This is a genomic window from Streptomyces antioxidans, assembly GCF_000968685.2.
In the GTDB taxonomy this organism is placed as follows: Bacteria; Actinomycetota; Actinomycetes; order Streptomycetales; family Streptomycetaceae; genus Streptomyces; species Streptomyces antioxidans.
Genome location: NZ_LAKD02000119.1, coordinates 1 through 56316, shown reverse-complemented (window position 1 = coordinate 56316; position 56316 = coordinate 1). Strand labels below are relative to the sequence as shown.

Below are 56316 nucleotides of genomic sequence, written 5' to 3'. Positions count from 1 at the left end.
CGAGACCACCACCAATCTGATGGCCAACACGCTGCGCATGGTCCTCACCGACCCGCGCTTCCGCGCGTCCCTGGCCGGCGGCCATATGACGCTGCCGGACGCCATTGAGCACGTGCTGTGGAACGAGCCACCGCTCACGGTCATCCCCGGCCGCTGGGCCACCGGGGACACCGAGCTGGGCGGCCAGCGGATCAAGGCCGGGGACATGCTGCTGCTGGGGCTGGCCGCCGGGAACGTGGACCCGGCCATCCGCCCCGACATCGCCGCGCCGATGTACGGCAACCGGTCCCACCTCGCCTTCAGCGGCGGCCCCCATGAATGCCCGGGGCAGGACATCGGCCGCGCCATCACGGACACCGCCATCGACACCCTGCTGCTGCGCCTGCCCGATCTGCGGCTGGCCGTGGACGAGTCCGAGCTGAGCTGGCTCTCGTCCTGGATCTCCCGCCATCTGGTGGAGCTGCCGGTGGAGTTCATGCCCCGGCGCCCCCAGCCGGACATCATGGACCTCCCCGTCGAGGCCCTCCTTCCGCCTCGGCGGGGGGTGCCCTCGCCCGGGGAGATGGAGCCCCCGGCACCGGTCAGGACCGGCACCGAGGGGCCCGGGGCGGCGGCCCCCGGACACGTCCCGTGGTGGGCGGCGTTATGGCGGTGGCTGCTGGGCAGGCCCCCGGGAACCGCTCCGAAGGAGTCCTCCGCCCGGTAGGGATCAGCCCCGGGCCGCCACGACCCCCACGGTCAGCAGTCCGAGCACCACCCAGCTGAACCAGAGCCAGCCGTTGCTCCCCAGAGCCACGGTGTAGGCCGTCACCAGCACCAGAGCCCCCACCGTGGCCACCGTCATCGCCTTCGCGGAACCGGGCATCCCCGACCTCCTCACGGCGGTCCCGACGCCCCTTCGCCAGGACCCGGGCCATCCAGGGCCCGGGTCCATGGTCTCGCGCTGGGGGCCCCGCCCGCTACGGGCTGTCAGACGGCTCTTTGCCGCGTGGGCAGTCACTGGCTCCGGGACTGGAGCGACGCCAGATACGCGTTGTACGCCGCGAGCTCCCGGTCGCCGTCCCGGTCCGCCGTGCGGTCGATGCGCCGCGCCTGCCGCTGCTCGGACCTGTACCACTGGTAGACCAGCGCCACCAGCACGATCACCGACGGGATCTCGCTGAAGGCCCAGGCGATACCGCCCGCCCAGGTCTGGTCCGACAGCGCGTCGATGCCCAGCGAGGCGGGCGGGTGCTGGTACGTGCCGACCATGGGCTCGGACGCCATCATCAGCGCGATGCCGAAGAACGCGTGGAACGGCATGCCCGAGAACAGCTCCAGCATCCGCATCACATAGCCGGGCCGGTGCGGGCCCGGGTCCACGCCCATGATCGGCCAGAAGAAGACCAGACCCACCGCGAGGAAGTGGACCATCATCGCGATATGCCCGGCCTTGCTCTCCATCAGGAAGTCGAAGAGCGGGGTGAAGTACAGCGCGTACAGGCTCGCGATGAACAGCGGGATGGTGAACGCCGGGTGGGTGATGATCCGCATATAGCGGCTGTGCAACAGCGCGACCAGCAGCTCCCGGGGCCCCTTACGGCCGCGCCCGGCCGCAGGGAGGGCCCGCAGGGTCAGCGTGACCGGCGCGCCCAGCAGCAGCAGTATCGGCGAGACCATGCTGATGATCATGTGCTGCACCATATGGACGCTGAACATGACCATGCCGTAGTCATTCAGCTTGGTGCACATCGCGACCACGATGGTCAGCACCCCGAGCACGAAGGAGACCGTGCGCCCCACCGGCCAGGCGTCCCCGCGCCGCCACAGCCGCGCGGCGCCCCAGCCGTAGAGACCGACCGCCAGCACACAGCCGACCAGGAAGAACGGATCGCCGCCGAACTCCAGCCCGCGCGACAGCGTGAACGGCGGCAGATCCATCATCATGCCGTGCCCGCCGTGGTCCATCAGCAGATTCTCCCTTTTTGCGCCTGAACCGGCGCCGCTCTCGCGGACCTGGTCGCTCGCCGCAAGGGTTGCGCAATTGATGGTCGCGGTGTGAATCGGCTCTATCCGGCTGGTGTCGTACCTACAGTACGCATTCGGCTTCGAGGTACCGATCGGCGGGGACCGTCTTCAGCCGCTCCACGGCCGCCGCGAGCGGCACCAGGGTGATGTCCGTGCCGCGCAGCGCCGTGATCGTGCCGAATGCGCCGCGGTGGACCGCCTCGACCGCGTGCCAGCCGAAGCGGGTGGCCAGCACCCTGTCGTACGCCGTCGGGGTGCCACCGCGCTGCACATGGCCCAGGATGACCGCCCGGGCCTCCTTGCCGAGCCGGTGCTCGAGCTCCACGGAGAGGTGGTGGGCGATGCCCGCGAAGCGCTCGTGGCCGTAGACGTCCCGGCCGCCGGCCTCGTAGTCCATCGTGCCCTCGCGCGGCTTGGCGCCCTCCGCCACCACCACGATCGCGAACTTCTTGCCCGCGTCGAACCGCGCCCCGACGGTCCTGGCCAGTTCCTCGATGTCGAAGGGGCGCTCCGGGACGACGATGGCGTGGGCGCCCGCGGCCATGCCCGAGTGCAGTGCGATCCAGCCGGTGTGCCGCCCCATGACCTCGACGATCAGCACCCGCTGATGGGACTCCGCGGTGGTCTTGAGCCGGTCCAGGGCCTCGCTGGCGACCCCGACCGCGGTGTCGAAGCCGAAGGTCACATCGGTCGAGGCGATGTCGTTGTCGATGGTCTTCGGCACGCCGACGATCGGCAGTCCGGCGTCCGAGAGCAGCCGGGCGGCCTTCAGCGTGCCCTCCCCGCCGATGGGGATGACCGCGTCCACGCCGAGCTCCGCCACATGCCCCTTGGCCCGCTCCACGCCGTCCCGCAGATGCTCGGGGCGCACCCGGGTGGAGCCGAGGATGGTGCCGCCGAGGGCCAGGATGCCGCTCACGGCGTCCAGGTCCAGCTTGCGGTAGTCGCACTCCAGCAGGCCCTTCCAGCCGTCCTGGAAGCCGATCACCTCATCGCCGTGGTCAACGGTGGCGCGGTGGACGACTGACCTGATGACCGCGTTCAGACCGGGGCAGTCGCCGCCGGACGTGAGCACACCAATGCGCATGGCACGCGTACCTCTGTCTGAGCTGGGGGGCCGACGGCCGGACCGCGTCGTCCGGCGGGACCCCGCCACCCTACAAGCGGGCGGGCGGCGGGGGCGCGGCCTGTGGCCCGATGTCCGCCATGCGGTCACCTTGTGTGCGCAGGGCGTCTGAGCTGCGCTCGAGCGAGCGGGGCGCGGCTCAGGCGGGCTGGGTCGCCGCCGCGATCCGCTCGTTGCGCAGTGCCTCGTACCACTGGTCGTTGACCGGCGGCAGCGCGTTCACATCGAGGGCCAGCTTCAGCAGGTGGTCCGCGATATGCGGGTTGCGGGCCATCACCGGGCCGTGCATGTACGTCCCGAAGACGGTGTCGCTGTACGCGCCCTCGAAGCCGTCCCCGGTGCCGTTTCCGTTGCCGAACCGGACCCGGGCGAAGGGGCGGGCGGTCGGGCCCAGATGGGTGACGCCCTGGTGGTTCTCGAAGCCGGTCAGCGGGGGCAGCCCCAGCCGCTCGTCGATGTCGGCCAGCACATCACCGACGCACCGGGCGCCCTCGCCACGGGTGCTGACCACGTCCAGCAGCCCCAGGCCCTGCTGGCGCTGCCCGAGGTCATTGACGAACTCATGGCCGAGGATCTGGTATCCGGCGCACACCGAGAAGACGATCGCCCCGTTGGACACCGCCCGGTTCAGCCCGCCGTCCCGGATCAGCCGCTCGGCGGCCAGCCGCTGCGGGCGGTCCTCGCCGCCGCCGATCAGATAGATGTCCCCGGAGGTGGGGATCTGCTGGTCGGAGCGGACGTCCAGACGGGAGACCTCCAGCCCGCGCTGCCGGGCCCGGCGCTCGACCACCAGCACGTTGCCCTGGTCGCCGTACGTGCTCAGCAGGTCGGGGTAGATCCACACCAGACGCAGGCCGTTCTGGCTCGTGCTACGCATCTTCGTGCCTCTCGTACGGGGGTCAGTTGCCGACGTGGCGGCGCAGGTCCTGGAACGCGGTGTAGTTGGCGATCACCTCGATGCGGCCGGGCGGTGAGATCCGCACCGCCTCGTCCGCGTCCGCGCAGACCCGGAAGTCCAGCCCGGCGACCTCGAGACGCACCGCGAGGTCCAGCTTGCGGTCGCCGATCACACAGATCGGGTGCCCGGCGAGACGGGTGTAGTCGACGTCCCACAGCCAGGAGGTGTCGGTGCCGTCGGCACCGCGCGCGTTCACCGAGAGGATCACCGGGGTGGGCGGCGGGTCGATCAGCGAGAAGGTCTCCAGCCAGCCGGCCGGGTTCTTCGCCAGCAGCAGCCGCAGCTGGCGTTCCTGGTAGGTGACCACGTCATACCGGCCGGCCACGGCCTGGACCGAGTACATCCGCTCCAGCGCGACCTGCGGGGGCACCCCGAAGGTGGCGGCGACGGCGGCCGAGGTGGCCGCGTTGGCCTTGTTGGCGCGGCCGGGGAGCTGGAGCTGGATGGGCCAGGCGGCGCCGTGCGGGTCAAGGACGTAGTCGCCGTTCAGCGCCCAGCTGGGCACCGGGCGGCGGAAGCCGCACTCCCCGCAGACCCAGTCGTCGCCCGGGCGCTGCAGCACACCGCCGCAGGACGGGCAGGACCAGGCGTCGTCCTTCCACTCCTGCCCGGCCGCGACCCACACCACGTTGGGGCTGGACGAGGCGGCCCAGACGATCAGCGGGTCATCGGCGTTGGCGATCACGACCGCCTTGGAGCCGGTCAGGCCCTCGCGCCACTTCTCGGCGAGCATGCGGGTCTCGGCGGCGCGGTCGAGCTGGTCGCGGGAGAGGTTGAGGAGCGCGATGGCCTTGGGCTCGGTGTCGCGCGCCACACCGGCGAGGTACTTCTCGTCGACCTCGATCACGCCGTAGCGGGCATCGGAGCCGCCCGCCAGGGCCGAGGTGATACCGGCCGGCATATTGGCGCCCAGCGCGTTGGAGACGACCGGTCCGGCCGCCCGCAGCGCCTCCGCGATGAGCCGGGTGGTCGTGGTCTTGCCGTTGGTCGCCGACACCAGGATGACGTCCAGGTGCTGCGCCAGCCTGCCCAGCAGATCGGGGTCGAGCCGCAGGGCCACCTTGCCGCCGATCACCGATCCGCTGCCGCGGCCCGCGGCCTTCGATACCGCCGCCGCGGCCCTGCCCGCCGTCACGGCCAGCTTGGCCCGTGGTGACAGCGGCTCCGAGTTGCCTGCCATCGTCTTCTCGATCCTCCTCGCATACCGGCGCCGCTCCTGCCCCCCGAGGCGCCGGTGGTACGCCCCCGCCGCGCCGCATCGCCAGCCGGGAGGCCACGGTCGGAGAGCAGCCTATCGAGATCCGGCGGCTGTCCCGAATTCCGTCCGCCCGTACGGGGCCACCCCACCGGCGCCGTAGGCTTGGCTGCCATGCGACATGGCGTGATCCCGGGCAGCCGCGGTGCGGTGCGGCCCCTGAGGCTCCTCGGCGATCCGGCGCTGCGCGCGCCCTGCGCGGAGGTCACCGCGTTCGACGCCGGGCTGGCCCTGCTGATCGAGGACATGTACGCCACGATGTACGCGTCCCACGGGGTGGGCCTCGCGGCCAATCAGATCGGCGTGGGGCTGCGGGTCTTCGTCTTCGACTGCCCGGACGACGAGGACCACCGCCATCTGGGGCATGTCGTCAACCCCCGGCCGGTCGCGGCCGACGGGGTGACGGTGCGCGGTCCTGAGGGCTGTCTGTCACTGCCGGGCGTCGAGGCGGGCACCCCGCGCCATGACCACGTGGTGATCGAGGGCGTGACGATGACCGGGGAGCCGGTGCGGATCGAGGGCACGGGCTTCTTCGCGCGCTGTCTGCAGCACGAGTGCGACCATCTGGACGGCGGGCTGTTCCTCGACCACCTCACCGGGCTGCGACGGCACCGGGCCCTGCGTGCGATCCGCCGCGCCCCCTGGGCGCCGAGTGGTGGCGCCGAGGCCGTGGAGGCGTAGCGGCCGTACCGGGTGTCCGGCGGACCCCGGGGCTCAGAAGCCCGGAGCGCCCAGGCGGTCGTCGGCCAGCGCCAGCCGCCCCCACAGCAGATCGGTGAGATGGTGCACCAACTGGCCGCGTGCGCAGGGGCGCTCGCGCAGCCACCAGTCACCGGCCGCGTGCATCATGCCGACGATCCCATGGCCCCAGACCCGGGCCACCTCCTCGCCGCCGGGGCCCAGCTCCACCCGCTCGGCGATCACCGTGGCCAGCTCCTCGCCGAGCCGGCGCAGCAGCGGAGCGGAGTGGTGGCCCACGTCGAAGCTCTGCTCCGGCTCCTGCTGGCCGTGGTCGGCCGGGTGCATCAGGAAGCGGTACACCTGGGGCCGGGCCTCGATCGCGGCCAGGTAGGTGTCCAGTGTGGCCTCCACCCGCTGCCTGCGGTCGTCGGCGGGCGCGTCCAGGGCCGCGCGCAGCGAGGCGAGCAGGGCGTCGGTGTGGCGCTTGGCGAGCGCGCGGTACAGTCCGCCCTTGTCACCGAAGTGGCGGTACAGAATGGGCTTGGTGATGCCCGCTTCGGCGGCGATGGCGTTCATCGAGGCCTCTGGTCCGTCGCGCAGCACCACCCGGTCCGCGGCCTCCAGCAGCTCCTTGCGCCTCTGCTGGGCCGTCTGCCGCTGGTCGTCCCGCTGGCTGGTCCCGGTCCGCATGCGTTGCCTCCCCGCCCCCGATGTCGTACTCGCGCCGTCGCACCCAGCGCGTCCTGGCGATCGCGCCCCGCGCTGAAGCGCAACGTAACACCCGAGGGGGCACGTGGCCCGCCTGCCCGGGGGAGTTGACATCGCCTACTGGGCGGTAACAGACTGCTGTTACCGCAGGTAATAAGCACGTGGAGGGGTCATGGCGGAGTTCTCGTTCGAGCTCGACGACGATCAGAAGGCGGTGCGCGACTGGATCCACGGCTTCGCCGCGGACGTCATGCGCCCGGCCGCCGCCGAATGGGACGAGCGCGAGGAAACCCCCTGGCCGATCATCCAGGAGGCCGCCAAGATCGGCCTGTACTCCCTGGACTTCTACGCCCAGCAGCACTTCGACCCCACGGGCCTCGGCATCCCCATGACCGTGGAGGAGCTGTTCTGGGGCGACGCGGGCATCGCCCTGTCCATCGTCGGCACCGGCCTCGCCGCCGTCGGCGTCCTCGCCAACGGCACCGAGGAGCAGATCGGCACCTGGATCCCGCAGATGTACGGCGACGCCGACGATGTGAAGGTCGCCGCCTTCTGCTCCTCCGAGCCCGACGCGGGCTCCGACGTCGGCGCGATGCGCACCCGGGCCGTCTACGACGAGGCCAAGGACGAATGGGTGCTGAACGGCACCAAGACCTGGGCCACCAACGGCGGTATCGCCAATGTCCATGTGGTGGTCGCGGTCGTCGACTCCGACCTCGGCTCCAAGGGCCACGCCTCGTTCATCATCCCGCCGGGCACCCCCGGTCTCTCCCAGGGCCAGAAGTTCAAGAAGCACGGCATCCGCGCCTCGCACACCGCCGAAGTGGTCCTCGACCAGGTGCGGGTGCCCGGCAACTGCCTGCTCGGGGGCAAGGAGAAGCTGGACGAACGCCTCGCACGCGCCCGGGAGCGGGCCAAGTCGGGCGGGGAGCGGCTGAAGAACGCCGCCATGGCCACCTTCGAGGCATCCCGCCCGGCCGTCGGCGCGATGGCGGTCGGCACCGCCCGCGCCGCGTACGAGGTCGCGCTCGACTACGCCAAGACCCGGCAGCAGTTCGGCCGCCCCATCATCGACAACCAGGGCATCGCCTTCCAGCTCGCCGACATGCGTACCCGGATCGACGCCGCGCGGCTGATGGTGTGGCGCGCGTCGTGGATGGCCGTGAGCGGCCGGCCCTTCGAGTCGGCCGAGGGCTCCATGTCCAAGCTGTTCGCCAGCGAGACCGCCAAGCAGGTCACCGCCCAGGCGGTGCAGATCCTCGGGGGCAACGGCTTCACCCGCGAGTACCCGGTCGAGCGGATGCACCGCGACGCCGCCATCTACACCATCTTCGAGGGCACCAGCGAGATCCAGCGCCTGGTCATCGCCCGCACCCTCTCCGGCGTCCAGATCCGCTGAACCGGGCCCGTCAAACCGGGCCCACCCCCGCCCCGAAGCGCCGTTTCCGCGTGGCGAAGGCGGCCAGCAGCGCGCGCAGCTCCTCACCGGTGAAGTCGGGCCACAGGGTGTCCACGAAGAAGAGCTCCGCGTACGCCGCACGCCAGAGCATGAAGTTGGAGATGCGCTGCTCCCCGGAGGTGCGCACCAGCATGTCGATGTCCGGCAGATCGGCGTGCGGCAGATGGCGGGTGAACAGCGCCTCGTCGATGGCCCCGGGGTCCAGCGCGCCGTCCGCCGAGGCGCGGGCCAGCGAGGTGGCGGCGCGGGCGATCTCCTCCCGGCCGCCGTGGTTGAAGCAGAAGGCCAGCGTCATGGCGCGGTTGTCCCGGGTGTCGTCCTCGGCGCGGCGCAGCGCGGCCAGCGTGGCCCGGGGGAGCCGGGCCTCCGAGCCCAGCCAGCGCAGTCGCACCCCCCGCTCGCCGTAGCCCCGGAAGACGTCCGCCAGCTGGGCGGTGAGCCGCATCAGGGCGGCCACCTCGGCGCGCGGCCGGTTCCAGTTCTCGGTGGAGAAGAAGAACAGCGACAGGTGTTCGATGCCCTCCTCCAGGGCCGTGTCCACCACCCGCGGCAGTGCCAGCACCCCCGCCTGATGGCCGCGGGTGCGGGAGAGGCCGCGCAGTGCGGCCCAGCGGCCGTTGCCGTCCATGATGATGGCCAGGTGCCGCGGCCCCGGCGGAGCCCCGTCGTGGGGACCGCGGCGCTGCCGTACGACGGCGGCGGGGGCACCGGCGACCGACGCCCGCAGCAGCCGCTTGACGGAGGGCACCCTCCAGGCCCCGACCTCGAACACCCGCGCGTCCCTCCGCCTCGCTTCCCGGCGCCGTGTCTGACGACGCGACGGGGGCGGGGGTTACCTCCCCGGTGGCCGAACCATTCGTTTGGTCGTCACCGCTCGTGTGGTCGTCACCGCCGTCACGGCTTGTGCGCCACGCCCCCGTGGACATCGGTGGTCTCGATGTCCGTCTCGGAGGGGGCCGGGCGCCACAGCGGACACGACACGATACCGGGCTCGATCAGCTCCAGGCCCTCGTAGAAGCGGCTGATCTGCTCGACGCTGCGCAGCACGTACGGCACGGCGCCGGTGTCGTCGTAGCCCTGCTGCGCCTGCTTGAGCGCCTGGTCGGTGTCGGTGCTGTCGTAGTGCACGAAGTAGCTGCCGGACGGCAGGGCGGCCTGGAGCCGCCGCACGATCGACACCGATTCGTCGTAGTCCTGGATGTGGCCCAGGATGCCCATCAGCATCAGGGCGATGGGCCGGTCGAAGTCGAGCGTCTTCGACGCGGCCTCCAGGATCCGCTCGGGCTCGTGCAGATCGGCGTCGATGTAGTCGGTCACCCCCTCGCGGGTGCTGGTGAGCAGCGCCTGGGCGTGCCGGAGCACCAGGGGGTCGTTGTCCACGTAGACGATGCGGGCCTCGGGCGCCACCCGCTGGGCGACCTGGTGGGTGTTGTCGTAGGTGGGCAGCCCGGTGCCGATGTCCAGGAACTGCCGGATCCCGCACTCGCCCGCCACATGGGTGACGGTGCGGATGAGGTACGCGCGCGAGGCGCGGGCCATGGTCTCGATGTTCGGGGCGACCTCCCGGTACTCGTCGCCGGCGATCCGGTCGACCTCGTAGTTGTCCTTGCCGCCCATCCAGTAGTTCCAGATCCGGGCCGAGTGCGGCACCGTTGTGTCGATCTTGGTCAGGGCCTGCTGGTCGGGGGTGGACGAGCCGTCTGTCATTGCGCCAGTCTCCTGCCGTGCGGATGCGGTTCGCGTGGCACCAACTTAGGTTCGGTGCCGGGGAGTTCAGCTCTGCTCGGCGAACGGCACCGGGGAGCGGATCCGCGGGAAGGGCCGGGTGAACGAGGCCGCCGGGGGCTCCGACACCGCCCCACCGTGACCCGGATCCCGGTCCGGGCCGCCGCCGCAGGTCGGCCGCTCCTCGACGGTGAGGACCGGGGCGTGTTCGGCGAGAGTGGAAAAGGCGTGGTCATAGCCGGTGACCGCGGCGCCGATCTCCGCGAGGGCCGCCGCCGGGGCGCCGCGCGCGGCCAGCCGGTCCGCCAGTACGCGCACCGGGGCGGTCATGTGGACGAAGGCGCCGTGGCGCTCGGCCACCGCCTCGGCGAAGTCGAAGGCCTGGATCCACGTCACCCGGGAGTGGCCACGGCGCAGCGGCCCGTAGACGAGCTCGCCGACCAGCCCGGCGTCGACCGCGAGCGCCCCGTCGTGCCGGAGGAGTTCGCGGTACGGCCGGACCGGGTCGACATGGGGGAGGTCGCGGGAGGCGTGGGTGACGGCGTAGCCGTGGCGGCGGGCGAGACCGGTCAGCAGCGCGTCCCTGCCGACTCCGTCGCAGCCCTCGACGATCAGGGTGCGGTGCTCTGTCACCGCCTGGTCGAGGTTCATCACGGCATCCCGTCGGTCCCATGGGCTCTGCACATCTGCGAGGGCTCTGCACATTTGCGAGGGGACGACACCGCCGTCCCGTCACGGCGTTTCTTCAGTGTGCGTGGCGGGACGGCGGGGACGGGAGTGCGGTGCGGGGTTGTGCGGTTGTGCGGGCGTAGTGGTTTTCGGAGATTTCCGGGGAACCGGCCGGGGGCGGTCCGCGCTAGGAGATGAGGAAGTCCGCCTCGCCCGCCTTCGCCGCCTCCAGGAAGGACGCCACCTCCGAGCGGGTGTAGATCAGCGCGGGCCCGGCCGGGTCGGTGGACTGGCGCAGCGCGATCCGCCCGTCCGGCAGTCGCTTGGCCTCGATGCAGGTGCCGCCGTTGGACCCGCTCCAGGGCTTCTCCCAGCCCTCCGTGCCCAGGTCCGTGGCCGGCATTCCGGTGTAGACGGGGTCATCCATCTCAGTGCTCCTTACGCAGTTCGGCCAGGATGGTGCTGGAGTCGCCGATCGGCTCGGCCTGGACCGCCATCCGGTCCAGGACCTCGAGATAGGCGACGACTTCGGCCGGCTTGTCCACATAGACCGCCCCGGTGAGGCTCTCGGTGTAGACGACGTCCGGCAGTTCGGAGAATCCGAAGCGGAAGTAGTGGAAGGGGCCGAAGGCCCCGGGGTGCGGCCCCGCCGCGAACCGCATGATCTGCAGCCTGACCTTGGGGACGTCCAAGGTGTCGATGAGGTGGTCGATCTGGTCCCGCATCACCCGCGAGCCGCCGACCGGGCGGTGCAGCACCGTCTCGTCGAGGATGGCCCAGATGGTCGGCGCGTCCGGCTTGGTGAGCAGGCCCTGGCGCTTGACCCGCAGGGCGATCCGGCGCTCCAGCTCCTCCTCGGTGTCACTGGGGAAGCCCATGCGTAGCACCGCTCGTGCGTAGTCCTCTGTCTGGAGCAGCCCGGGTACGTAGTGGGGCTCGTACGCGCGGATGACGGTGGCCTCTGTTTCGAGGCTGACGTAGACACTGAACCAGTCCGGAAGCACATCGCGGAACTGGTGCCACCAGCCCGGCTGGTTGGCCTCGCGCGCCAGGGCGAGGAAGTCCTCCATCTCCGGGCCGCGGACGCCATAGTTCCGCAGCAGCTCCTTCAGATACGGAATCTTCAGGCCGACTTCCGCCTTTTCCATCCTGCGCACGGTCAACGGGGTGACCTCGATGGCTCTCGCGGCTTCCTCGAACGACACCTTCGCTCGCTCACGCAGACGCCGCAGACGCTTGCCCAGGACTCTCCGCAAGACGGTGGGGGCGGCGCCGGCCGGCCGTGCCTCGCTCACGTCCGCCTCCCGTAGGAATGGCTGTCATATGCCTGCACAGTGTGCCACGCGATGCATGACACAGACAGACCGAGCGGAGCGCTTTGAAATTATCAGAACGAAGGTTGCGGGGTGACGGCTCCAGCACTCATAGTGAGCACGTGACCCATCTCACCCTCTATGGCGAGGGCTCCCAACCACCCATGTCCACAGTGTCGTTGAGGCCCCCGACTGACCGGTGGGGGATGAGCGACGGGGATCCCGCAGACCGCCGTGGCGCACAGCGGGGACGGGCACGGTGACGCAGCAAGCACAGCTGGTGAGCGGACGCCAAGGCGCCGTGGTCAACGGTGCGTTGGCCGCCGCTCTCAAGGAATCCGGGTGTTCCTACGCCTCATTGGCCCTGCGCGTCAATGAACTGGGCCGTAGGCAGGGGCGCGAGTCGAACTACGACAAGGCGTCCGTCACCCGCTGGCTGCAGGGCGGACAGCCGCGCGGCACCACGCCGGAGCTGATCGCCGCCGTGCTCTCCCACCGGCTCGGCAGGCCCGTGGGCCCCGCCGAGCTGGGGTTCATCTCCGACCGACAGCGCCCGGTCGTGGCCCGGGCGCTGGCCTACCGGGAGGACGTAAGCGAAACCTTGCACACGCTCGCCGAACTCGGCTCCACCGACATATCCCGCCGCAGCCTGCTGGGTGCGGTGCCCTTCGTCGCCGGCGCGCTGGTGACCCCGCAGCGCGAATGGCTGCTCTGGCTGGTCGAGAACCAGGACACCGCCCGGCTCACCCCCGCGGCCGGAGGCGGCCGCGTCGAACAGGTCCATGCGGCGATCAACATGTTCGACGAGATGGACAATCGCTTCGGCGGCGGCCAGGTCCGCGCCAGCATCGTGCTCTATCTGTCGACCGAGGTCGTCCCCATGCTCCAGCAGCGCGGCGCGCCACCGCAGGAGCGGCGCCAGCTGTTCACCGCCGCCGCCAAGCTGGCCGCGATGGCCGGCTGGAGCAGCTATGACAACGCCGAATACGGCCTGGCCCAGCGCTATATGACCCAGGCGCTGCGGCTGTGCGCCGAGGGCGGCGACCGGGTCCTGGGCGGTCAGATCCTGGCCGGTCTGTCCCATCTGGCGACCAATCTGGGCCAGCCCGAGGCGGGGGTCGAGCTGGCCCGGGTCGGTGTCGCCACCGCCAAGCACGCCGGAAGCCCGCTCGGGCTGATGCGGCTGCACGCCATGGCCGCCCGTGGTTACGCCGCACTGGACCGGCCCCGGGAGGCGTCCAAGTCGCTGCGCGCGGCCGACGCCCAGCTGGAGGCCAGCCAGGGCCCCGAGCAGGAGTCGCCCTGGGTGCGCTTCCTCGACCACCACTACCTGGCCGCTGAGGCGGCGCTGTGCTTCCGCGACCTGGGGAACGCCACGGACGCCGAGCACGCCGCCGCCGAATCCGTGCGCGCCAACGCCGAGCGGCGCCGGCGCCAGGCCATCAGCAGATCCGTGCTGGCCACGGCCTATCTCCAGCAGAACCGGCTGGACGAGGCCATGGGCACCGCGGGCGAGGCACTCGACACCCTCAGCGGGGTGCACAGCGAGCGCTCGATCCAGGCGCTCCGCGACTTCCGCACCCGGCTGCGGCCGCACCGCGCGGAGCCCATGGTCAGGGAGTTCGAGCAGCGCTCCCGGACCGTGCTCGGCGTGGCCGCCTGAGCTTGTTCTTTATGGTCCGGCCTGGGTACGTTCTGCGAACTCCATCCGGGTGCTCAGGTTCGGGGCGACGTTCGGCTGGACGCCGCCCCGATGCCAGCCGTGGGTGCACCGTGGCTGCGCCGCGTTTGATGCGCTCCCTCCAATAGCGCGGCAGCGACAGCGACCTCCGTACCGGCGAGACCGACGGAGCAGAAGATGGTGATCTGGTCAGGGCTCATCCGGCCTGGCGCAGCTCCGGCAAGGACGGCGCCCAGGTCCACCATCCGGTCGGCGGGAAGGATGTGGGGCTCGCTGTAGCTGGCCGTCTGAGCGAGGGAGTCGGTGAGAAGCACGTCGGCTCGGTATGCCAGGGCAGCGGGCACTTCATGACGCGAGACCGTTTTGGGCCCGAGTGTCGTCACATGTGTCCCTGGCCCGATCCAGTCAGCATCCAGCACGGGCACCGTGCTGTTCGTGGCGACGACCACGACATCGTGATCACGCACCGCTTCCTCCACCGTGGGCACCGCCCGAATCCTCACCCCCAATTCCTCGGCAGCCCGCTGGGCGAACGCTTCCGCGCGTTCTGGTCTGCGGGCCACCACCGTGGCCTCCATCACCTGCCGCACGGCACAGATGGCCCACAGCTGTGTCCAGGCATGCGTACCTGCTCCCACCAGCCCGAGCCGTACCGGTCCGGGATTTGCCACGGTGTCCACCGCTACAGCGCCAATGGCACCGGTTCGCCGGGCACCCAGTTCATCGCCGTGGACTACAGCCCGGAGCCGACCGCCATCGCAGTCCCACAGGGCCACCAGTTGTTCCGCTCCGACGAGGGTGTCGTAAGCGCGGAAGCCGAACAGTCTCTCCGCGCGCAGATGTCCTGCCGTGAACACCAGATGGCCGTCCCCGAGGTCAGCTTGGACCCGTGGTGGAGCATGGAGAAGTCCTTCATGCGCGGCCATGAGGGCGTCCCGTACGGCGCGGACGGCGGTTGGGGCGTCGAGACGAGTGCGCACATCGTCGTCATTCAGCAATTGCACGGACATGACGCACATCCTTCGCGCGAAGAGTGACGGTAGGGGATCACCCTGCCGGGTCGGCGCGGTGTGGTCATCCGTCCTCAGCCGGAGACGAGGGCTCCGTCACACGGCCTACGCCGGAGGTTAAAGAACACGCTGAGGCATCCAGTCGCGGGGCCCGCCCCGCCTCCGCTCGGGGGAGCGCCGGGGGTCAATAACCTCCCGGCGTGGGGGCGTTCTGGGCCCGGTCCACGGGCAGATGCGCACCGGAGACCCCGCTCGAGGCGTCCGCGAGCAGAAACGCCACGACCTGGGCGACCTCCCGCGGGGTGACCAGTTCACCGTGTGGCAGCTCGGCCGTGAACCGGGCGTAGGCCGCGGGCTCTTCGGTGCGCATCCGGTCCCACCGCTTCCCGGGGATCAGCATGGACCCCGGGGAGACGGCGTTCACCCGGATCCCGTCCGGGCCCAGCTCGCGGGCGAGTGAGGCCGCGAGCTGGATCTGGGCGGCCTTGGCCGCCCCGTACTGCGCCTGTGGCCCCGGCTTCCAGCCGGAGATGGAGGCGATCACCACCACGGAGCCGCCGCCCGCCCGGCGCAGGTGCGGCACCGCGGCCTTCACCAGCCGGGCCGTATGGCCGACGTTCAGCTCCCAGGTCAGCGACCAGTCCTGGGGACCGGCGTCCTCGATTCCGCGGCCACGGGCGCCACCGGCGCAGGCCACCACGCCATCAAGTCCGCTGAAACGTTCCGCCGCCGCATCCACGAACTGCTCAAGCAGCTCCGGTTCGGTGACGTCCAGCGCCCGGGTGAACGGCTCCTCATGCCCCTCGGCGCCCAGGGACGCCGTGAGGGACCGCAGGTGCTCCGGGTTCCGCGCACAGGTGGCCAATCGCGCCCCGCCGGCCGCCAGGAGCCGTACGATCTGTTCCCCCAGCCCCCGGGAGCCCCCGGTCACCAGGACGCGCTTGCCGTCCACACCGGACCGTATCCCCGGGTCCGGCCGCCCCTCGCGGCCCTCGCTCACGCTTGCCACGTCCGGACCGTGCAGCCCGAACCACTACGCCCGTACAACCGGACAACCCCCATGCCCTCTCGCCCATCGGCCCGTCCAACCGTTTGTCTACATGAACGGCGACCGATGGCGCTTTGCGCTGCCTTCGAAGGAGGAACCATGCCGGTAACCGGCACTCACCGCGACCGGGCCGTCTCCGTCCGTGGCAGCTGGTCCAGGCGGGTCGGGTGGGGCGTGCGCACCACCTGTCACCAGCTCAGATGCCACGCCGCCGGTCGCCAGAATGCGCTTACCCGCTCACCCGGACATCAATCACCCCATGTGCCCGTATGCCACCAGTGCCCATCGACCGATGAGGACCGTGAGGACCGACACCGTGAGCCGACCCAGTCCAGGGCTGTCGCACCGGCCGGCGCCGGCCGATGAGGCCGATGAGGCCAATGAGGAGGACGAGACGATGGGCACGAGCCGTGGCGTCGCGGGCTCCCTGGACCGCCCGCGAGCCGACCCGGTTACCGGGCGGGCCGCCGCGCCGAGCACGGCTCCGGCCGACGGCCCGGCCGCCGCGGCGATCCCCGTCCCCAGCTCAGGAGGGGGGCGGACGGTGATCCCGCTGGACACCCGCCGGCTCTTCCGGGCGGAGTTCCCCGCCCTCCCCGACCGCGCCGCCGCGGTGCGCCGGATGGTGGCCGGGCATCTGCGTGACTGGCGGCTCGGTGCGGTCGTGGACCATGTCGTCCTCGCCACCAACGAGTTGTTCGCCAACGCCGTGGAGCACGGCAGCGCGGGCCCCGCCGACACGGTCACCGTCACCGTCTCGCTGGAGCGCTTCGGCCGTGAGCTGCGGGTGGAGGTGGCCGATGGCTCGCCCGTGATCCCGGTCGCCCGCACACCGCAGCCCACCGAGGAGTCCGGGCGGGGGCTGGCCATCGTCGACGACCTGGCGGCCGACTGGGGCACCGAGCCGCCCGATCCCGGAGTCCGGGGGAAGAAGGTGTGGTTCACCCTGCCGCTGGTGGCCACCTCATGAACGCGGGGGCGCGGGGGGAGCCCCGGGCGCGGGTCACGGTGGAGGCCGACGCGGCCGAATGGCTGCTGGCCGCGAGCGATGACCCCGGGCGGGTGCGGCTCCAGTGGGCCAGCGGCGGCGGCCTCGCCGATCTGCCGGTGGGCCCGGTCTTCGACCTGGTGCGGATGTGCGAGGACATCGGCACCGCGGTGATCCAGGCGCTGCGGCGGCGCGACGCGGCGGGGCCGGTGATGCTGGCCACCGCCAGCCATGTGCTCTCCTTCCTGGTGCCGCCCGGAGCCGCCGCCGACTGGAAGGTCTGGCTGGCCGGGACGGAGTACGCCCGCCGCCGCACGGTGGCCGCGGCGGGCCCGGGCCGGGTGCTGCGCTGCCCCAGGCCCGGCTGCGTACGGCAGGGCCACAGCTGGCTGATCCGGCCCGGCGTCCCCCTCACCGACAGTCACATCCTGCGCGCCGCCCTCCAGGAGGCGATCGACCGCCCCGGGCTTCCGGGCGGGCTGTTCCGCTGAGCGCTCCGCGGGAAGCGGCGCGGGGCGCGGTCCGCGGCCGTTCCCCCGCGGCCGCGCCGTGGCCGGTCGCCCACGCGGCGGAGCCGCGTATCGACACAGCCTCGTGCCACCGGACGTCAACGAGGCGGCTCAGGCGGCAGACTCCGGCGCGAACGCGGCGCGGTGTGCCTCTGCGAAGGCGCGGAAGGAGCGGGGAGCGCGCCCGGTGATCCGCTCGACGGTGTCCGTCGTACGGTCCTCCGTGCCGTGCCGGATGTCCTCGTCGAGCCCGGCGAGGAGCGCGGCGAACTCCGGCGGCAGCCCTGCCGCCTTCAGCCTGACGGCCAACTCCCCAGTCTCCACCGGGACATGGCGGACCGGCCGCCCGGAGACCTCCGTCACGATGCGCGCCGCCGCCGCGTAACCGAGCGCCTCCGGGCCGGTGATGACGTGGTCCGTGTTGTGCGGACGGTCGTCCAGCAGGGCCCGGGTGGCGACGGCGGCGATGTCCGTCGCGTCCACGAAGGCCACCCTGCCGTCCCCGGTGGCGGTGACGATCTCACCGTCGCCGCGGACGGCCCGGGCCACCGGATGGTCACCGGTGAAGTTCTGCATGAACCACGAGGGCCGCAGCACCGCCCACTCGGGCAGGGTCCGCCGCACCAGCGTGTGCAGTGCGCCGGGGCCGGTGTCCGCCTCGGGAACCGCGGACGAGCTCAGCAGTACCGCCCGCCGCACGCCCCGGGCGACCGCCGTCCTCAGGAACGGCTCGACCACGGGCAGCGGCTCGGCCACCCCCAGGGGTGCGACGAGGTAGATCCGGTCCACTCCGCGCAGGGCCGCCGGGTGGCTCTCGGGGTCGTGCCAGTCGAACCGTACGGCGTCGGCCGCGCCCGCCGCGGCGGCGGCATCGGGGCGGCGGGTGGCGGCCAGCGCACGCGCGCCCTCCGCGCGCACCATCCGCAGCACCTTGGATCCGGTGTTCCCGGTGGCGCCGAGGACCAGAACGGTGGGTTCAGCCATGGGTCGGGCCCTCCTCGGCGCCGAAGCCGATCTCCTCGAGCATCAGTGGATTCCAGTAGTCACGGTACGAGGCGATCTCGCCGTCGCGGACGGTGATGACGGCGACGTAGCCGGGGCGGAACGGGCGGCCGGTCCCGACGGCCACGGCGTCCATCGTGAGCTCCACGATCAGTACGCCGGGGTCCTCGGTGAGATGGACGACCTCGTGCGCTACGGCGCGCAGATCGATGTGGTCGGTGTAGTCCCGCACATAGGCGCGCACGGCCTCGCGTCCCTCCAGCAGGCGTGGCCGCCCGGACGGGGCGAAGGGGAACTCCATGGTGCCGTCGACGGCCCACAGATCCGCGAATCCCATCATGTCGTGGCCGAGCAGCAGCTCCTTCGCCCGCTCGAAGACCTTGACGCGGTCGTCCATGGGGTACCTCTCCTCCGGCAACGGGAAACATCGGGACGGGACGGTACCGTCCCGTCCGCACAGCATAGAACGATACGGTACCGTCCCGTCCATCTGTTAACCTCGGGACCATGCCGGAGCCCACCCGGCGCCCCCCGAGCGGCGCCGCCACCCTGCGCGCGGACAAGACCGCGGCCATCTGCGAAGCCGTCCTCGACGAGCTCGCCGAGCAGGGCTACGGCCGGTTGTCGATGGAGGCGGTGGCCAAACGGGCCGGGGTGGGCAAGAGCGCCCTGTACCGGCGGTGGCCCTCCAAGCAGCGGATGGTCATCGCGGCCGTGTCCGAGCCGAGCGTCGCCCTGGTCGAGCCGCCCGACACCGGATCCCTGCGCGGCGACGTGCTGGCCGGGCTGCACGCGGTGGCCGACTGGCTGACCAAGCCGCGGTTCTCCCGGATCCTGCCGGACCTGATCGCCGAGGCGCGGCGCGACCAGGAGCTGAGCCAGGCCCTGGCCCGCCACATCGGCGAGCCGCGGCGCGCCCGGATGGCCGGAGTGCTGGACCGGGCGGTCGAGCGCGGCGAGCTGCCGCCGGACCTCGACCGCGAGCTGGCGCTCGATCTGCTCGGCGGGCTGGTCTACTGGCGGGTCTCGGGCCGTGGCGCGCCGCTGGAGCCCGGCTACTTCGAGCGCGCCGCCGATATGGCGCTGCGGGCCATGGACGCCCGGCCGCGCCCGGCCTGACGGCCGGGGCGCCACCGGTTGGGTGCGGGGCACTTCCTCCGGATGGGGCCGGAGAACAGGGCATGGCGGGGCGCGGCCCCGCATCATCGCTTAGTGACGAGCGATGGTGCGCCGCCGCACGTCCCGCGGCGGTGTGCCGCACGTCCCGCGATGGTGCGCCGCCGCACGTCCTCGACCCAAGGAGCCCCCATGCCCATCGGCCTCTCCGTCCATATCGGACTCAATCAGGTCGACCCCGCGGCGTACGACGGCTGGAGCGGTGAGCTGGGCGCCTGCGAGCAGGACGCCGTGGACATGGCCGGGCTCGCCGACGCCGCGGGGTTCGATGTGACCGGCCCGCTGCTGAGCCGGGCCGCCACCGCGGAGAAGGTCACCGCCACCCTGGAGGCCGCGGCCGGGCGGCTGGCCGAGGGGGACATCCTCTTCCTCACCTACGCGGGCCACGGCGGCCAGGTGCCCGACCTCAACCACGACGAGACCGGCGACCGCCTCGACGAGACCTGGGTGCTGTACGACCGGCAGCTGGTCGACGACGAGCTCTTCGAGCTGTTCGGGAAGTTCGCCAAGGGGGTGCGGATCTGGCTGCTCTCCGACAGCTGCCACAGCGGCACCGTGGCCCGGCTGCTGCCCGAGGTGCTCAGCCACCAGGAGCTCGACCGGCGCTTTAGCACCGCCGATCCCCAGGAGGTCGGCCGCAGGATCCGGGCCATGCCCCAGTCGGTGCAGTCCGCCGTCTACCGGCGCGACCGCGACGCCTACGACCGGATCCAGAACACCCGTACCGCCAAGGACCTCGCCAGGATCGACGCCAGTGTGCTGCGGATCTCCGGCTGCCAGGACAACCAGACCTCGGCCGACGGAATCGTCAACGGACTGTTCACCGGTACCCTGCTGAAGGTCTGGCGGGGCGGTGCCTTCGCGGGCAGCTACCGTGCGCTGCACCGGGGGGTCGTCCAGCGGATGCCGCCCGACCAGACGCCCCACCTCGTCCAGACGGGTGCGCCGAACTCCGCCTTCGCCCGGCAGCGGCCCTTCACCATCTGAACCGGGGTCTGACCGTGCCCATGTCATATCCGTGTGCGGCGGCCCGCCGGGCGAGGTATGACAGTAGGAGGGCACGGCGAGCCGGTGAGGTGCCGGTATGACGACGCATGACCGTGTGGACCAGGAGGAAGAGGCGGCTATCAGCAGCATGGCGACCGGCCCGGGAGGGGTGCTCGACCTGTTGCGGGTCGCCGCCGTGGCCCTGGACGTCGACGGGCGGATCGCCCTCTGGAGCCCCGAAGCCGAGCAGCTGTTCGGTTACCGGGCATCCGAGGCGCTGGGGCGCCGCGCGGACAGGCTGCTGGTCCACCCGCGGGACCGCCGGGCCGCCGTGGAGCTCTTCGCCCGGGTGCGGGCGGGCGACACCTGGGCCGGTGTCTTCCCGGTCCGCCGCCCGGACGGCTCCACCCTCAAGGTGGAGTTCCGCACCATGGGCCTGCGCGACGCCCACGGCGAGGGGTACGCCCTCGGTCTGGCCGCCGACGAGGAGACCGTACGGCGCCTGGAGACCGACCTCGCCGTCTCCGGCTTCCTGATCCGACAGTCACCGGTGGGGCTCGCGGTGTTCGACACCGAGCTGCGCTGGCTGCTCGCCAACCCGGCCCTCCAGCAGATGAACTCGATCACCGAGTCCCAGGTGCGCGGCCGCCGCCTCGGGGAGGTGCTGCCGGGGCTCGACGTCGAGGCCATAGAGGGCGCGATGCGGCATGTGCTGGAGTCCGGCGAACCGCTGCTTGACCAGCAGAGCGTCGGCCGTACCCCCGCCGACCCCGACCATGACCACGCCTGGTCGGAGTCGTACTACCGGCTGGAGGACCCCAGCGGCCGGATCCTGGGCATCGCCGTCTCCATCATGGACATCTCCCGGCGCCACCGCGAGACCAGCGAGATCGCCGAGGCGCGCGAGCGGCTGGCCATGATCGCCGACGCCAGCGTCCGCATCGGCACCACGCTGGACCTGCGCCAGACCGCCCAGGAACTCGCCGATGTGACCGTGCCCCGGCTCGCCGACCTCGCGGCCGTCGACGTCCTGGACTCCGTGGTGCACCGCGAGGCCACCCCCCGGGTGTGGGCCGACGGCTCCGCCCGCTTCCGTGCGCTCGCCGTCGCCGCCGGGTACCCCACCGCCGCCGTCCACGCCGCGGACCCGGTCGGGGAGATCGCCCGCTATGAGCCCAACCGGCTGATCACCCAGTGCGTCCGCGAGGCCCGGCCGCTGCTGGTGCCGCATGTGACCGAGAAGGACGTACGGCGGATCGCCCGGGACGACGACGCCGCCAGTGTGCTGCTGCGCGAGGGCGTGCACTCCTACATCGCCGCCCCGCTGATCGCCCGCGGCAGTGTGCTCGGCACCCTCAGCCTGCACCGCACCATCAACCCCAGGCCGTTCGACGAGGAGGACCTCACCCTCGCCTGCGAACTGGCCATCCGCGCCGCCCTGTGCATCGACAACGCCCGGCTCTACGCCCGCGAACGCGACGCCGCGCTCACCCTCCAGCGCAGCCTGCTCTCCCAGCAGCCGCGCGACCTGGACGGCCTGGAGATCGCCTCCCGGTACCTGCCCGCGGTCAGCGCCGCGGGCGGCGACTGGTTCGATGTGCTGCCCCTCCCGGACGGCAAGGTCGGGCTGGTGGTCGGCGATGTCATGGGCAAGGGCATCCACGCCGCGGCGATCATGGGCCAGCTGCGCACCGCCACCCGGGCCTTCTCCCGGCTCGGACTGCCCCCGGCCCAGGTGCTGAGCCACCTCGACGAGATCACCCCCAGCCTGGGGGAGTCCATCGCCACCTGTCTCTACGCGGTATGCGATCCGCGCACCGGGAGGTGCGAGATGTCCACCGCCGGCCATCTGCCGCCGGTGCTGGTGCAACCCGGCGGCGGCGCCGAGCTCATCGACATCCCCACCGGCGCCCCGCTCGGCGTCGGCGGTGTCCCCTTCGCCTCGGTGGAGCGGGAGCTGGCCGAGGGGGCGCTGCTGGCCCTGTTCACCGACGGCCTGGTGGAGAAGCGCCACCAGTCCCTGGACGTCGGGCTGCACACCCTGGTCCAGCTGCTGCGCCGCCACCAGGGCCCGCTGGAGCGGATCTGCGACCAGGTGCTGGCCGCGCTGCACGGGGCGCCGGACGACGATGTGGCCCTGCTGCTGGCGCGGCTGCGCCGCCCTCGCCTGCCGGAGAAGTCCGTGATTGCCGTGGAAAGCGGCTGACGAGCCGTGGACGGCCCGCCGCCAGGCGCTCCGCGGGAAGGGGCGGGGGAAAGCCCCGCCGGACCCCCTAGGGGCGCGCGGCGCTGCCCCGGAACGTGGCGCGGTAGGCGCTCGGTGACACCCCGAGGGCGGTGTGCAGATGCTGCCGCAGCGAGGCGGCGGTGCCGAAGCCCGCGTCCGCCGCGATCCGGTCCACCGGCAGATCGCTCTCCTCCAGCAGCTGCCGGGCACGCTCCAGGCGCCGCTGGGTCAGCCACTGCACCGGGGTCATGCCCACCTCGTCCCGGAATCGCCGGGAGAAGGTCCGTACGCTCATCGACTCCCGCGCGGCCAGCTCCCGCAGGGACAGCGGCCGGTCCAGCCGGGTCAGCGCCCAGGCGCGGGCCGCCCCCGTGGAGCCGCCGCGCCGCTCCGGCACCGGCCGCCGGATGAACTGCGCCTGGCCGCCGTCGCGGTGCGGGGCCACCACCGAGCCGCGGGCCACCTCGCCCGCCACCGCCGCGCCGTGGTCCCGCCGGATCATATGGAGGATCAGATCGATACCGGCGGCGTCCCCGGCCGAGGTCAGCACCTCGCCCTCGTCCGCGTAGAGGACGTCCGGGTCGAGTGCGACGGCAGGGAACAGCTCCCGGAACCGGTCCGCCTCCTGCCAGTGGGTGGTCGCCCGGCGGCCGTCCAGCAGCCCCGCCGCCGCAAGGACGAACGCCCCCGTGCAGATCGAGGCGATCCGGGCCCCGGGGCGGATCCGGGCGAAGGCGCCGGTGAGCGGGGCGTCCAGCCTGCCCTCGGTCTGTGGCGCGTCCGGTTCGTTGGCGGCCGGGACGAGCGCGGTGTCGGCCTCGGCCAGTGCCTCCGGGCCGTGTGCCACGTTCATCGTGACGTCGGAGTCCGTACGCACCTCACCGGGGATCAGCGCACAGGTCACCACCTCGTACAGCGGCTCGCCCGCGGCCGATACGGCCCGGCCGAACAGCCGGTGCGCGATGCCCAGCTCGAACGGCAGCAGACCGTGGCGGACCAGCACCGCCACCCGATGGCGGCCGGGGTGGGTGAAGACGGACATGGCGCGATTCTCGCAGACGGGTTCGATCCGGCCATCACTTCTTGGCTCGGCTCGGCTGCACCCGCTTCGGCTCGCCCTTCACCTTCGGATGCTCCGGCGGATACGGGAGGTCGCCCAGACCGTGCTCCCGCTCGTCCCGCGCGGCCAGCTCCAGCGCGGCCTCCAGACGGAAGGTGTACTCATCCATGTCCGCGTGCACATCGCCCAGCTCGCGGTAGCGCACCGGCATGGTGGCCAGGTCGAAGTCGCGCGGCCTGGCGTCCGGGACCTCTTCCCAGCGCAGCGGCGCGGAGACCGGGGCATGGGGGTGGGGGCGCACCGAATAGGCGCTGGCGATGGTGCGGTCGCGGGCGGTCTGGTTGTAGTCCACGAAGATCTTCTCGCCGCGCTCCTCCTTCCACCACTTGGTGGTGACCCGATCCGGAGCGCGCCGCTCCAGCTCCCGCGCGATCGCGATCGCGGACCGCCGCACCTGGGTGAAGGTCCATTCCGGTGCGATCGGGACGAAGACGTGCAGCCCCCGGCCGCCCGAGGTCTTGGGCCATCCGCGCAGCCCCAGCCCGTCCAGCACCTCGCGCAGCTCTGCCGCGGCCCGCACCGCGTCCTCGTAGCCGGTGCCCGGCTGCGGATCGAGGTCGATCCGCAGCTCATCGGGGTGTTCGGTGTCCACGCGCCGCACCGGCCACGGATGGAAGGTCAGGCTGCCCAGGTTCGCCGCCCACACCACGGCGGCCGTCTCGGTCGGGCAGATCTCGTCCGCGTGCCGCCCGCTGGGGAAGGAGATCCGGCCGGTCGGAATCCACTCCGGGAGGTTCTTCGGGGCCCGCTTCTGGAAGAACGACTCCCCGTCCACCCCGTCCGGATAGCGCTCCAGCGTCGTCGGCCGGTCCCGCAGCGCCCGCAGCGCGCCCTCACCTACCGCCAGGTAGTAGCGGGCGAGGTCCAGCTTGGTGAACCCGCGCTCCGGGAAGTACACCTTCCCGGGGTTGGTCACCCGCACCGTGCGACCGCCGACCGTGAGCTCCACCGACTCTCCCATACCGGACACGCTAGGCCCGCCCGCCCGGGGCCGCCTCCCGGCGGGCGCGCGGGCCCGCACGGGAGCACAATCGGACGTCATGGACCTTCCGGTGATGCCTCCCGTCGAACCGATGCTCGCCAAGGCCGTTTCCACGATCCCGCCGGGGATGGTCTACGAGGGCAAATGGGACGGCTTCCGGGCCATCGTCTTCCGCGACGGGGACGAGATCGAGATCGGCAGCCGCACCACCAAGCCGCTCACCCGCTACTTCCCCGAACTGGCCGGGGCGCTGCTCGCCAACCTCCCGCCGCGCTGCGTCCTGGACGGCGAGATCGTCATCGTGCGCGGCGGGCGGCTGGACTTCGACGCCCTCCTGGAGCGGATCCACCCCGCCGACTCCCGGGTGCGGATGCTGGCGGAGCACACCCCGGCCAGTTTCGTCGCCTTCGACCTCCTCGCCCTCGGCGACGTCTCGCTGCTGGAGGCCCCGCAGGGCGAACGCCGCGCGGCGCTCACCGAGGCGCTGCGCCACGCCCGGGACCCGGTGCACCTCGCCCCCTGCACGGACGATCTCGAGGTGGCCCGGCGGTGGTTCGAGAGTTACGAGGGGGCGGGGCTCGACGGAGTGGTGGCCAAGAGCCCCGACCTCCGCTACCGCCCCGGCGAGCGGGTGATGGTCAAGGTCAAGCACGAGCGCACCGCCGACTGTGTGGTGGCCGGATACCGCGTCCACAAGTCCGGCCAGGGCATCGGCTCCCTGCTGCTCGGCCTGTACGACGACACCGGCCGCCTCCAGCACGTGGGCGTCAGCGCCGCCTTCTCCGCGCGCCGCCGCCAGGAGCTGCTGGCCGAGCTGGAACCGCTGCGCATGGCGACCGTCGAGGGCCACCCGTGGGCCGACTGGGCGCGCGAGGAGGCCCACGCCCGGGGCCGGATGCCGGGCGCGCCCAGCCGCTGGACCGGGGTCAAGGACCTGTCGTGGGTGCCGCTGCGCCCGGAGCGGGTGTGCGAGGTGGCCTACGACCACATGCAGAGCGGCCGCTTCCGGCACACCGCACGCTTCCGCCGCTGGCGGCCGGACCGCGAGCCGGCACAGTGCACCTACGACCAGTTGGAGGAGCCGGTCTCCTACGATCTGCGCCAGGTACTGGGCTCGGCGGCGGACACGTAACCGCCGAGCGGGCAGGGGCTCCCGGGGTCCGGGGCGGAGCCCCGGTTGTGGGCAGGGGCGGGGTGGGGAAACAGCCGCCCGCAGGCGTCCCCGCTGGCCGTCGTGCGTCAGCGCCTGCCGCCGCGGGCCGGGCGCTTGGCCATCCGTACGAACCAGTCGCGCGCCGCCTGCGCGGCCTGCTCCAGGGCGCCGGGCTCCTCGAAGAGGTGGCTCGCCCCGGGCACCACTTGGATCTCCTGCGGGGCGGCGAGCATGGCGGCCGCCTGCTGGTTGAGGCGCAGCACCTCGTGGTCGTCGCCGCCCACGATGAGCAGCACCGGCGCCCGTACCCGGTTCAGCGCGCCGCCCGCGAGATCGGGCCGCCCGCCGCGGGAGACCACGGCCGCCACCCGCTCCGGCCGCTCCGCGGCGGCCGTCAGCGCCGCCGCCGCGCCCGTACTGGCGCCGAAAAGGCCCACCGGCAGCCCGGAGGTGGCCGGATGCCCGTCGAGCCAGTTCACCGCGGCCACCAGCCGACGGCCCAACAGGGGTATGTCGAAGCGCAGTTCGGCGGTGATCGCGTCCATCCGCTCCTCGGCCTCGGTGAGCAGATCGAACAGCAGGGTGGCCAGATCCGCGTCCTGCAGCACCCCGGCCACCGCGCGGTTGCGCGGGCTGTGCCGGGAACTGCCGCTGCCGTGGGCGAACGCGACGACGCCGATGGGCTGCTCGGGAAGGGCCAGATCGCCCACGAGCATGGCGTCGTCCGCGGCGATACGGGCGGTCTCGGAGCGCATCGGCCACCTCCTGCCGGGGGTTGCGCGGGCTGGTGCTGCCGCCGGGCGGCTGGCTGTCGCTGTCGCCGGTCGCGGTCGCTAGGCGTAGGCCATGAGCCCTTGCCGCAGCTCGCTGTAGAGCCGGGAGAGCCTGCGGGATATGTGCATTTGGGAGAAGCCCAGGATCTCACCGATCTGGCTCTGCGAAAGCCCCGCGAAGAACCTCAGATAGAGGACGTAGCGGTCCTGCTCCGACAGCTCGGCGATGAGCACCCGCAGCGCCTCGCGGTTGACGACGCGTTCGATCGCGGCGTCGTCCGCGCCCACCGTCTCGGCGAGCAGCCGCTCCTCGGCGCCCTGGACCGCGGCGTTGAGGGAGAGCGGGGTGCAGGAGGCGCTGGCCTCCAGACCGGCCTTCACATCCTCCTGGGGCATACCGGTGCGCAGGCAGATCTCGTGGACGGTCGGGGTGCGCCCGCCGAGCTCCTGCTCCAGCGCGTCGCGCGCGGAGCGGGTGCGGGAGCGGACCTCCTGGATGTTGCGGGGGATGTGCAGGGTCCACAGATAGTCGCGGAAGTGGCGCTTGAGCTCGCCCGTGATGACGGGGATCGCATAGGAGGGGAAGGCATGGCCGAGGTCGGGGTCGTAGCGGTCGACGGCTTTCACCAGGGCCAGCGAGGCGACCTGGGTAAGGTCCTCCATGTTCTCGCCCTTGTTGCGGAAGCGCAGCGCAAGGCGTTTGGCGACGGGCAGCCAGGCGCAGATGATCGCCTCGCGCAGCGCGTCGCGTTCGGGCCCGGATGGGAGCCGGGACAGACGCAGGAAGGCACCGCCGGTGTCGGGAGTGTCGTCATGGCGTCGTTGGCGAGTCGCGGTTGCTGACATGGTCACTCGCCTCCGTGGTCCGATGTCACGGCGGTCGCCACCAGATTCGCATGCGCCCTCATGCCTCGCAATTCGACCAAATTGGTGATGGTATAGGCGCCTTTGGGTGGTATGCAGGTTTACGGTGCTTGGTTGCGCTTGCGGCGGGGTATCCCCACAGGATGAACGCACGTCTTCGTCTCGCCCAGCAGCCCGAGGCGGACGCCCTGCTCGGGCGCGACCCCCTGGCCCTGATGATCGGGATGCTGCTCGACCAGCAGGTGCCCATGGAATGGGCGTTCTCCGGTCCGTACACCATCGCGCGGCGCCTGGGCAGGGACGACCTGGACGCCCAGGAGATCGCCGCGCAGGACCCCGAGGGGTTCGCCGCGCTGCTGTCGGAGAAGCCCGCCGTGCATCGCTACCCGGGCTCGATGGCGGGGCGCATCCAGCAGCTGTGCCGGTATCTGGCCGAGCACTACGGGGGCGACCCGGCCGCCCTGTGGCGCGATGTCCCCTCCGGCCAGGAGCTGCTCCGGCGCCTGCACGAACTGCCCGGCTTCGGCAAGCAGAAGGCGCAGATCTTCGTCGCGCTGCTGGGCAAGCGGATGGGGGTGCGGCCGGAGGGCTGGCGCGAGGCGGCCGGGGCGTACGGCGGGGAGGGCGCGTACCGCTCGGTGGCCGACATCACCGGGCCCGAGTCGCTGGACAAGGTCCGCGCCCATAAGCAGGAGCTCAAGCGGCAGGCGAAGCAGGCGAAGGGCGGCGCCTGAGGCGGGCCTCTCGGGGCGGGACTTCGCCCCGCATTTCCGGCGGGGTTTTCAGGCGGTGCCCAGTGAGTCCCGCAGGGTGTCCACGGCCAGGGTCAGCGCCGCCCGTGCGGCCCGGGTGTCGCGGAGCGCGTCCAGCATCACGAAGTCATGGATGATCCCCTGCATCCGCAGGGCGGTGACCGGCACCCCGGCCTCCCGCAGCCCGGCCGCGTACGCCTCGCCCTCGTCGCGCAGCACATCCGCCTCGCCGGTGATGACGAGGGCGGGCGGCAGCCCGGCGAGCTGGTCGGGGGTGGCGCGCAGCGGGGAGGCGGTGATCTCGGAGCGCTGTGCCGGGTCGGTGGTGTACTGGTCCCAGAACCACTTCATCGCCTCACGGGTGAGGTAGAAGCCCTCGGCGAACTGCTCGTAGGAGCCGGTGTCGAAGGCGGCGTTGGTCACCGGGTAGAAGAGCACCTGCCGCACCAGCGGCAGATCGCCGCGCTCCTTGGCGAGCAGGGTGAGGGCGATGGCCATGTTGCCGCCGACGGAGTCCCCGGCCACCGCGATCCGGGAGGCGTCGAGCCCCGCGCCCTCGCCGTGCGCCACGATCCACTGGCCCACCGCGTAACTCTGCTCCAGCGCCACCGGGTAGTGGGCCTCGGGGGAGAGGTCGTACTCGGGGAAGATGACCGCGGCGCCCACCCGCACCGCCAGCTCCCGGACCAGCCGGTCATGGGTGTGGGCGTTGCCGAACACCCAGCCCGCGCCGTGGATGTAGAGAATCACGGGAAGGGTGCCGACGGCCTTCGGAGGCCGCACGATCCGCGCTCGGACACCGCCCGCCGGGATGCCACCGACGCTGATCCACTCCTCGTCCACCTCGCGTTTGGGCACCTCGCCCGACTGCACCTCGTCGAGGGTGCGGCGACCCTCGGCGGGCGGCACCTGGTACGGATACGGCGGTTTGGCGGTGGCCTCGGCGAAGGCCGCGGCGGCGGGTTCGAGGACGGGGCGGGCCGGAGCGGTGGTGGCCATCTGCTTCTCCTTTGCCGGTCCGGTTGCGTCCGACGATCTCATCCCGGCCGCCGCGGCACTCACCGCTGTTACGCCACCCGGGCACTCACCGGCCCGGTGACTCACCTGGTCACGGCGGTCACCGGGCCGAGGGAGCTCACCGGGTCAGGGGTCCTGGCGCCGGTGAGGGGTCCGGGACCGGATCCGGTCCCGGCGGCTTGGGCACCGGGTCGGGGGACGGGTCCGGTGCGGGGCCGGGCGTGGGGCTCGGCGGCGGCTCGGGCGGAGGGGTGGGGATCGGGTCGGGCGGCGGGCCCGGGGGCGGTCCGGGCACGGGGCCCGGTGCGGGACCCGGTTCGGGACCGCCCGGACCGGGCGACGGGGTCGGAGACGGCGGCCCGGGATCTCGCAGCGTCGGGTGGATGGGCGTCGGGTCGGTCTGCCGTGCCACGGTGTCCTCCAAAGCTCTTGGGCTGGTGGCCACGTCACTTCCGGGGCGGGTGCCCCGGTCCCCCGGGGTATACGCATGGTCTCGGCGGTCGCCGCCGCCATGCGGCGTCTTCCTGGTCCGGATCCTGGTCCAGAGCCCGGGGATCCAGACCCTCGCTCATTCCACATCGTACGTACGACGGGTGTGCGGACCGCGCATGATGTGCGCGGCTCGGCCGTACCCCGGTGGGGAGGGGCGGCGGGCGATCCTCGCCGCCGTGGCCCTCCGCGTCAGCGGGCGGGGGGCGGTGACATCGCGGCGGCCTGCCGCAGTGCCTCGATCATGCTACGGGCGTCGGCCGTGCCGGTCCCCGCGATGTCGAAGGCGGTGCCGTGGTCGACGGAGGTGCGGATGACCGGCAGGCCCACGGTCAGATTGACCCCGGCCTCCAGGCCCAGCACCTTGACCGGGCCGTGCCCCTGGTCGTGGTACATCGCCACGATCAGGTCGTAGTCCCCGCGCCCGGCCAGGAAGAAGGCGGTGTCGGCGGGGAGCGGGCCGCGGGCGTCGATGCCGTCCGCGCGCAGCGCCTCCAGCGCGGGCACGATCTTCTCCTCCTCCTCGCCGTAGCCGAACAGACCGTTCTCACCGGCGTGGGGATTGATCCCGCACACCCCGATCACCGGTGCGGGGGTGCCCGCGCGGACCATCGCCTCGTGGCCGCGCCGCACGGTGCGCTCGACCAGGCCGGGCTCGATCCTCCGCACCGCGTCGATGAGCCCGATGTGGGTGGTGACGTGGATGACCTTCACCGCGGGGGTGGCCAGCATCATCGACACCTCCCCGACCCCGGTGAGATGGGCCAGCAGCTCGGTGTGGCCGGGGAAGACATGACCGCCCGCGTGCAGCGCCTGCTTGTTGAGCGGCGCGGTGCAGATGCCCTGCACCCTCCCGCTCATGGCGAGTTCGGCGGCGGTCCGTATGTACTGGTACGCCGCGTCCCCGGCCACCGGGGAGAGCTCGCCCCAGGGCAGATCGGCGGGGAGCAGCCGGAGGTCGATGACGTTGATCCGGCCCGGGGTGAACACCGCGTCGCCGGGCGCGGCCACGGTGACGACCTCGCACGCGATGCCGCGCAGCCGGGCCGCCTGCCGCAGCCGCTCCGCGTCCCCGATGGCCACGGGGCGGCAGCGCCGCAGGGTGTCCGGGTCGAGCAGCGCGGGGACGACCACCTCGGGTCCGATCCCGGCGCCATCGCCCATGGTGACCGCGATCAGCGGAAGCGGGGCGGGGCCGGTGTCCGCACCGGCGGCCCCGGTGGGGGCGGGGGAGTTCATGAGGTGACCCTCCGTTCGGTCGGGTGGGGGCGCAGCGCCCGGACGATACGGCGCAGGGAGTCGGCATCACCGAAGCTGCCCGGCCGGGTCACGATGGAGCGCCCGTCGGGGGTGCGGAGATGGACGGCGCCGTGGTGCACCTGGCCGACCGGGTCGAGCTCGGTCACCGCCAGCGCGTCCAGCACCCGGCGCGCCGTCTCCCCGCCGGTCAGCACGAGGTCGACGGCCCCGCGATGCGTGGCGACGGCCGCGCCGACGGCCCGGGCGAGCCCGAGCACCAGCCGCCGCCCGGACAGGGGCTCGGCTTCGCGGGCGGAGGGGAGCGCCACCGCCTCGTACGAAGGTGTCGTCCGGCCGGGGAACCCGGGCGAGGCGCCGAGGGTGACGACGGTGACGGCGGCGGTCAGCGCGGGCAGCCGCACCGGGGGCCCGTCCGCCAACAGCCCCGCGAGCGGCAGCCGTTGATGACGCGCCCCGTCCTCGACCAACCGCCGGACCTGCTCAACGGCCCCGGGCTCGGCCGTACCCACGACAACCAGCACGGGCCGCCCGGTGCGGGACGCGGCCGCGTCGGGGACGGTTCCACTGTCCGCCGGGGGCGCGGCTGCCGCCGGGGCGGCGAGGGCCGGAGCCCTGGCGGTGTCGGCGGTGCCCCGCCCCAGGGCCTGTGAGACGGCCGGTCCCCCGGCGGCGGGGGCAGCCGAGCCTGTGGCACTAGGGGCGGCCGGGCCTGTGGTCCCTGGTGTGGCGGGGGCTGTAGCCCCCGGTGTGGGCGGACCTGTGGTACTTGGCGTGGCCGGGCCGGTGGCGGGCGGGGTGGCACGCGTTCGGGTGGCCGGGTAGGCCGTCGCCAGGTGGCGGCCCACTGCCAGGGCCAGGCCGCCCGAGCCGACCAGTCGCGTCCCGGGGCCGTCGGCCAGCGACGCCCCGACGATCGCGTCGAGATCCGCGTCCGTCTCCGCGTCGCAGATGGCCACCCGTCCCGCCGCCGTGGCCGCGCGCAGGGCGGTGAGCAGGGTCGGGCGGGAGGCTCGTACGGTCGGCAGCGTAATCAGGGCGGTGGGCAGGCCGCCGAGTGCCTGGGCCACCGACGCGGGCGGGGGGACGGCCTCGGCGCGCCATGCGTCGCCCTCGTGGAGCGGCACTCCACCGATATGGACCACCCCCGAGCGCACCACCCGCCCGGCGATCGGCAGTGCGGGGGCGAGTACCACGCCCGTGGCGTCCTCCGCGAGGACGGCGATCTCGGCGGCGACATTGCCCCGCAGCAGCGAGTCGATCTTCTTCAGGACGATGGTGTCCGGCGCGTCCATGGCGTCCGGGGTGTCCGGGGTGTCCAGCGCGTCCGAGGCATCCCGGCCGTCCCCGTCCGGCCAGGACATCCGCAGTGCGGCGCGGACCGCCTCCGCCGCCTCCGTGGCCGGGCGGTACCGGGTGTCCAGGTCCAGGACGGTCGCCTCGCCGATATGGCGGGGACGAAGGGCCGTTGCCATGCCGACAGCTCCCGGCCCCCCGAAGAGCAGCACCCGACTGCGTGTTGTGCGCGAGTACACCGCAGCCGCCACCTCCGCGGCGCCCGACAGGTCATCCGCGATGGCCAGCAGCCTCCGGTAGGGCGTCATGTCCACCGGTACCCCCTCGAATGACCATGACAGCCGGAGCGGCCCAACGCCGTGGACACCGTCTCCGTGGCCCCGATGATGGCATACGTTGCGCGAAGTGTGCGGGCCAGCATTGCGCAAAGCGCGCAGGCATGCCACGGTGACCGCCATCCCACACCGCCGGGCCGGGCGGGGCGGTGCGCCTCGGTCGCCACGATCCACAACCCGCCGGGCAGCGACCTGTTGACGGCCCGTCAGCCACACGACGATGTACCGGCGGCGCCACCGGGGAATCAGCCGGTGGTCGTCCTGAACCCGCCCCTCACTCCGACGGCGGTGCCGCGTCACCGCGGGCGAGCGCCAGCAGCCCCGAGGTGTCCCCGGGCCGGGCCTGGAGCGAGGGGAGCAGCAGGCTCCACAGATCGGCCAGCCGGTCCTCGACCAGCCGCCGCCCGTCAAGCGCCTCGGACACGGTGTGCAGCCCGAAGAAGGCGCACACGACGGTCCGGGCGGCGGGCAGCGGCTCGACGTGCGTGGCCAGATCGCCCTCGGCGCGCGCCTTCTCCATCATCTGCCCCACCGCGTCGATCCACCCCACGAAGGGCGGTGGCATGGGCGCCTCGATCAGGGTGCGCTCGGTCCACAGCCGGGCTCCGGCGCGCACCACGATGTCATCGCGGAAGGCGCGGGCCACCGCGAAGCTGAGCCGTACGAGTTGCTCCAGGGGCGGCGAGTCGAGGGCCGCGAAGCGCTCGATCAGCGGAGGCCAGGTGGCGAAGTGTTCCTCCACCACGGCCAGGGCGAGTCTTTCCTTGCTCGTGTAGTGGAAATAGATCGCGCCGCTGGTGTGGCCGGACCGGGAGGTGATGTCGCTGATGCTCGTTCCCGCGTATCCCCGTTCGTCGAAAAGGAACGCCGCGGCCTCCAGAAGGGATCGGCGCGTTTGCGCGGCCCGTTCTTGCACGTGTTCGCCGTCCTTCACCAGCAGGTCGGATGTGACGTGGAGAACTTAGCGGACTTTCGGCCGGAGATGGTGATGAGGCGAGACAGGTCAAACATTATTAGTATTTTAAGGTGATCGTTCGTGAGGCTCATGGCCTTTCGGAGCCGTCCGGTCCCGCCGGGCGGCCGCTCAGCTGGTCCCGCACGGTGGCGCGGGAGGCGGTGCACCGGGTCTCGGTGGCCGAGGTGCTGCTCACCGATGTGCGTACGCACGGTGACAACCGGTTCGAGGCCGCGGCCCAGTGGCCGAGGTCCCATCCCACCTTCCCGCACGGCGGAGACGGCCGCCACCATCCGCTGATGATCGCGGAAACCCTGCGCGAGCTGGGGATCTACATCCCCACGCGGTACTACGCGGTGCCCGCGGGGGCGCACTTCCTGATCCGGGACATCTCCTACCGGCTCGACCCCGAGACCGAGCCCCGGGCGCCGTACGGGGCCTCCGACATCACCTGCCGGGCCGCCGTCACCGACATCCGCATCAGCGCCTGCGGAACCTTCGTCACCGGGATGCGGCTGGATGTCGTGCTGTCGGCCGGCGGCAAGCTCTTCGCCTGGGCCGGGGGCACCGCGCGCTTCCTCGACGGCACCACCTACGCGGAGACCCGGGCCGCCGTCCACGGACACACCGCGCGCCGCAGATTGCGTGCCGCCGTACGGCCCTCACCTGCGCAACTGGCCGTTCCGGCGGCTCGCGACGTGCTGGTGGTGCGGGACGGGGGAGTGGTCTACCTCGACCCCGCCGACCCCCGCCACCCGTTCTTCTTCGACCACTGGAGCGACCACATGCCGGGCCTGGTGTTGCTTGAGGGTGCCCGGCAGGCGGCGGCGCTGGCCACCGGCGGGGCGCTGACCCGGCCCGTCGCCTGCCGGATGAAGGCGATCCGCTTCACCGAGTCCTATCCGCCGGCCGTGGCCGAGTGCACCGTCCACGGCAGGACATGTGTCTTCCGGCTGCGCCAGGCCGGAATCTGTACGGCGGTCGGCGTGCTCCAGTACCTCTGACGGCGGACGTGCCGAGCGACGGAGACGCGCGTACGACGAACACGCCGTGCGACGAACAACATGACGACGAACAGGCTGAACGACGAACAAAACGCCGACGCTCAGTAGCCTCTTGCTTACTGCGGGTCATCAAACTAACGTAGTGATCGTTATGTTTCGGGCAGGCGAAGCCCACGGCCTGTACGACAACAGCGGTCGGCGCACAGCGCCCTCACGAGCCGCCAGGACGCTTTCCACCGCACGGCTCCCGCAGGTACAGGCATCCCCTGCGCCGATTCCTCCACCTCCCATGGAACGGCAGACAGATGACAGCCGAAAAGTTTCTCGGATGGACCCCAGCCGCCATCGTCTTCGACTGTGACGGCACCCTGATGGATTCCGAACGACACTGGGAGGAGGCGCGTGAAGTGGTCCTCAGAAGCCACGGAACCGCCCCCGACGAGGAGTTCGCACGGCGCACGAAGGGGCTCCACTACACCGAATGCGGCCGAATGCTGGCCGAATTCGCCGGTCGCCCCGAACTCGCCGACGAGATGACAGAACAACTCCTGGACGCCTTCCGTCGACTGGTGGCCGACGACCCGGTCACCATGCCCGGGGCGCCCCAACTGGTCGCGAAGGCGGCGGCCTTCGCACCGCTGGCCGTGGCCAGCAACTGCCCGCGGGACGTCGTCGAGGACGGGCTCGCCAAGGCCGGGCTGCTGCGGTACTTCGGCCATGTGCTGGTCCCCGAGGGGGACGTACGGCCCAAACCGTACCCGGACGTCTATCTGGAGGCCGCCCGGCTGTGCGGGGCGGCCCCCGCGGACGCCCTCGCGGTGGAGGACTCCCACTGCGGGTTTCTGTCCGCCTCGCGCGCCGGGCTGAGGGTGCTCGGCGTGGGCCCGCGCAAGCCGGTGGACGAGCCTCCGCCGGTCGATGTGTGGGTCTCCACCCTCGCCGACCCGGACCTGGTGAAGTGGGCGGACTCCCGGGCGGCCTGAGAGGCTGAGCCACGCTCAGCGCCTGGACGGCGCGCGTCGCGCACACCGTCCGGACGTCGGGCGCCGCGGGTCACTTCTTCGCGTCGTGGCCCGCATGGCTCCCCGAGCCGTCCATGCCCTCCATGCCCTCCATGCCGTCCCCCGTCTTGGACCCGCTGTGAGACCCGGCATGGGATCCGCCATGGGACCCGCCGTGGGACATCCCCTTCTCGAGGGAGCCGCCGATCTTCTCGCGCAGGGGCTCCAGCGAGCCCATGGACAGGCCGGTGACCGACCAGCGCTTGCCGACCAGGTACATGCCCCCGTAGTCCTTCGACGTGGTCAGCCAGTCGTGCTGGCCCTTGTCGGTGGCGAAGGTGACCATCGTGAACCGCTTCTGACCGGACCCGCAGGAGCCCTGGCGCAGCTCCGCCGCCTCGGTGACGATCGTGGCCTTGCACCCGATGGCGTCGGCGATCCCCGTCAGCGGCGCGGGCTTCCCTGGCTTGGCGAACTCCTTGGTGGCGGGGGACACCTTCTTCTGCTCGTGGCCGGCGCCATGTGTCCGTTCGCCTCCACCGCAGCCGGCCAGAAACAGCAGGGCCGCGCCGACCGCGGTGGCACGGAGAGCGAGTGACACAACAACCTCCCGTAGAAGATCCGGCGGGGCGGCCCGGGCTCGTTACGCCTCGGGCCACCCGCCGCGGTGGACCAAAGGTAGTGGTTGTCGCCCTTACTGGCCCGCCTTCTTGCCCTTGTCGGTGACCGCGAACCAGGTGCCCTTCACGCCCTGGCCGTTGATGTCACCGGGCTTCTCGTCCCCGGTGAAGGTGTACAGCAGCCAGCAGTCGAACGCCGCCTGCTTGGTGCCGTCGGGGCGCTTGAAGGAGGTGACCTTCGACGCGTCGAGCCCGGCGACCTTGGTGGTGTCCACGGCCTTGACGGGCTTCCAGGTGTCCAGGCAGGCGCCGAGGCAGCCGGTCTTCATCGGCCAGGCGCTGTCCTTGTTGAACCGGTAGACGGTCATGCCCTTGCCGTCCACGACGATCTTGCCCAGCTTGGCGTTGTTGTTGACCATCAGCTGGAGGCTGTCGTCCGCGGCGGCGGTCTTCCCGGCCGGCTTTCCGTCGGGCGCCAGCGCGTTCCAGGTGCCGCCCACGCCCTGGCCCTTGGTGTCGCCCGGCTTGTTGTCGCCCGCGAAGCGGTAGACCGGCCAGCCCGCCAGCGTCAGCTGCTTGGTGCCGTCGGTACGGGTGACCGAGCCCAGCTTGCTGGCTTCAATACCGGTGGTGGCCGCGGCGTCGTCCGCGGGCACCGCGGGCCACTTGGTGGCGCAGTCGTCGTTGCAGTTGGACTTGGCCGGCTTGGGGGTGTCCTCGTCGAAGCGGTAGAGCGTCCAGCCCTTGCTGTCGGTGACGAACTTGCCCAGCTTGGCGTCCTCCTTGACCGCCAGCTGCTTCGCCGGACCGGTGCGCTCTGCCTCGCCGCCCGCACCGGCACCGGAGTCACCGCCCGCCTCGTACCCACCGGCCTCCGCGCCCGCCGACGCGGAGGCCCCCGCGCCCACGGTCTGGCTGCCACCGGCCGGCTGCACATTGGCGCTGCCCGCGCTGTTGTCCTTGCTGCTGCCGCACGCCGCCGTCAGCAGAACCATCGCTACCGACACCCCGGCGAACGCGATGTGACGCCGCTTCTCCATGGCCATTCCTCTGCAATCTCGATCGGTCCGGCGGTGATTGCGCCGACGCCGGTCCATACGGCTCCCGTACGGACGGCGTTCAGCGGCTTGCGAATTTGTCACCGGACGCAAAATTCGCCGGATCGCTGAGCGCACAGCGGCCGACGGCCGTTACTCACGGCCGTCGCGGTGTCGGATGCCGTCTCCCATGGCCGTCGCGGTGGCGGCGGTGCGGCCGGACCGTTCCCCGGCTACTCCTCGATGCGCAGCGCCAGGGCGGGGCAGCGGCGGACCGCGCGGACCGCCTGCGCCCGCAGCTGCCTGGGCACTTCCATGGTGGCCGAGGCCGGATAGCCGTCGATCCCGAGCGTCAGCACCTCGGGCGGCAGGATGTCCGCGCACAGCCCATGGCCCTGGCACAGCGACCAGTCCACCAGGAGCTTCTCCGTCGGCCCCCGCTGGCGGCGCTCGTCGCGCGCCGCGGGGTTCAGCGGTGCGGGCGGCAGGGCGGGCGGCAGCGCGTCCTCCGGCAGCGGCAGCACCCCCATCGTGGGCCGGCCGCAGCCGGCGCCGAGCGCATGCGCCTCGAACTCCTCGGGGAACGCGTCCAGCGCGGTGGTCACGAAACCGGCGGTGCCATCGGGATGGCTGCAGGCCCCGCGCTTGCGCACCGAGTTGGTGTAGGCGCGCACATTGTCGATCGCGGACTGGCCGCCGCCGCGCTCCACCTGGCCGATCGCGTCCGCGAGCGCGGGCAGCCCGATGAAGCAGGGCCCGCACTGACCGGCCGTCTCGGCGGCCAGCCAGCGCGCGATCCGCGCGGTCTCGCCGAGCGGGCAGGTGTTCTCGGGGAGGGGCAGCACCGCACCGGCGCCCAGCCTGGCGCCGTACTTCTTCATCGACTCCCGCGAGATGGTGGCGGCGTTGATGCTCTTGGGGTCCAGCCACTTGCCGTGGTAGCCGCCCACCAGGATCGCCTGGCCCGGGGTGAGGCCGCACAGCTCCAGGACGTAGGTCAGCGGCACCCCGGTGGGCGTCTCCATCACGTACTTGCCACCGACCGTCAGCAGCGTGGTGCCCGGCTCGGTGGGCAGCCCCACCGAGCGGTACGGCAGGGCGCCCATCCGCGCGGCCACCGCCAGCTGGGCGAAGGTCTCGGTGTTGGACAGCAGGGTGGGCAGTCCGCTGAGCCCGCTGTCGCTGGTACGGATCTTCCGGCCGTTGGGGATGGCCGGGGCGCCGCTGAGGCCGTTGATGACCGCGCCGCCCTCACCGGCCACGAACCGGTTCGGGGTGCGGCCCACCCCCACCGGGACGCCGCTGGGGCCGCGCTCGGCGATCGCGGCGGCCACGGACTCCTCGACGTCCTGGCGGTGCACCGCGATGGCCACTTCCTCGGCGCCGAGCGCCTCGGCGGCCAGTACGGCGCCGTCGATCACCAGATGCGGGGTGTGCAGCAGCAGTGCGGTGTCCTTGAGGCAACTGGGCTCGCCCTCGCTGCCGTTGACCACCACGGTGCAGCGGCCCTCGCGACGGCCCGCCGACTCCACCACGGCCTGGACCTTCTTGGCGAAGGGGAATCCGGCGCCGCCGCGCCCGCGCAGATCGATGTTCTCCGCGAGTGCCACGAGCTCGTCCGCCCGGAGGGCGGGCATGGTGCCGTGGACGGTCAGATGGCCGACGCGGTCGAGCCGGTACACCTCGTCGAGTCCGGCCAGCAGCCGGGGCGGATCGACACAGGCGAGCCTGGGTTTGGTCGTGATCACCGGTCCCACCCGCGAGAGGCACCGAGCGGCTGGCTGTCATACCGGCCGGGCTCGGCCGAACGGGGGCGCGGCACCGTGGGACCTGGCTGCCGGGTTCTGCGCTCCTGCATGCTGCGGGCGGGAGGGTTTCTGACCTCGATGCCGTCGGCCCGGTCGGTGTCCTGGCGCCGCCGCTGGACCAGCCGCAGCCACAGCGCGATGGCCACACCGGCGAGCGCCGCGATATAGCCGTAGGTCGCCCAGGTCTTGGCGGCGCGTCCCGCCTTCAGACCGTGGATCAGCGCGGCGCACCACGCGGGGTAGGCGCCCACGTGCAGCGCCCGCCACCAGCGGTACCGCCAGCGGGAGTTGCCCCTGGAGGCGAATGAGCTGCGGGCGGCGCCGGTCACCGCGGCGATCACGAAGAGATAGCCGGCGATGGTGCCGAGCCCGATCAGCACCGGCTGATTTGCGTCAGCGAACGGTATCGCGATGGACGCGGTGTTGGTGTGGCTCTCCGCGACCTTGACCCAGATGTGAACGGCCAGGAAGAGCAGTCCGGCGACCGCGGCCGCCCGGTGGATGGCCTGGGCCAGCAGCCGCTGTTTGGTGTGCAGGATCAGCTGGTCGGTCGCGGCGAGCCCCCACAGCACCGCCGAGGTGAGACAGACCAGCGCGAGCACACCCGCGCCGAAGTCGAGGAACGCGAACATCTGCGAGAACGCGCCGGCGCTCCATGTCACGTACAGGGACAGTGCGATGGAGCCGACGATGGCATAGATCCGGACATGGCGTGGCCATCCCAGCCCGGATGGATCATGCTGCTGAGTCCGGCGAGCGGCTCGTCGTCCGCCACGAGCCCGGCGTCCCCCGTGACGCCCCTGCGAGGAGGGGAGCGGCGTTTGGGACATGGACATTGGAGCCTCCCGATCGCGCGGATTCGCGCGGGTGACGAGATACGTCAAAGTCGTCTTGGGGGCGCCAGCTTCTCGGAAGTACACCTGATCTCCATAAGATTTGTCGTAACGTGACAACTTCTAGTGGACGAACCATGCCCGCACCGTCCCCGGCTGATCGACTGTCGTCTCAATGGCAAAGAACCGGCAAAGTACCGGGACCGGGAGGGGGCGGGGTCCTCTATGACGTAGCGGAGGACCCTCGACTCCCTGACCGGTACTGGACGAAACCGGTGACGGAGGCAACCTCCACGGACCTGACCGACCCCCCAACGGCCAGGTCTCCCCCCGGCAAGAACGAGGTAATGATGGGCGAACTCGTGAACCGCAGCTGGTCCCGCCCCCGTGGCGAGTGGACCCGGGTGCTGCGCAATGAACTCCCGTCCGTGGCCGATGAGGTGGTCGACAACCTCCGGCACAGAATTCCGGGATTCGCCGAGCTCCTGGAGGACTCTGAGCGAGACAAGGTCCGATGGGGAGTCGAGCAGGCTCTCCTGGCCGCACTCGGCCACCGCAGGGCGGGCGAGGACGGCGCGGTCGAGCAGACCGCCGCCTCCGGTGAGGAGGCGCTGGCCGAAGTGCCGCCCGAGCGGGCCCGGCGCGATCTGTTCGACGCCCTCATCGGCGAAGTGGCGGTCTCCGAGCGCACCCTGGTGGAGCTCTCCCGGGCCGCCCGCTGGCCGCTTCCCGAGACGGTGCAGGCCATCGCCCTGCCCACCCCGGGCGAGGCTCCGCAGCTGGCCGCCGTGCTGGGAGACACCCTCATCGGCGCGGTCGGCGACGAGCTGTGCCTGCTGATCCCCGACCCGGACGCGGACCCGGGACCCACCGCGGACCCCGGCACCGCCGCCGCCCAGGAGGGCGAGAAGGACCCGGAGCGGGAGGCCGCCCCGGCCGAGCCCGGCACCCGGGCCGCGCTGGAGACCGCGCTGCGCGGCCGTACCGCGGCGGTGGGCCATGTGGTGCCGCTCAACGACGCGTCCTCCTCGGTGCGCTGGGCCCGGCGGCTGCTGACCCTGGCGCCCGTCCGCTCCGGCCCCGAGGCCCGGGTGCTCTTCGTCGACGACCATCTGTCGATGCTGCTGCTCCTGCAGGACGAGTCGCTGGTCCGGGCGCTGGCAGCCCGGTGGCTCAAGCCGCTGGTCGGGCTGACCCCGCGGCAGAGCGAGCGCCTGCAGATGACGCTGCTGGCCTGGCTGGAGGGCGGTGGCGCGCCCGAGGCGGCCAAGGCCCTCAAGGTGCATCCGCAGACCGTGCGCTACCGGCTGCGCCAGATCGAGAAGCTCTTCGGGCCCGGCCTCCGGGACCCCCGAATACGCTTCGAGCTGGAGATGGCGCTGCGCGGCCGCAGGCTGATGGCGCAGATGGACCGGATACGGCGCCATGCGTCCCGGGTGAGCCGCCGGACCCGTACCGGCGCGCCCCCCGGCGTCCGGCCGCTGGGCATCGCCAGGGAGGCGCGCGTCAACGGACTCTGACCAGGGCTCTGACCAGGAGTCCGGCAGACTCCACCGGCCCTCGCCAGCAGAAGGCGAACCGCCGACCGCGCTCATGCGGTCGGCGGTTTTCGCTGCCCCCGGCGGCTGCGGTCGCCCGCCGGGACCGCCGAAGCGGCGTGGTTCAGCCCCTCGCCGCGGCGGCCGCAGCCGTACGCGGTGCCGTGGGCATCGCGGCGTTCAGGCCGAGCAGTTCGCGGTAGGCGTGGGAGCAGAAGCCGCATGCGGCGAGATGGCGCGCGAGCGCCCGGCCGCGCACCCCGCCGCGCCGCACCGAGGCGCCGATCCGGCCGCTGTGGTGGCGGCACCGGTCGTCGCGCGCCGACTCCAGATGGGCCCGCAGATACGACTCCCGCAGCCCCTCCCGGGCCCGGAAGGCCAGCGAGGTCACCCCGCTGCGGGAGATGCCCAGGAACATGGCCACCCGGTGCGGGGGCTCCTCCTCGACGAGGGTCAGCCACAGCACGAGCTGCCAGCGCTCGGGAAGCCCCCGGAAGCTGCGGATGAGCAACCGGCGGTCCTCCCGGGCCACCAGATACTGCTGGGGGTCGGCCGCGGACGGGTGCCGTCGCCAGGACTCGAAGTCGGCCGTGAGCAGCACCCGGCGCTCCGCGGCGCTCCACTCCACCGCCGCATGGCGCACCACGGTGAACAGATACGGCCGCCAGGGACCCCGCGGACCGCCCCCGGCGCGAACGGCCTGGAAGGTGCGGAAGAACGCCTCGGAGGTCAGGTCCTCGGCGTCATGGGGGTCACGGCCGCAGGTGCGGGCGTAGCGAAGGGTCGCCGCGTGGTGGCGGCGGTAGAGCAGGTCGGCCGCGGCCGGACTGCCGCTGCCCGACCGGTAGCCCTCCGCCAACTGCCTGGTGAGCTCCCGGTCCGAGGGGGAGCGGACCGGTCGGTCGGTGTGTGCCGGTCCCGGGAACCCCTCGGTGTCCGGGTGCTCCGCCGCCGGAGGGTCGGCGGCCGCGTCGTCGTCCACGGCCTGGTGTAAGTGCCCGCTGACGGCGCGGCGCGCGCCGGCCTTCCGGCTGACGCGCGCCTGGTGGGCGTGGTCCATCAGCCGCACTGTTTGCCGCTGTTGATGCAGTCCACCGCCTCGTTCATCAGGTCCTCCGACATCACGTTGATGAAGTCGTCGTGGTCCGTGATGGGCTTGTGCAACTGCTCGGGGAAGCCGTCCACGGCGAACGGGGTGTTGGCCGGTACGTCGTAGGTGATGGTGTTCACCAGCTGGGGGATGGCCTGGAAGCCTTCGGGGCAGGAGCCGTCCTCGTTCGCGAAGGCCACGTGGTCACGGTGGTTGGCGCTGTCGATGTTCTGGCCGTCCCAGCAGCTCTGGAAGTCGAAGGTCCGGGTGACCGAGCTGCCCTCGGGGCAGAGCGGGTACTTGTCGGTCAGCTGACGGTCCTCGAAGCCGGTGCAGCTCCAGGAGGCGTTGGCGTTCTTGTCGCCGTTGGTGAACGCCTTGGCGTCACCGGTGATGATGCGCAGGAACTTCGGCATCGCCGTGACCTTGCTCTGGGCGTTGCCCTTGAACTCGATCTTGGAGCTCTTGGGGGTCAGGATCGTCCCGACGTTGCCCTCCTGGCCGCCGCCGAGGTCATTGGCGTCCGCCTCGTCCTTGCCGTCCTGGGCGCGGACCACGGGCCAGTAGTAGGTCGACTTGTCGTCCTGGTTCTCGCAGGAGGTGCCGCCCTGCTCGAAGGTCTCGTTGTTGGCGAAGGCGTCGTTGCTGTCGTTGCCCGCGTAGTCGTGGGTGTGGTGGGCGCCGTTGCCGACGCCGGGCGCGACGATGACATTGTCACTGTTGCGCAGCTCGGGGTCGCCGACTCCGCATTCCGAGGCGAAGGTGCCGGTGGAGCCGTTCTCCTGGGCCTCCGGCGGCTGCTGGACGTTCGGCTGCACCGTGGTGATGTCGACGAAGTCGTCCTGCGACGGGCCGTTGCCCGCCTGGCCGCCGGCGTTGCCGGGCACCTCATTGGCGCCCTCGCCGCCCTGCTGGTCACCGCCCTGTTGGTCGCCGCCTTGCTGATCGCCTTGTTGGTCGCCGCCCTGCTGCTGACCGCCTTGTTGGTCGCCGCCCTGATCGGCGACCTCCTGCCACTTGCAGTCGGCCATGCCCTGGAGCTGGGAGCCGTCGCCGCCCATGGCCGAGCCGATGTTGTTCAGCGTCCGCGAGCGGTCGTCGTTGAGCTTGGAGAGCACCGCGTCGTTCGAACCCTGCCGCTGGTTCATCCGCTGGTACGCCCCGGCCACCTGGTTGTCCAGCTCGGCCAGGCTCTTGTCGACCTCGGGCCTGGCCTTCGACGGCACGTCATTCAGCTGCTGCCCCACGTCGGGGCACTGGATCGTCCCCGCCTTCGCGGCCACGGCGTGGTTCTGGTCCGAGCCGCTCTTGTCGCCGTGGGCGGACGCGTTGGCGGCGATGATCGCGGCCCCGCCGCCGCCGAGCGCCAGTGCGGCGACGATGGCGACGGTCTTGTTCGTGAACCGCCCGCGTTTGTGGGTCTGTTGCCTCATGAGATCACTTCACTTAGTCGTTAGAGGGCGTCGAAGTCGACAAGCCCGGTGTCCTCGAGGACCGTGATGTGGTCGAGAACGATGGCATTGGCCCTGGTGGCAAGAGATCTGACCATGGAGTTGCGGCTCTCGGCTCGCACTTGTGCCACAAGGCTGAACACCTTGCCGTGAGCGGCGCGCAACCGGTTTGCGAACACCCGCTCAAACTCCGCGCTGCTGCCCGCGCTGGTCATCTCGTCGAGCCAGCCCTGCTGCTGTGCGTTGGGCTGGTTGGGCAACTGGATCCCGAGCGCCCGGCCGATCTCCTCGGCCCGGCGGTTGAGCTCGGTGTGTCCCTCGATGAGATGCTCACCGGCGGTCTTCACCGCGTCCCGGCTGTCACGCTCCTGGGCGAGACGCCCGGCGGGCAGCTCCCACGTACCGGCGAGCCTGACTTTGCGGACGAAGTCCCGGTCAGTGGCCGTGAGCGGCCCGTACTGGGTGCTGACCGTCCCACCGCCGTCGTCCGTGACGCCATTGCGCGGCTGGGCCACGCTGCTCTCACCGAACAACGACACCGGAATCAGGATCGCCGCCAGGGTGACGGCGAGCGCCCCGATGATGAGTCCGGTGCCGATGGTACGGCTGGAGGCGATGGATCTGGTGAGGTTTGCTGATGGCACAGCGCCCTCCTTGGTTCGGAGTGACACCGGACGCTAGTACCTCGTGTGGCTCGGTCGTGGAGACCTCATCACTAGTGAATAAAGCCGGGACAGAGATCATTACCTGCTGGTACCCTCCGCGCCCGCCCGCCCGAGGGCGCTTCAGGAAGTTTTTTCCCCTCCGGTTGAGCAACGTGCCGGGCCCGTACGTACGGCAGGGAGAACCCGGTGCACGGCCGCGCTCCAGCGGCCCGGCCGCGCACCGTCCCGACGACCCGGAGGCGCCCCGCCGTGAACGCGACAGCGCGGAAGACCACGCCCGCCAGGCCCCGTCATCCACTCAGAGCCGAGGCCGGATGCGGCGACTGCCGGTACTGCCCCAGTTTGCCGTCGAGGACCCGGGCATCGGGGTGGTTCAGCTCCTGGAGGATTTCCAGAGCCCGCCGCCAGTCGGTGAGGGCGGTGGCCACATCGCCCTGGGCCAACCGGGCGTCCCCCTGGTGGTGCAGGGTGTCGGCCTCCAGGTACCGGTCGCTGATCTCGCGGTAGATGGCGAGCGCCCGGCCGTAGGAGGCGAGGGCCTGCTCATACCGTCCGAGGTGGTGGTACGCGTACCCCAGGCTGTCCAGCGCGGCGGCCTCGCCGGACGCGTCACCGATCCGCCGGTGCAGTTCGACGGCCTCCCGGCAACGGGCCAGGGCGTGCTCGTACTCCTCGAGCAGGATGTGGGTCCAGCCGATCTCATTGAGCACGCTGGCCCGTCCGCTGGTGTGGTCCAGGGCGACATAGTGGCCGAGCGCCGGCCGGTAGTGGTCCAGTGCCTCCTGGTACCGGCTCTGACAGTTGGCCAGGAAGGCCAGAATGCGCAGGGTATAGGCGGTCCCGGCCCGCTCGCCGAGCTCGGTGAACAGCTCGAGCGCACGCTCCAGATGGCCGTACGCCTCCTCGTACCGGCCGAGCCGTCCCTCGGCGAAGCCCAGGGTGCGGTGGCTGTGCGCCCGGCCGAGCGGGTCGGACACGGCCCGGGCCGCCCCCAGCGCGGTGCGCTGGATGGCGGTCTGCTCCTGCCAGTGGCCGCGCCGGTCCAGGAAGCGCTCCAGCGTCACGGCCAACTGCCAGGCGTGGGCCGGGAAGCCGTGGTCCCGCGCCTGCTCGACGACCGACAGCAGTACGCGGCGCTCGACCGAGAGCCATGTCTCGGCGTGCTCCTGGCCGCCCAGGTGCTCGGGCGCCGCGTCGGGCCGGGCCGGGGAGAGGGGCAGCGGTTCGGTCCGGTGCGGGGCGAGCCGCGTGGCGGCGGTGCGCGCGGTGTGCAGATAGTGGTCGAACATCCGGTGCCGGGCGTCCCGGCGGACCTCGTCCGCCTCCTGGTCCTGGACCAGCTCCATGGCGTACGCCCGCAGCAGATCGTGAAAGGTGTAGCGGCCCGGGTCCTGCTCCACCAGCAGATGGGCCCGGGTGAGCGCGGCCAGCAGCGCCCGGGTGACCCGCAGCGGCAGCCCGGCCAGGCTCGCTGCGGCCGCCGCGGAGACCTCGGGCCCGGGATGCAGGGCGAGCAGCCGGAACAGCCGGGCGGCCTCCGGCTCCAGCGCCCGGTAGGACCAGGAGAAGACGCTCCGCGCGTCGGTGCTCGGATCGGCGCCCGCGAACGCGTCGAGGTTGCCCTGGCCCTCGCGCAACTCCGCCGCTATAGAAGAAAGGGGAAAGGAAGGGCGGGTCGCGGCGCGGGCGGCCACCACCGCCAGCGCGAGCGGCAGCCGCCCGCAGAGCCGGACGATGGCCGCCACGGCCCGCGGCTCCGCGGCGACCCGGTCCGTGCCCAGCCGCCGGACAAGCGCCTCATGGGACTCGGCCGGGGACAGCGGCCCCAGAGTAAGAGGATGGGCCCCCTCGCCCGCGATCAGACCGTGCAGCTGATTGCGGCTGGTGACGATGGTCAGACAGCCGGGGGAGCCGGGCAGCAGCGGCCGTACGTGCTGGGAGTCCACCACATTGTCCAGCAGGACCAGCGTCCGCCGCCCCGCCAACAGACTGCGGTACAGCGCGGTCTTGGCGTCAAGACCCGTGGGCACCCGGCTCGGCGGGATCCCCAGCGCGTGGAGGAATCCGCGCAGCGCCTCGTTGGGCGACATCATCGAACCGGTCGGATCGAAGCCGCGGAGATTGGCGTAGAGCTGTCCGTCCGGGAAGCGGTGGGCGATCCGGTGCGCCCAGTGCACGGCCAGCGCCGTCTTGCCGACCCCGGCCATTCCGTCGATCGCGCTGATCACCAGCGGGGCCGGGGAGGCGATCCCGGAGCCCTCGGGCAGCAGGGCCTGGATACCGGCGAGTTCGCCGTGGCGCCCGCTGAACGCGGCCAGATCGGGCGGGAGTTGCGCCGGGCGGACCGCCGGGGCGGGCGGAGTCGCCGGAAGGGGCGGCTGGACCGGCTCGGCGGGGGCCGGGGTGGACCGGGGCACCACCTCGCGGTGTGCGGCGCGCAGTTCCGGGCCGGGTGCCACTCCGAGCTGGTCCGCCAGCAGGTTCCGCGCCGCGGAGAAGACCTCCAGGGCCTCGGCCCGCCGTCCGGTGGCGGCGAGCACCCGTATCAGCTGGGCCTGCAGGGTCTCGTCCAGTGGGTGGTGGGCGGCGAACTGCTGGAGCACGGTGGGCAGCTGCTCCGGAACCACGGAGGCCAGTGCCGCGGCGGCGGCCTCCTTGGCGACGGCCAGGAGTTCCCGGTCCACGCCCGAGAAGACGGGGTGGGTCTGGAGGTCGGAGGGGACTCCGGTGGCGGTCGGCCCCTGCCACAGGGTGAGCGCCCGGGCGAAGAGCCCGGCCCCCCGCTCCGGCTCTCCCTCGGCGGTGGCGCGCCGCGCCGATTCGCCCAACTCCCGGAAGCGCAGCAGGTCCAGCGCGTCCGCGTCGGCGTTCAGCCGGTAGCCGCCGGAGCTGCGCACCAGCCTGCTGCCCTCCGCCCGCGCCGCCAGGCCCGGTTCCAGCAGCCGGCGCACCGAGCCCACATGGCGGTGCACCACATTGACCGCGGTGCTCGGCGGATCCCGTGGCCAGAGGACGTCGACGATCTCGCTGAGCGCCACCGGCTGCCCCGCCCGCACCAGCAACAGCGCCAGCAGCGCCCGCTGTTTGGGCGGGCCCAGCTCCAGTTCGGCGCCCTCGCGCCACGCCCTGACCGGGCCTAACACCGTAAATCGCACAACTGGGGATCTTAGTCGGGCCCGTTTCGGTCACCGTGCTCTTCCGGCCGCGGTGTGACGTCAGTCTTTCGTCACTCAATCGGCGTCCCCCTTCTCTTACGCTCCCGCCATCGACACATTCGCCTCGGGGGGAACGGGACGATGGACACCAACGCGGCGGCCGTCATGACCGACGCCGACACCTTCTTAACGACGCTGTACCGGCGGCATGGCTCGGCGCTGCGCCGGCTGGCGGCCCGGCTGCTGGGCGGGGACTGGCACGGGGCCCAGGACATCGTGCAGGAAGTGGCGATCCGGGCCTGGCAGCGGCCGATGGACGTCGGCCCCATGGACGCCACCGCACGCCACCGGCTGCTGACGGTGGTGAGTGACCTGGTCGGCGATCTGGGCGGGGAGGCCCACCAGGGCCAGGCGGAGCCCTGGACGGAGATGGCCGGTGAGGCGGACATGGTGCTGCTTGCCGCGCCGGACGTGGTCGATCAGACGCTCACCGCCCGGGTGGTGTGGGACGCCCTGGCGGACCTGGCGCCCCCGCAGCGTGAGGTGCTGCTGCAGCTGCACTATCTGGACCGCAGTGTGAGCCAGGCGGCCCGGGCGCTCGGGGTGCCTCCCGGAACCGTCAAGTCGCGGACGTACTACGCGACTCGGGCGCTGCGGACGGCCCTGCGGGCGCGGGGGATCACCGACTGCTGACCGCCCCGGCCCTCCGCTGACTGTTTTCTGATCGAATGATCGCTACTATGGCGGAGTCGATACTAAAGACGAAAGCCGTTCGCGTCGGAGGTTGGGGAACATGCGGGAGCCGGCGCAGAAGCGGCAGACACGGATCGCGGCCCTCGTGGAGGCCCGCGGCAGCGCCCGGATCACCGATCTCGCGGATGAGCTGGCGGTGTCCGTCGTCACCGTACGGCGGGACGTGGAGGAGCTGGCCCGGCGCGGGGAGCTGCGCCGCGGTCACGGGGTGGCGCGCTCGCTGCGGCCGATGGCCCAGGAGTCCACCGCCACCGGCGACACCATCGGCATGGTGGTCCCGGAGCGCAACACCTATCTCACCGAGGCCGTCCAGGTGGCGCGCGAGGCCGCCGAGAAGGCCGGGCTGCGGCTCGCGCTGCACATCGCCGCGGACGAGCGCGGGACCGAGCGCGCGGTCCACCAGGCGCTGGACGCGGGTGCGCGGGGACTGCTGCTGGCCCCCCGCTGGCGCACCGAGGCGGAGGCGCGGGCGGACCACTCCTGGCTCGCCGCGCTGGAGGTCCCCGTGGTGCTGGTGGAGCGCAGGCCCCACCGGGGCAGCGCGATCTACGGGCTGGACTGTGTGCGCTCTGACCACGCCTACGGGGTGCATCTGGCGCTGGAGCACCTGATCTCGCTGGGGCACCGGCGCATCGTGCTGGCGGCGCGCGACGACAGCCCCACCGCACGGGTGATCCGCGCGGAGTTCGCCGCGCAGACCGCGGCCCGCGGCATCGCTGGGGGATGCCCGGTCATGCTCAGCTCGCGCACCGCGGGGCCCGATCCCTCGCCCCGCGACGAGCGGGAGGCGGACCTGGCGGGCGCGGTGCGCCGGGCCGGGGCCACCGCCGCGCTGATCCACGGCGACATGGACGCGCTGGTGCTGGTCCAGCGGCTGCGCGAGGCGGGGGTCGAGGTGCCGCGCGACTGCTCGGTGGTGGCCTACAACGATGTGGTCGCCGACATGGGGCAGATCGCGCTGACGGCCGTGGCCCCGCCCAAGGGGGAGATCGGACGGGCGGCGCTGGAGCTGCTGACCCGTCAGCTGGAGCGGACCAGGACCGGGCGGTGGGCCGGTGCCGCCCGCCATCTGGAGCTGCTGCCCCGCCTGGTGGTCCGGGACTCCACCGCCCCACTCCACTGAGCGTTTGACCGCTTTAGTTTCTCCTGCGCGATGTATTGACGTAATTTCAGTCAAGCGATCAGGATTCCCTCTGACTCCACCGTTGAACCAGGGGAGGGTCCATGCCTGGCCAGAGACGCCCAGGACGCCCGATGCCCGGCCACCGGGCGACGGCGGGCACCACCGCACTGCTCACGCTGCTCGTCCTCGTCCTGGTGGGCTGCGCGGGCTGCTCGACCGGACGCGGGTCCGACACCGCCGGTGACGGTCCCGTACGCCTCACCTTCTGGTCGCCGCTGCGCGGCAGCCAGGAGGTCGTCGACGAGTTCAACCGCACCCACACCGACATCAAGGTGGACTTCCAGCAGGTCCCCTCCGGCGAGCAGGGCGGCTGGGCCAAGCTCAGCAACGCCTCCCGCGCGGGCAACGCCCCCGATGTCGCCACCATCGAATACCCCCAGCTGCCCAGCTTCACCATCGACGGCGTCCCCCGGGACATCACCAAGCTGCTGCCCGACTCGGTGCGCCGCAAGATCCTTCCGCAGGCGCTGGACCTCACCACCTTCGACGGGCGCACCTACGCCGTACCGGTGGACATCGAGCCGATGGTCTTCCTGTACCGCAAGGACATCTTCACCAAGAACCACATCCCGGTCCCCAAGACCTGGGCGGAGTTCGAGAGTTCGGCCCGTAAGCTCAAGCAGGCCCAGCCCCGCTCCCGCATCGCCAGCCTCTTCACCACCGGCGGCACCCTCTATATGGCCGGGTACGCCTGGCAGGCCGGGGGCCAGTGGTACCGAACGTCCGACGACACCTGGCACGTCTCCATGGACGACGCCCCCACCCGCAAGGTCGCCTCCTACTGGCAGCGCCTGATGGACGACGACCTGGTGCGCGTGGAGCCCGGCTCCAGCCAGCAGTGGCGGGCCCATCTGCAGAGCGGTGAGACGGCGGGCTATCTGGCCGGTGCCTGGGCCGCGGGCTCGATGATGTCGTCCACCCCCGGCGGCAAGGGCAAATGGGCCATCGCGCCGATGCCGCAGTGGGATCCGGCGAAGCCCAAGGTGAGCACGCAGGGCGGCTCGACCTTCCTGGTCACCAAGGACAGCCGCCACCCCCGGGAGGCAATGGAGTTCATCTCCTGGATGGTGACCAGCCCCGGCGCCCTGAAGGCCAAACTCGCCAGCGGTGTCAGCAGCGCCTTCCCGTCCGTGCCCGACCTGGTCCCGGTGGCCCGCAAGGAGATGGACACCAGCTACTACTCCGGCCAGGACATCTTCGGCCTCTTCGGGCAGCAGGCCGAGCTGATCACCTCCACCTGGAAGTGGGGACCGCGGATGGTCTCGACCACCACCTCGGGCGACGACGGACTCGCCCGTGCCGGAGCCGGCAGCGGCACCCTCCTGGGGGCCCTGCGCGATGCCCAGAGCAGAACCATGCCCGACCTGAAGAGCCTCGGCCTGTCGGTCACCACCGACTGAGCCCGCCGGCCACCTCACACCGCATCCTCCGAGCCGCACTCACCACGCCCGAGCCGAGGTACCCCGTGAGCACAGTCACGTCGTCACGACGGACGGCCCCGCCACAGGCGGCCGCCGCCGACCCGCCCCGCAGAACCGGACGGCGCCAGCAGCGGATCGCCGCCACCGTCCTGCTGACCCCCTTCACGGCACTGCTCGTCGCCGTGTTCCTCGTCCCCGTCGGCTACGCCATCTACCTCAGCCTCTTCGGCGAGGACCACAGCGGGCTCGGCTTCGGCGGCGGGACGACCGTCTTCACCGGGCTGCGCAGCTATCTCGCGGTGCTGCAGGACCCCAGCTTCCTCTCCGGGTTCGGCACCATCGCCCTCTACTGCGTGATCTTCGTCCCCACCGTGGTCATCAGTGCCCTCGCGCTCGCCCTGCTGCTCGACTCGGGCCTGATCCGGCTGCGGCGCACCTCGCAGATGCTGCTCTACCTGCCGCACGCCGTCCCCGGCATCATCGCCGCCGTCATCTGGCTGTACCTCTACACCCCGGGGCTCAGCCCGGTCATCAAGCTCTTCGCCCAGGCCGACATCACCATCGACTTCCTCGGCCTGCACACCGTGCTCCCGTCGATCGTCAACATCGCCCTGTGGAGCGGCCTTGGCTACAACATGATCATTTTCTATGCCGCGCTGCAGGCGCTGCCGCGCGAGGTGATCGAGGCCGCGACCATCGACGGCGCGGGCGGCATCCGCACCGCGCTCCAGGTCAAGGTGCCCATCATCAGGGGCTCCGTGGTGATGGTGTGCATGTTCTCCCTGATCGGCGCGTTGCAGCTGTTCACCGAGCCCATGCTGATGAACCAGGCCACCCCGATGGTCAACTCCCGCTTCACCCCGAACATGTACATCTACGACGCGGCCTTCCGCCGCAACAACTACGGACTCGCCTCCGCGGCCTCCGTCATCCTCCTGATCGTCACCTGCGTCCTGTCGTACGCCGTGACGCGCTGGTCGGGCCGCCGGGAACGGAGAGCGTGATGACCACGACCACATCCACCACCCCCGTGAACCCCTCCCGGGGACCGTCCAGGCCGCTCGGCAAGCCCTTCGGCGGTCCTAAGCTGACCAGCCGCGGCATCGCCAACGCCGTGGTCCTGATCGCCGCCCTCTACACCATGCTGCCCGCCCTGTGGCTGCTGCTGGCGTCCACCAAGAACGCCGACGCCCTCTTCGGCAGCGACATCTTCTCGCTCGGCGGCTTCTCCTTCGCCCGCAACCTCTCCGACCTCTTCGCCATGGACGGCGGGCTCTACGGCGAGTGGTACGTCAACAGCCTGCTGTACGCGGTCGTCGGTGCCCTGACCGGCTCGCTCATCAGCGTCGCCGCGGGCTACGCCTTCGACAAGTACGAGTTCCGGCACAAGGAGAAGTTCTTCGGGCTCGTCCTCACCGGTGTCATGGTGCCGCCGACCGTGCTGGCCCTGCCGCTCTATCTGGTGGCCTCCGAGATCGGGATGGTCAACACCTTCTGGTCGGTCTTCATCCCGGTGCTCTTCAACCCCTTCGGCGTCTATCTCGCCCGCCTGCTGAGCAGCGGCTACGTGCCCAACGAGGTGCTGGAGGCGTCCCGGGTGGACGGCGCGGGCGAGCTGCAGACCTATGTACGGGTCAGCCTGCGGATGCTCGGACCCGGATTCGTGACCGTCTTCCTCTTTCAGCTCACGGCCATCTGGAACAACTTCTTCCTTCCGATGGTGATGCTCTCCGACCAGCATCTGTATCCGCTCAGCCTCGGCCTCTACACCTGGAACAGCGCCGCCACCGTCTCGCCCGAGTACTACCCCCTGGTGGTCATCGGCTCGCTGCTCGCCGTCGTGCCGCTGATCGTGGCGTTCGTCCTGTTGCAGCGCTACTGGAAGTCCGGACTGACCGCAGGGAGCGTCAAGTGACCGCAGCCCACCTCTCCGCCCGCCGCCACCCCCGCGCCGCCCTGGCCATGGCCGAGCGGTCCGCCCGGCAGGTGCTCGGACCGGCGAGCCTGGACCGGCTCATCGACCTCCTCGACCTCGACCCCGGCCTCGTCCTCGACGACTTCACCACCCCGGCCGCCCGCCGCACACTCGCCGACACCGAACTGCTGGTCACCGGCTGGGGCTGCCCGCCCCTTGACCGGCCCGCGCTCGACGCCGCGCCCCGACTGCGCGCCGTGGTCCACACCGCGGGCACCGTGCGCCACCACATCACCGACGCCTGCTGGGAGCGCGGCATCGCGGTCTCCTCGGCCGCCGCGGCCAACGCCCTGCCCGTCGCCGAGTACACCGTCGCCATGATCCTGCTCTCCAACAAGCGCGTCCTGGACATCGCCCGGGACTACCGCGCCGAGCGGCGCACGGTCGACTGGAACGAGCGCTATCCGGACGCGGGCAACTACCGCCGCACGGTGGGCATCCTCAGCGCCTCCGCCATCGGCCGCCGGGTGATCGAGCTGCTGCGCCCGTACGACCTCGACGTCCTGCTGTACGACCCGTATGTCACCGCTCAGGAGGCGGGGGAACTCGGGGTGCGCCAGGTGCCGTTGCCGGAACTCTTCGCCCGCGCCGATGTCATCAGCGTCCACACCCCCCTGCTGCCCGCCACCCAGGGGCTGGTCAGCCGGGAGCTGCTGGCCGCCATGCCGGACGGCGCCACGCTCATCAACACCGCGCGCGGGGCGGTGGTGGACCAGGAGGCGCTGACCGAGGAGGTGGTGGCCGGGCGGATCCGCGCCGTCCTCGACGTCACCGTGCCGGAGCTGCTGCCCGCCGCGTCCCCGCTGTACGACTGCGACAACGCGCTCATCACCCCGCATATCGCCGGATCCAAGAGCGGTGAGCTGCGCCGCCTGGCCGACCTCGCCATCGGCGAGATCGAGCGCTATGTCACCGGCCGCCCCTTCGCCCACGCCGTACGACCGGAGGTGCTCGACCGGTCGGCGTAAGGTCCAGCGACGACGGCCGTTCGGCATACGTGCTGTGACGACGACCGTTCGGTACAACGCCCCCGCGATGACGACCGCTCGCCATACGTGCGGCGACGACCGTCCGGCAGAACGACCCGCGACGACCATTGGGTACAACGCTCCGCGACGACCGTTCGACGTAACGCCCCGCGACGACCGCTCGGCAGAACGACCCGCACCCCAGGAGGCCCACCCCGCCATGCCCGAGCTCCCCTTCCCCCTCCCCGCCGACGACCGCACCCTCAGCCCCCACACCGGCTACACCCGCGCCCACTGGGAGGCCGCCGCGGACGGTCTGCTGCACGCCGCACTCCGTTACGCCACCCCCGGCCAGGCCCTGATCGACCTGCCGGGGCCGCCGTCCAGGTCCGGGGTGCGCTCCGACGGGCTCGAGGGGTTCGCCCGCACCTTCCTCCTCGCCGCCTTCCGCGCCGTCGGGGCTTCGGGCAAGAACCAGCACGGCATCCTGGAGCGCTACACCGCGGGGATCGCCCGCGGCACCCGCACCCCCGGGCGCGGGGACGCCGAGTCCTGGCCGGTGATCGGCCATCACGGGGCCCAGGGCCAGCCCATGGTGGAGTCCGCGTCGGTGGCCCTGGGCCTGCGGCTGACCGCGCCGTGGACCTGGGAGGCCCTGCCGCCCGACGCCCAGGACCGCACCGAGGAGTGGCTGCGCGGCGCGCTGCGCCACCAGCCCGCTCCCAACAACTGGTACCTCTTCCCCCTCACCGTGGCCGGATTCCTTGACGACGTCGGACGCGGCGACGCCGAGACGGCCCGCGCCATCGAGCGGGGACTCGGCCTGCTGGAGGGCTGGTACCAGGGCCAGGGCTGGTACTCCGACGGCGACGGGCGGTCGTTCGACCACTACAACGGCTGGGCACTGCACATGTACCCGCTGCTGCACGCCCATCTCGCGGGCGACGCGGAGCTCCTGGACCGGCTCGGCCCCCGGCTGCGCACCTTCCTCGAGGGCTTCTCGCTGCTCTTCGACGCCGACGGCGCCCCCATCCACCACGGCCGCTCCCTCACCTACCGCTTCGCCGCCGGAGCCTCGGTGGCACTCGGCGCCCTCACCGGCCACACCCCCCTCGCCCCCGGCGCCACCCGTCGCCTGCTCAGCGGAGCGCTGCGCCACTTCCTGGACCGCGGGGCGCTGAGTGAGGACGGGGTGCTGAGCCTGGGCTGGTACGGGCCGCACGCCGCGACCCTCCAGCGCTACTCCGGGCCCGGCTCGCCCTACTGGGCCTCCAAGGGGTTCCTCGCCCTGCTGCTCCCGCCCGACCACCCGGTGTGGACCGCGACCGAGGAGGCCGCGCCCGCCGAGGGGCCCGACCGGGCGCTGGCGCTGCCCGCGGCGGGGTTCCTCGTCCAGACCACCGGGCGGGACGGGCTGGTGCGGCTGCACAACCACGGCAGCTACAAGCTCCGCCCCTGGGAGGCCGAACACCCGCCCGCCGACCCGCTCTACGCCCGGCTCGCCTACTCCACCCGCACCGGCCCCACCAGCGCGGACAACACCCCCGACAACCACATCGCCATCGAGGAGCGCGGCGTGCGCAGCGCCCGGCTGCGCATCCACCCGCTGGCCGCGGGTCCCGACTGGCTCGCCTCCTCCCACACCCCCGCCTTCCCCGACGGCGGTCCCAGGGCGCCCTCGCTGCGCATCGACAGCCTGACCCTGGTCCGCGGCCGTCTCGAAGTGCGCGTCCACCGCACCGTGGGCGTCCCCGCCGGGACCCGGATCCACCACAGCGGCTGGGCCGTCGCCCTGTCCCCGGGCGCCCCCGCGGAGAGCGAGGAGGGCGCCGAGATACGGCTGGACGGGGGAGAGGTGACCGGTCAGCTCCTCGGGCTGCACGGCTGGGAGACCGCCACCGCGGTCCGTGCGCCGCGGGGCACCGCGTACGGGCCGTGGGCCCTGGTCCCCGAACTCACCGGCACCGTGGGCGAGGACCCCTCCGGCACCCTCTTCGTCGCACTGGCCTCGCTCACCGGGGAGCCCGCCCCGGCCCCGCTCACCGACCTCGCCACCACCGAGGTGAACGGCCTCACGGTCACCGTACGGCTGCGGGACGGCCAGGGCGTCGTGGTGGACTTCGGCGCGGACGACGCGCCCACCGTCACGGAGGCGGGGCCGTGACCCGCTCGACACGCTGACCGAGCCGCGGGCGGCGCCCCCTGGTGCCGCCTCCGGCGAGCTATCCCCTCCCCGCCCCTTCCCGAAACTGGAGCTCCGCCCCAGCCCCCCGGGACTGCGCCCCAGCCCCC

The 56316-nt window shown here is 72.0% G+C and carries 52 protein-coding genes (1 of these 52 only partly in view); 21 read left to right on the top strand and 31 right to left on the bottom strand.

Going from position 1 to position 56316, the window contains the following annotated elements:
• On the top strand, positions 1 to 706 hold the end of the coding sequence (locus tag VT50_RS32990; RefSeq protein WP_046088534.1) for a cytochrome P450. The gene continues 794 nt to the left of window position 1, outside the view; only the last 706 of its 1500 coding nucleotides appear in the window; the start codon falls outside the window, past its left edge; it ends in the stop codon at positions 704 to 706.
• Positions 707 to 709: 3 nt separating this feature from the next.
• Here the strand turns inward: VT50_RS32990 and VT50_RS39865 are convergent, their stop codons facing one another.
• The 5 genes from VT50_RS39865 to VT50_RS32970 all read right to left on the bottom strand — a co-directional run bounded on the left by VT50_RS39865 (position 710) and on the right by VT50_RS32970 (position 5271).
• Positions 710 to 865 carry a hypothetical protein gene (locus VT50_RS39865; protein ID WP_046088533.1) on the bottom strand — a complete coding sequence of 52 codons (156 nt, stop codon included), beginning with the start codon at positions 863 to 865 and terminating at the stop codon, positions 710 to 712.
• A 131-nt stretch (positions 866 to 996) separates the two neighbouring features.
• Positions 997 to 1947 (bottom strand): cytochrome c oxidase assembly protein, encoded by a 951-nt coding sequence (locus VT50_RS32985; protein ID WP_046088532.1) that lies wholly within the window; start codon positions 1945 to 1947, stop codon positions 997 to 999.
• Between the two features lie 121 nt (positions 1948 to 2068).
• Positions 2069 to 3094 carry a 6-phosphofructokinase gene (locus VT50_RS32980; RefSeq protein WP_046088531.1) on the bottom strand — a complete coding sequence of 342 codons (1026 nt, stop codon included), beginning with the start codon at positions 3092 to 3094 and terminating at the stop codon, positions 2069 to 2071.
• A gap of 178 nt (positions 3095 to 3272) precedes the next feature.
• A complete protein-coding gene (locus VT50_RS32975) occupies positions 3273 to 4010 on the bottom strand; it encodes a type 1 glutamine amidotransferase (protein ID WP_046088530.1) in 738 nt (245 codons plus the stop codon).
• 22 nt (positions 4011 to 4032) lie between these two features.
• Positions 4033 to 5271: a Mur ligase family protein gene (locus VT50_RS32970; protein WP_046088529.1), complete on the bottom strand. Its 1239-nt coding sequence runs from the start codon at positions 5269 to 5271 to the stop codon at positions 4033 to 4035.
• A 189-nt stretch (positions 5272 to 5460) separates the two neighbouring features.
• On the opposite strand from VT50_RS32970, the gene def reads away from it, so the two are divergent.
• Positions 5461 to 6027 (top strand): peptide deformylase, encoded by a 567-nt coding sequence (gene def / locus VT50_RS32965; RefSeq protein WP_046088528.1) that lies wholly within the window; start codon positions 5461 to 5463, stop codon positions 6025 to 6027.
• 33 nt (positions 6028 to 6060) lie between these two features.
• Here def and VT50_RS32960 read toward each other — a convergent pair whose 3' ends face one another.
• Positions 6061 to 6717 carry a TetR/AcrR family transcriptional regulator gene (locus tag VT50_RS32960; RefSeq protein WP_046088527.1) on the bottom strand — a complete coding sequence of 219 codons (657 nt, stop codon included), beginning with the start codon at positions 6715 to 6717 and terminating at the stop codon, positions 6061 to 6063.
• A gap of 190 nt (positions 6718 to 6907) precedes the next feature.
• On the opposite strand from VT50_RS32960, the gene VT50_RS32955 reads away from it, so the two are divergent.
• Complete coding sequence (locus VT50_RS32955; RefSeq protein WP_046088526.1) at positions 6908 to 8134, top strand: acyl-CoA dehydrogenase family protein; 1227 nt, start codon at positions 6908 to 6910, stop codon at positions 8132 to 8134.
• A 10-nt stretch (positions 8135 to 8144) separates the two neighbouring features.
• Here the strand turns inward: VT50_RS32955 and uppS are convergent, their stop codons facing one another.
• The 5 genes from uppS to VT50_RS32930 all read right to left on the bottom strand — a co-directional run bounded on the left by uppS (position 8145) and on the right by VT50_RS32930 (position 11883).
• A complete protein-coding gene (gene uppS / locus VT50_RS32950) occupies positions 8145 to 8966 on the bottom strand; it encodes a polyprenyl diphosphate synthase (protein ID WP_078840866.1) in 822 nt (273 codons plus the stop codon).
• A gap of 122 nt (positions 8967 to 9088) precedes the next feature.
• Complete coding sequence (locus VT50_RS32945) at positions 9089 to 9901, bottom strand: SAM-dependent methyltransferase (RefSeq protein WP_046088525.1); 813 nt, start codon at positions 9899 to 9901, stop codon at positions 9089 to 9091.
• Positions 9902 to 9967: 66 nt separating this feature from the next.
• Complete coding sequence (locus VT50_RS32940; protein WP_046088524.1) at positions 9968 to 10570, bottom strand: hypothetical protein; 603 nt, start codon at positions 10568 to 10570, stop codon at positions 9968 to 9970.
• Between the two features lie 205 nt (positions 10571 to 10775).
• Positions 10776 to 11015, bottom strand: a complete 240-nt coding sequence (locus tag VT50_RS32935; protein ID WP_046088523.1) for a DUF397 domain-containing protein — start codon at positions 11013 to 11015, stop codon at positions 10776 to 10778.
• A 1-nt stretch (position 11016) separates the two neighbouring features.
• Positions 11017 to 11883: a helix-turn-helix domain-containing protein gene (locus tag VT50_RS32930; RefSeq protein WP_046088522.1), complete on the bottom strand. Its 867-nt coding sequence runs from the start codon at positions 11881 to 11883 to the stop codon at positions 11017 to 11019.
• 277 nt (positions 11884 to 12160) lie between these two features.
• On the opposite strand from VT50_RS32930, the gene VT50_RS32925 reads away from it, so the two are divergent.
• On the top strand, positions 12161 to 13564 hold the full coding sequence (locus VT50_RS32925; RefSeq protein WP_046088521.1) for an NsdA family TPR-like regulatory protein: 1404 nt from the start codon (positions 12161 to 12163) through the stop codon (positions 13562 to 13564).
• A 53-nt stretch (positions 13565 to 13617) separates the two neighbouring features.
• On the opposite strand, the gene VT50_RS32920 is transcribed toward VT50_RS32925, so the two are convergent.
• Both VT50_RS32920 and VT50_RS32915 read right to left on the bottom strand, forming a co-directional pair.
• Entirely contained in the window at positions 13618 to 14592 is a 975-nt protein-coding gene (locus VT50_RS32920; protein WP_078840865.1) for an ornithine cyclodeaminase family protein, read from the bottom strand.
• A 184-nt stretch (positions 14593 to 14776) separates the two neighbouring features.
• A complete protein-coding gene (locus VT50_RS32915) occupies positions 14777 to 15601 on the bottom strand; it encodes an SDR family NAD(P)-dependent oxidoreductase (protein ID WP_420822250.1) in 825 nt (274 codons plus the stop codon).
• 355 nt (positions 15602 to 15956) lie between these two features.
• Here VT50_RS32915 and VT50_RS32910 point away from each other — a divergent pair, with 355 nt between their 5' ends.
• The gene (locus VT50_RS32910; RefSeq protein WP_240529399.1) at positions 15957 to 16610 is read left to right on the top strand and encodes an ATP-binding protein; all 654 of its coding nucleotides are present in this window, start codon (positions 15957 to 15959) and stop codon (positions 16608 to 16610) included.
• Positions 16607 to 17119, top strand: a complete 513-nt coding sequence (locus VT50_RS32905; protein ID WP_046088520.1) for a hypothetical protein — start codon at positions 16607 to 16609, stop codon at positions 17117 to 17119. The genes VT50_RS32910 and VT50_RS32905 overlap by 4 nt, the downstream gene beginning before the upstream one ends.
• Before the next feature lie 129 nt (positions 17120 to 17248).
• Here VT50_RS32905 and VT50_RS32900 read toward each other — a convergent pair whose 3' ends face one another.
• Both VT50_RS32900 and VT50_RS32895 read right to left on the bottom strand, forming a co-directional pair.
• Positions 17249 to 18121, bottom strand: a complete 873-nt coding sequence (locus VT50_RS32900) for an NmrA family NAD(P)-binding protein (protein ID WP_046088519.1) — start codon at positions 18119 to 18121, stop codon at positions 17249 to 17251.
• The gene (locus VT50_RS32895) at positions 18114 to 18536 is read right to left on the bottom strand and encodes a nuclear transport factor 2 family protein (RefSeq protein WP_046088518.1); all 423 of its coding nucleotides are present in this window, start codon (positions 18534 to 18536) and stop codon (positions 18114 to 18116) included. The genes VT50_RS32900 and VT50_RS32895 overlap by 8 nt, the downstream gene beginning before the upstream one ends.
• A gap of 110 nt (positions 18537 to 18646) precedes the next feature.
• Here VT50_RS32895 and VT50_RS32890 point away from each other — a divergent pair, with 110 nt between their 5' ends.
• The 3 genes from VT50_RS32890 (at position 18647) to VT50_RS32880 (ending at position 22508) form a co-directional block, all read left to right on the top strand.
• On the top strand, positions 18647 to 19258 hold the full coding sequence (locus VT50_RS32890) for a TetR/AcrR family transcriptional regulator (RefSeq protein ID WP_046088517.1): 612 nt from the start codon (positions 18647 to 18649) through the stop codon (positions 19256 to 19258).
• A gap of 189 nt (positions 19259 to 19447) precedes the next feature.
• Positions 19448 to 20302 carry a caspase family protein gene (locus VT50_RS32885; protein ID WP_046088516.1) on the top strand — a complete coding sequence of 285 codons (855 nt, stop codon included), beginning with the start codon at positions 19448 to 19450 and terminating at the stop codon, positions 20300 to 20302.
• A 97-nt stretch (positions 20303 to 20399) separates the two neighbouring features.
• Positions 20400 to 22508: a SpoIIE family protein phosphatase gene (locus VT50_RS32880; RefSeq protein ID WP_240529398.1), complete on the top strand. Its 2109-nt coding sequence runs from the start codon at positions 20400 to 20402 to the stop codon at positions 22506 to 22508.
• 67 nt (positions 22509 to 22575) lie between these two features.
• Here VT50_RS32880 and VT50_RS32875 read toward each other — a convergent pair whose 3' ends face one another.
• Together VT50_RS32875 and ligD are read right to left on the bottom strand one after the other, a co-directional pair.
• Positions 22576 to 23571, bottom strand: a complete 996-nt coding sequence (locus tag VT50_RS32875) for a GlxA family transcriptional regulator (RefSeq protein ID WP_046088515.1) — start codon at positions 23569 to 23571, stop codon at positions 22576 to 22578.
• A gap of 34 nt (positions 23572 to 23605) precedes the next feature.
• Entirely contained in the window at positions 23606 to 24610 is a 1005-nt protein-coding gene (gene ligD, locus VT50_RS32870) for a non-homologous end-joining DNA ligase (protein ID WP_046088514.1), read from the bottom strand.
• Between the two features lie 79 nt (positions 24611 to 24689).
• On the opposite strand from ligD, the gene VT50_RS32865 reads away from it, so the two are divergent.
• Positions 24690 to 25763, top strand: a complete 1074-nt coding sequence (locus VT50_RS32865) for an ATP-dependent DNA ligase (RefSeq protein WP_046088513.1) — start codon at positions 24690 to 24692, stop codon at positions 25761 to 25763.
• Positions 25764 to 25870: 107 nt separating this feature from the next.
• Here the strand turns inward: VT50_RS32865 and VT50_RS32860 are convergent, their stop codons facing one another.
• Together VT50_RS32860 and VT50_RS32855 are read right to left on the bottom strand one after the other, a co-directional pair.
• On the bottom strand, positions 25871 to 26539 hold the full coding sequence (locus VT50_RS32860; protein ID WP_046088512.1) for a dienelactone hydrolase family protein: 669 nt from the start codon (positions 26537 to 26539) through the stop codon (positions 25871 to 25873).
• A gap of 78 nt (positions 26540 to 26617) precedes the next feature.
• Positions 26618 to 27403, bottom strand: coding sequence for a SigB/SigF/SigG family RNA polymerase sigma factor (locus tag VT50_RS32855; protein ID WP_046088546.1), 786 nt, complete (start codon positions 27401 to 27403; stop codon positions 26618 to 26620).
• A gap of 161 nt (positions 27404 to 27564) precedes the next feature.
• Between VT50_RS32855 and VT50_RS32850 the strand changes: the two genes are divergently transcribed.
• Complete coding sequence (locus VT50_RS32850; protein WP_046088511.1) at positions 27565 to 28155, top strand: HhH-GPD-type base excision DNA repair protein; 591 nt, start codon at positions 27565 to 27567, stop codon at positions 28153 to 28155.
• Between the two features lie 48 nt (positions 28156 to 28203).
• On the opposite strand, the gene VT50_RS32845 is transcribed toward VT50_RS32850, so the two are convergent.
• The 4 genes from VT50_RS32845 to VT50_RS32825 all read right to left on the bottom strand — a co-directional run bounded on the left by VT50_RS32845 (position 28204) and on the right by VT50_RS32825 (position 33483).
• Positions 28204 to 29172, bottom strand: a complete 969-nt coding sequence (locus VT50_RS32845) for an alpha/beta hydrolase (RefSeq protein WP_046088510.1) — start codon at positions 29170 to 29172, stop codon at positions 28204 to 28206.
• Positions 29173 to 29871: 699 nt separating this feature from the next.
• A complete protein-coding gene (gene pdxA / locus VT50_RS32835; protein WP_046088509.1) occupies positions 29872 to 30918 on the bottom strand; it encodes a 4-hydroxythreonine-4-phosphate dehydrogenase PdxA in 1047 nt (348 codons plus the stop codon).
• On the bottom strand, positions 30915 to 32540 hold the full coding sequence (locus VT50_RS32830) for a four-carbon acid sugar kinase family protein (protein ID WP_046088508.1): 1626 nt from the start codon (positions 32538 to 32540) through the stop codon (positions 30915 to 30917). Before VT50_RS32830 ends, pdxA begins: the two co-directional genes overlap by 4 nt.
• 301 nt (positions 32541 to 32841) lie before the next feature.
• A complete protein-coding gene (locus VT50_RS32825) occupies positions 32842 to 33483 on the bottom strand; it encodes a ScbR family autoregulator-binding transcription factor (protein WP_046088507.1) in 642 nt (213 codons plus the stop codon).
• A 110-nt stretch (positions 33484 to 33593) separates the two neighbouring features.
• Here VT50_RS32825 and VT50_RS32820 point away from each other — a divergent pair, with 110 nt between their 5' ends.
• Entirely contained in the window at positions 33594 to 34526 is a 933-nt protein-coding gene (locus VT50_RS32820) for a ScbA/BarX family gamma-butyrolactone biosynthesis protein (RefSeq protein ID WP_046088506.1), read from the top strand.
• Positions 34527 to 34831: 305 nt separating this feature from the next.
• Positions 34832 to 35509 (top strand): HAD family hydrolase, encoded by a 678-nt coding sequence (locus tag VT50_RS32815; protein ID WP_046088505.1) that lies wholly within the window; start codon positions 34832 to 34834, stop codon positions 35507 to 35509.
• A 70-nt stretch (positions 35510 to 35579) separates the two neighbouring features.
• Here the strand turns inward: VT50_RS32815 and VT50_RS32810 are convergent, their stop codons facing one another.
• The 4 genes from VT50_RS32810 to VT50_RS32795 all read right to left on the bottom strand — a co-directional run bounded on the left by VT50_RS32810 (position 35580) and on the right by VT50_RS32795 (position 39654).
• Entirely contained in the window at positions 35580 to 36128 is a 549-nt protein-coding gene (locus VT50_RS32810) for a hypothetical protein (RefSeq protein ID WP_046088504.1), read from the bottom strand.
• A 93-nt stretch (positions 36129 to 36221) separates the two neighbouring features.
• Positions 36222 to 37187: an SCO0930 family lipoprotein gene (locus tag VT50_RS32805; protein WP_046088503.1), complete on the bottom strand. Its 966-nt coding sequence runs from the start codon at positions 37185 to 37187 to the stop codon at positions 36222 to 36224.
• 230 nt (positions 37188 to 37417) lie between these two features.
• Positions 37418 to 38932, bottom strand: coding sequence for an NADH-quinone oxidoreductase subunit NuoF family protein (locus tag VT50_RS32800; RefSeq protein WP_063893249.1), 1515 nt, complete (start codon positions 38930 to 38932; stop codon positions 37418 to 37420).
• On the bottom strand, positions 38929 to 39654 hold the full coding sequence (locus VT50_RS32795; protein WP_240529397.1) for a ferric reductase-like transmembrane domain-containing protein: 726 nt from the start codon (positions 39652 to 39654) through the stop codon (positions 38929 to 38931). Before VT50_RS32795 ends, VT50_RS32800 begins: the two co-directional genes overlap by 4 nt.
• 518 nt (positions 39655 to 40172) lie before the next feature.
• Here VT50_RS32795 and VT50_RS32790 point away from each other — a divergent pair.
• Entirely contained in the window at positions 40173 to 41345 is a 1173-nt protein-coding gene (locus tag VT50_RS32790; RefSeq protein WP_078840862.1) for a PucR family transcriptional regulator, read from the top strand.
• A gap of 142 nt (positions 41346 to 41487) precedes the next feature.
• Here VT50_RS32790 and VT50_RS32785 read toward each other — a convergent pair whose 3' ends face one another.
• The 4 genes from VT50_RS32785 to VT50_RS32770 form a co-directional block, all read right to left on the bottom strand.
• Positions 41488 to 42423, bottom strand: a complete 936-nt coding sequence (locus tag VT50_RS32785) for an RNA polymerase sigma factor (RefSeq protein ID WP_046088545.1) — start codon at positions 42421 to 42423, stop codon at positions 41488 to 41490.
• Positions 42423 to 43886: a DUF1996 domain-containing protein gene (locus tag VT50_RS32780; RefSeq protein WP_046088499.1), complete on the bottom strand. Its 1464-nt coding sequence runs from the start codon at positions 43884 to 43886 to the stop codon at positions 42423 to 42425. The genes VT50_RS32785 and VT50_RS32780 overlap by 1 nt, the downstream gene beginning before the upstream one ends.
• Positions 43887 to 43906: 20 nt before the next feature.
• Positions 43907 to 44548 (bottom strand): DUF4142 domain-containing protein, encoded by a 642-nt coding sequence (locus VT50_RS32775; RefSeq protein WP_046088498.1) that lies wholly within the window; start codon positions 44546 to 44548, stop codon positions 43907 to 43909.
• Positions 44549 to 44859: 311 nt separating this feature from the next.
• Positions 44860 to 47724, bottom strand: coding sequence for an AfsR/SARP family transcriptional regulator (locus VT50_RS32770; RefSeq protein ID WP_046088497.1), 2865 nt, complete (start codon positions 47722 to 47724; stop codon positions 44860 to 44862).
• Between the two features lie 141 nt (positions 47725 to 47865).
• Between VT50_RS32770 and VT50_RS32765 the strand changes: the two genes are divergently transcribed.
• The 7 genes from VT50_RS32765 (at position 47866) to VT50_RS32735 (ending at position 56188) form a co-directional block, all read left to right on the top strand.
• Positions 47866 to 48417: a sigma-70 family RNA polymerase sigma factor gene (locus VT50_RS32765; RefSeq protein ID WP_046088496.1), complete on the top strand. Its 552-nt coding sequence runs from the start codon at positions 47866 to 47868 to the stop codon at positions 48415 to 48417.
• 100 nt (positions 48418 to 48517) lie between these two features.
• The gene (locus VT50_RS32760) at positions 48518 to 49600 is read left to right on the top strand and encodes a LacI family DNA-binding transcriptional regulator (RefSeq protein WP_046088495.1); all 1083 of its coding nucleotides are present in this window, start codon (positions 48518 to 48520) and stop codon (positions 49598 to 49600) included.
• A gap of 131 nt (positions 49601 to 49731) precedes the next feature.
• Entirely contained in the window at positions 49732 to 51060 is a 1329-nt protein-coding gene (locus tag VT50_RS32755; RefSeq protein WP_046088494.1) for an ABC transporter substrate-binding protein, read from the top strand.
• Between the two features lie 65 nt (positions 51061 to 51125).
• The gene (locus VT50_RS32750) at positions 51126 to 52085 is read left to right on the top strand and encodes a carbohydrate ABC transporter permease (RefSeq protein WP_046088493.1); all 960 of its coding nucleotides are present in this window, start codon (positions 51126 to 51128) and stop codon (positions 52083 to 52085) included.
• Positions 52085 to 52996, top strand: coding sequence for a carbohydrate ABC transporter permease (locus VT50_RS32745; protein WP_046088492.1), 912 nt, complete (start codon positions 52085 to 52087; stop codon positions 52994 to 52996). The genes VT50_RS32750 and VT50_RS32745 overlap by 1 nt, the downstream gene beginning before the upstream one ends.
• A gap of 47 nt (positions 52997 to 53043) precedes the next feature.
• Positions 53044 to 54024 (top strand): hydroxyacid dehydrogenase, encoded by a 981-nt coding sequence (locus tag VT50_RS32740; protein ID WP_046088544.1) that lies wholly within the window; start codon positions 53044 to 53046, stop codon positions 54022 to 54024.
• A gap of 220 nt (positions 54025 to 54244) precedes the next feature.
• A complete protein-coding gene (locus tag VT50_RS32735) occupies positions 54245 to 56188 on the top strand; it encodes a DUF2264 domain-containing protein (RefSeq protein ID WP_046088491.1) in 1944 nt (647 codons plus the stop codon).
• The last annotated feature ends 128 nt before the right edge of the window (positions 56189 to 56316 follow it).

Excerpts from the sequence above, each read along its gene's own strand:
- VT50_RS32830 (WP_046088508.1), bottom strand. The coding sequence starts at position 32,540 with ATGACGCCCTACCGGAGGCTGCTGGCCATCGCGGATGACCTGTCGGGC.
- ligD (WP_046088514.1), bottom strand. The coding sequence starts at position 24,610 with ATGGGAGAGTCGGTGGAGCTCACGGTCGGCGGTCGCACGGTGCGGGTG.
- VT50_RS32755 (WP_046088494.1), top strand. The coding sequence starts at position 49,732 with ATGCCCGGCCACCGGGCGACGGCGGGCACCACCGCACTGCTCACGCTG.
- VT50_RS32735 (WP_046088491.1), top strand. The coding sequence starts at position 54,245 with ATGCCCGAGCTCCCCTTCCCCCTCCCCGCCGACGACCGCACCCTCAGC.
- VT50_RS32815 (WP_046088505.1), top strand. The coding sequence starts at position 34,832 with ATGACAGCCGAAAAGTTTCTCGGATGGACCCCAGCCGCCATCGTCTTC.
- VT50_RS32760 (WP_046088495.1), top strand. The coding sequence starts at position 48,518 with ATGCGGGAGCCGGCGCAGAAGCGGCAGACACGGATCGCGGCCCTCGTG.
- VT50_RS32740 (WP_046088544.1), top strand. The coding sequence starts at position 53,044 with ATGGCCGAGCGGTCCGCCCGGCAGGTGCTCGGACCGGCGAGCCTGGAC.
- VT50_RS32885 (WP_046088516.1), top strand. The coding sequence starts at position 19,448 with ATGCCCATCGGCCTCTCCGTCCATATCGGACTCAATCAGGTCGACCCC.
- VT50_RS32920 (WP_078840865.1), bottom strand. The coding sequence starts at position 14,592 with ATGTCCGTGCAATTGCTGAATGACGACGATGTGCGCACTCGTCTCGAC.
- VT50_RS32905 (WP_046088520.1), top strand. The coding sequence starts at position 16,607 with ATGAACGCGGGGGCGCGGGGGGAGCCCCGGGCGCGGGTCACGGTGGAG.
- VT50_RS32860 (WP_046088512.1), bottom strand. The coding sequence starts at position 26,539 with ATGCGCTCCGAGACCGCCCGTATCGCCGCGGACGACGCCATGCTCGTG.
- VT50_RS32790 (WP_078840862.1), top strand. The coding sequence starts at position 40,173 with ATGATGGGCGAACTCGTGAACCGCAGCTGGTCCCGCCCCCGTGGCGAG.
- VT50_RS32855 (WP_046088546.1), bottom strand. The coding sequence starts at position 27,403 with ATGTCAGCAACCGCGACTCGCCAACGACGCCATGACGACACTCCCGAC.
- VT50_RS32865 (WP_046088513.1), top strand. The coding sequence starts at position 24,690 with ATGGACCTTCCGGTGATGCCTCCCGTCGAACCGATGCTCGCCAAGGCC.
- VT50_RS32745 (WP_046088492.1), top strand. The coding sequence starts at position 52,085 with ATGACCACGACCACATCCACCACCCCCGTGAACCCCTCCCGGGGACCG.
- VT50_RS32805 (WP_046088503.1), bottom strand. The coding sequence starts at position 37,187 with ATGGAGAAGCGGCGTCACATCGCGTTCGCCGGGGTGTCGGTAGCGATG.
- VT50_RS32845 (WP_046088510.1), bottom strand. The coding sequence starts at position 29,172 with ATGGCCACCACCGCTCCGGCCCGCCCCGTCCTCGAACCCGCCGCCGCG.
- VT50_RS32890 (WP_046088517.1), top strand. The coding sequence starts at position 18,647 with ATGCCGGAGCCCACCCGGCGCCCCCCGAGCGGCGCCGCCACCCTGCGC.
- VT50_RS32850 (WP_046088511.1), top strand. The coding sequence starts at position 27,565 with ATGAACGCACGTCTTCGTCTCGCCCAGCAGCCCGAGGCGGACGCCCTG.
- VT50_RS32895 (WP_046088518.1), bottom strand. The coding sequence starts at position 18,536 with ATGGACGACCGCGTCAAGGTCTTCGAGCGGGCGAAGGAGCTGCTGCTC.
- VT50_RS32985 (WP_046088532.1), bottom strand. The coding sequence starts at position 1,947 with ATGGACCACGGCGGGCACGGCATGATGATGGATCTGCCGCCGTTCACG.
- VT50_RS32935 (WP_046088523.1), bottom strand. The coding sequence starts at position 11,015 with ATGGATGACCCCGTCTACACCGGAATGCCGGCCACGGACCTGGGCACG.
- VT50_RS32900 (WP_046088519.1), bottom strand. The coding sequence starts at position 18,121 with ATGGCTGAACCCACCGTTCTGGTCCTCGGCGCCACCGGGAACACCGGA.
- VT50_RS32960 (WP_046088527.1), bottom strand. The coding sequence starts at position 6,717 with ATGCGGACCGGGACCAGCCAGCGGGACGACCAGCGGCAGACGGCCCAG.
- VT50_RS32945 (WP_046088525.1), bottom strand. The coding sequence starts at position 9,901 with ATGACAGACGGCTCGTCCACCCCCGACCAGCAGGCCCTGACCAAGATC.
- VT50_RS39865 (WP_046088533.1), bottom strand. The coding sequence starts at position 865 with ATGCCCGGTTCCGCGAAGGCGATGACGGTGGCCACGGTGGGGGCTCTG.
- VT50_RS32980 (WP_046088531.1), bottom strand. The coding sequence starts at position 3,094 with ATGCGCATTGGTGTGCTCACGTCCGGCGGCGACTGCCCCGGTCTGAAC.
- VT50_RS32875 (WP_046088515.1), bottom strand. The coding sequence starts at position 23,571 with ATGTCCGTCTTCACCCACCCCGGCCGCCATCGGGTGGCGGTGCTGGTC.
- VT50_RS32785 (WP_046088545.1), bottom strand. The coding sequence starts at position 42,423 with ATGGACCACGCCCACCAGGCGCGCGTCAGCCGGAAGGCCGGCGCGCGC.
- pdxA (WP_046088509.1), bottom strand. The coding sequence starts at position 30,918 with ATGAACTCCCCCGCCCCCACCGGGGCCGCCGGTGCGGACACCGGCCCC.
- VT50_RS32970 (WP_046088529.1), bottom strand. The coding sequence starts at position 5,271 with ATGGCAGGCAACTCGGAGCCGCTGTCACCACGGGCCAAGCTGGCCGTG.
- VT50_RS32975 (WP_046088530.1), bottom strand. The coding sequence starts at position 4,010 with ATGCGTAGCACGAGCCAGAACGGCCTGCGTCTGGTGTGGATCTACCCC.
- VT50_RS32765 (WP_046088496.1), top strand. The coding sequence starts at position 47,866 with ATGGACACCAACGCGGCGGCCGTCATGACCGACGCCGACACCTTCTTA.
- VT50_RS32780 (WP_046088499.1), bottom strand. The coding sequence starts at position 43,886 with ATGAGGCAACAGACCCACAAACGCGGGCGGTTCACGAACAAGACCGTC.
- def (WP_046088528.1), top strand. The coding sequence starts at position 5,461 with ATGCGACATGGCGTGATCCCGGGCAGCCGCGGTGCGGTGCGGCCCCTG.
- VT50_RS32940 (WP_046088524.1), bottom strand. The coding sequence starts at position 10,570 with ATGAACCTCGACCAGGCGGTGACAGAGCACCGCACCCTGATCGTCGAG.
- VT50_RS32955 (WP_046088526.1), top strand. The coding sequence starts at position 6,908 with ATGGCGGAGTTCTCGTTCGAGCTCGACGACGATCAGAAGGCGGTGCGC.
- VT50_RS32880 (WP_240529398.1), top strand. The coding sequence starts at position 20,400 with ATGACGACGCATGACCGTGTGGACCAGGAGGAAGAGGCGGCTATCAGC.